This window comes from Croceivirga sp. JEA036 (genome assembly GCF_011882165.1).
Classification (GTDB): Bacteria; Bacteroidota; Bacteroidia; order Flavobacteriales; family Flavobacteriaceae; genus Croceivirga.
In genome coordinates this window covers 288,358-346,028 of sequence record NZ_JAATON010000004.1, presented here as the reverse complement: position 1 = coordinate 346,028, position 57,671 = coordinate 288,358, and the positions used below count along the sequence as shown (strand labels likewise).

57 protein-coding genes (2 of these 57 only partly in view) are annotated in these 57,671 nt (G+C 36.0%); 22 read left to right on the top strand and 35 right to left on the bottom strand.

Features of this window, described 5'->3' with window-relative positions:
• The 3 genes from HCO57_RS12905 to HCO57_RS12895 all read right to left on the bottom strand — a co-directional run.
• Positions 1 to 657 carry the 5' portion of a DUF4856 domain-containing protein gene (locus HCO57_RS12905; protein ID WP_167989352.1) on the bottom strand. The gene continues 567 nt to the left of window position 1, outside the view, so the window shows 657 of its 1,224 coding nt (coding positions 1–657); it begins with the start codon at positions 655 to 657; its stop codon lies off the left edge, out of view.
• A 111-nt stretch (positions 658 to 768) separates the two neighbouring features.
• Positions 769 to 1,638, bottom strand: a complete 870-nt coding sequence (locus HCO57_RS12900) for a hydroxymethylglutaryl-CoA lyase (RefSeq protein WP_136951278.1) — start codon at positions 1,636 to 1,638, stop codon at positions 769 to 771.
• A gap of 16 nt (positions 1,639 to 1,654) precedes the next feature.
• The gene (locus tag HCO57_RS12895; protein ID WP_167989351.1) at positions 1,655 to 2,281 is read right to left on the bottom strand and encodes a LysE family translocator; all 627 of its coding nucleotides are present in this window, start codon (positions 2,279 to 2,281) and stop codon (positions 1,655 to 1,657) included.
• 69 nt (positions 2,282 to 2,350) lie between these two features.
• Between HCO57_RS12895 and HCO57_RS12890 the strand changes: the two genes are divergently transcribed.
• Positions 2,351 to 2,743 (top strand): Dabb family protein, encoded by a 393-nt coding sequence (locus tag HCO57_RS12890; RefSeq protein ID WP_136951280.1) that lies wholly within the window; start codon positions 2,351 to 2,353, stop codon positions 2,741 to 2,743.
• Here the strand turns inward: HCO57_RS12890 and HCO57_RS12885 are convergent.
• Together HCO57_RS12885 and HCO57_RS12880 are read right to left on the bottom strand one after the other, a co-directional pair.
• On the bottom strand, positions 2,740 to 3,780 hold the full coding sequence (locus HCO57_RS12885; protein WP_167989350.1) for a quinone-dependent dihydroorotate dehydrogenase: 1,041 nt from the start codon (positions 3,778 to 3,780) through the stop codon (positions 2,740 to 2,742). The genes HCO57_RS12890 and HCO57_RS12885 overlap by 4 nt on opposite strands.
• Positions 3,781 to 3,824: 44 nt before the next feature.
• A complete protein-coding gene (locus HCO57_RS12880; protein ID WP_167989349.1) occupies positions 3,825 to 4,280 on the bottom strand; it encodes a hypothetical protein in 456 nt (151 codons plus the stop codon).
• 59 nt (positions 4,281 to 4,339) lie between these two features.
• On the opposite strand from HCO57_RS12880, the gene pepT reads away from it, so the two are divergent.
• Positions 4,340 to 5,587, top strand: a complete 1,248-nt coding sequence (pepT, locus tag HCO57_RS12875) for a peptidase T (protein ID WP_167989348.1) — start codon at positions 4,340 to 4,342, stop codon at positions 5,585 to 5,587.
• A complete protein-coding gene (locus HCO57_RS12870) occupies positions 5,574 to 6,170 on the top strand; it encodes a YdeI/OmpD-associated family protein (protein WP_167989347.1) in 597 nt (198 codons plus the stop codon). The genes pepT and HCO57_RS12870 overlap by 14 nt, the downstream gene beginning before the upstream one ends.
• 43 nt (positions 6,171 to 6,213) lie before the next feature.
• Here HCO57_RS12870 and yajC read toward each other — a convergent pair whose 3' ends face one another.
• Genes yajC through nusB form a run of 3 tightly spaced genes read right to left on the bottom strand, consistent with a single transcriptional unit; the run spans position 6,214 to position 7,992 of the window.
• Positions 6,214 to 6,507: a preprotein translocase subunit YajC gene (yajC, locus tag HCO57_RS12865; RefSeq protein WP_136951285.1), complete on the bottom strand. Its 294-nt coding sequence runs from the start codon at positions 6,505 to 6,507 to the stop codon at positions 6,214 to 6,216.
• 10 nt (positions 6,508 to 6,517) lie between these two features.
• A complete protein-coding gene (locus HCO57_RS12860; protein WP_167989346.1) occupies positions 6,518 to 7,003 on the bottom strand; it encodes a DUF1573 domain-containing protein in 486 nt (161 codons plus the stop codon).
• A gap of 41 nt (positions 7,004 to 7,044) precedes the next feature.
• Entirely contained in the window at positions 7,045 to 7,992 is a 948-nt protein-coding gene (nusB, locus tag HCO57_RS12855) for a transcription antitermination factor NusB (RefSeq protein WP_167989345.1), read from the bottom strand.
• 170 nt (positions 7,993 to 8,162) lie between these two features.
• Here nusB and HCO57_RS12850 point away from each other — a divergent pair, with 170 nt between their 5' ends.
• From HCO57_RS12850 to HCO57_RS12840, 3 genes are all read left to right on the top strand, one after another.
• Positions 8,163 to 9,911, top strand: coding sequence for an ABC transporter ATP-binding protein (locus HCO57_RS12850; protein WP_167989344.1), 1,749 nt, complete (start codon positions 8,163 to 8,165; stop codon positions 9,909 to 9,911).
• Between the two features lie 78 nt (positions 9,912 to 9,989).
• Positions 9,990 to 10,355 (top strand): PUR family DNA/RNA-binding protein, encoded by a 366-nt coding sequence (locus HCO57_RS12845; RefSeq protein ID WP_136951289.1) that lies wholly within the window; start codon positions 9,990 to 9,992, stop codon positions 10,353 to 10,355.
• 85 nt (positions 10,356 to 10,440) lie between these two features.
• Positions 10,441 to 12,966, top strand: a complete 2,526-nt coding sequence (locus HCO57_RS12840; RefSeq protein WP_167989343.1) for a M14 family metallopeptidase — start codon at positions 10,441 to 10,443, stop codon at positions 12,964 to 12,966.
• Positions 12,967 to 13,019: 53 nt separating this feature from the next.
• On the opposite strand, the gene HCO57_RS12835 is transcribed toward HCO57_RS12840, so the two are convergent.
• Entirely contained in the window at positions 13,020 to 14,072 is a 1,053-nt protein-coding gene (locus HCO57_RS12835) for a 1-acyl-sn-glycerol-3-phosphate acyltransferase (RefSeq protein WP_167989342.1), read from the bottom strand.
• On the bottom strand, positions 14,072 to 14,989 hold the full coding sequence (locus tag HCO57_RS12830) for a bile acid:sodium symporter family protein (RefSeq protein WP_167989341.1): 918 nt from the start codon (positions 14,987 to 14,989) through the stop codon (positions 14,072 to 14,074). Before HCO57_RS12830 ends, HCO57_RS12835 begins: the two co-directional genes overlap by 1 nt.
• Before the next feature lie 117 nt (positions 14,990 to 15,106).
• Between HCO57_RS12830 and HCO57_RS12825 the strand changes: the two genes are divergently transcribed.
• Positions 15,107 to 15,661 carry a thioredoxin family protein gene (locus HCO57_RS12825; protein ID WP_167989340.1) on the top strand — a complete coding sequence of 185 codons (555 nt, stop codon included), beginning with the start codon at positions 15,107 to 15,109 and terminating at the stop codon, positions 15,659 to 15,661.
• Here HCO57_RS12825 and HCO57_RS12820 read toward each other — a convergent pair whose 3' ends face one another.
• On the bottom strand, positions 15,662 to 16,231 hold the full coding sequence (locus HCO57_RS12820; RefSeq protein ID WP_240729821.1) for a YfiT family bacillithiol transferase: 570 nt from the start codon (positions 16,229 to 16,231) through the stop codon (positions 15,662 to 15,664).
• A gap of 69 nt (positions 16,232 to 16,300) precedes the next feature.
• On the opposite strand from HCO57_RS12820, the gene HCO57_RS12815 reads away from it, so the two are divergent.
• The gene (locus tag HCO57_RS12815) at positions 16,301 to 16,951 is read left to right on the top strand and encodes a peroxiredoxin (RefSeq protein WP_136951294.1); all 651 of its coding nucleotides are present in this window, start codon (positions 16,301 to 16,303) and stop codon (positions 16,949 to 16,951) included.
• A gap of 471 nt (positions 16,952 to 17,422) precedes the next feature.
• On the opposite strand, the gene HCO57_RS12810 is transcribed toward HCO57_RS12815, so the two are convergent.
• Genes HCO57_RS12810 through HCO57_RS12800 form a run of 3 tightly spaced genes read right to left on the bottom strand, consistent with a single transcriptional unit; the run spans position 17,423 to position 20,699 of the window.
• Complete coding sequence (locus HCO57_RS12810; RefSeq protein WP_136951295.1) at positions 17,423 to 18,355, bottom strand: peptidylprolyl isomerase; 933 nt, start codon at positions 18,353 to 18,355, stop codon at positions 17,423 to 17,425.
• A gap of 59 nt (positions 18,356 to 18,414) precedes the next feature.
• Positions 18,415 to 19,818, bottom strand: a complete 1,404-nt coding sequence (locus HCO57_RS12805; protein ID WP_167989339.1) for a M20/M25/M40 family metallo-hydrolase — start codon at positions 19,816 to 19,818, stop codon at positions 18,415 to 18,417.
• Complete coding sequence (locus HCO57_RS12800; protein ID WP_167989338.1) at positions 19,818 to 20,699, bottom strand: PPK2 family polyphosphate kinase; 882 nt, start codon at positions 20,697 to 20,699, stop codon at positions 19,818 to 19,820. Before HCO57_RS12800 ends, HCO57_RS12805 begins: the two co-directional genes overlap by 1 nt.
• A 157-nt stretch (positions 20,700 to 20,856) precedes the next feature.
• Here HCO57_RS12800 and HCO57_RS12795 point away from each other — a divergent pair, with 157 nt between their 5' ends.
• Complete coding sequence (locus HCO57_RS12795; RefSeq protein WP_167989337.1) at positions 20,857 to 21,585, top strand: hypothetical protein; 729 nt, start codon at positions 20,857 to 20,859, stop codon at positions 21,583 to 21,585.
• On the opposite strand, the gene HCO57_RS12790 is transcribed toward HCO57_RS12795, so the two are convergent.
• The 10 genes from HCO57_RS12790 to HCO57_RS12745 all read right to left on the bottom strand — a co-directional run bounded on the left by HCO57_RS12790 (position 21,586) and on the right by HCO57_RS12745 (position 31,097).
• The gene (locus HCO57_RS12790) at positions 21,586 to 22,749 is read right to left on the bottom strand and encodes a sigma-54-dependent transcriptional regulator (RefSeq protein ID WP_167989336.1); all 1,164 of its coding nucleotides are present in this window, start codon (positions 22,747 to 22,749) and stop codon (positions 21,586 to 21,588) included. It lies immediately after the preceding gene.
• 10 nt (positions 22,750 to 22,759) lie between these two features.
• Positions 22,760 to 23,644: a DUF6268 family outer membrane beta-barrel protein gene (locus HCO57_RS12785; protein WP_245167591.1), complete on the bottom strand. Its 885-nt coding sequence runs from the start codon at positions 23,642 to 23,644 to the stop codon at positions 22,760 to 22,762.
• Between the two features lie 5 nt (positions 23,645 to 23,649).
• Complete coding sequence (locus HCO57_RS12780) at positions 23,650 to 24,555, bottom strand: mechanosensitive ion channel family protein (protein ID WP_136951301.1); 906 nt, start codon at positions 24,553 to 24,555, stop codon at positions 23,650 to 23,652.
• Between the two features lies 1 nt (position 24,556).
• On the bottom strand, positions 24,557 to 25,903 hold the full coding sequence (locus HCO57_RS12775; RefSeq protein WP_167989335.1) for an ABC transporter permease: 1,347 nt from the start codon (positions 25,901 to 25,903) through the stop codon (positions 24,557 to 24,559).
• Positions 25,896 to 26,831: an ABC transporter ATP-binding protein gene (locus tag HCO57_RS12770; RefSeq protein WP_167989334.1), complete on the bottom strand. Its 936-nt coding sequence runs from the start codon at positions 26,829 to 26,831 to the stop codon at positions 25,896 to 25,898. The genes HCO57_RS12775 and HCO57_RS12770 overlap by 8 nt, the downstream gene beginning before the upstream one ends.
• 204 nt (positions 26,832 to 27,035) lie before the next feature.
• The gene (gene dnaJ / locus HCO57_RS12765) at positions 27,036 to 28,151 is read right to left on the bottom strand and encodes a molecular chaperone DnaJ (RefSeq protein ID WP_167989333.1); all 1,116 of its coding nucleotides are present in this window, start codon (positions 28,149 to 28,151) and stop codon (positions 27,036 to 27,038) included.
• 9 nt (positions 28,152 to 28,160) lie between these two features.
• Entirely contained in the window at positions 28,161 to 28,736 is a 576-nt protein-coding gene (locus tag HCO57_RS12760; RefSeq protein WP_167989332.1) for a nucleotide exchange factor GrpE, read from the bottom strand.
• Between the two features lie 130 nt (positions 28,737 to 28,866).
• A complete protein-coding gene (locus HCO57_RS12755; protein ID WP_167989331.1) occupies positions 28,867 to 29,826 on the bottom strand; it encodes a TIGR01777 family oxidoreductase in 960 nt (319 codons plus the stop codon).
• A gap of 123 nt (positions 29,827 to 29,949) precedes the next feature.
• Positions 29,950 to 30,621 (bottom strand): tRNA (5-methylaminomethyl-2-thiouridine)(34)-methyltransferase MnmD, encoded by a 672-nt coding sequence (gene mnmD / locus HCO57_RS12750; protein ID WP_167989330.1) that lies wholly within the window; start codon positions 30,619 to 30,621, stop codon positions 29,950 to 29,952.
• Positions 30,622 to 30,623: 2 nt separating this feature from the next.
• Positions 30,624 to 31,097, bottom strand: coding sequence for a DUF4920 domain-containing protein (locus HCO57_RS12745; protein WP_167989329.1), 474 nt, complete (start codon positions 31,095 to 31,097; stop codon positions 30,624 to 30,626).
• Between the two features lie 107 nt (positions 31,098 to 31,204).
• On the opposite strand from HCO57_RS12745, the gene HCO57_RS12740 reads away from it, so the two are divergent.
• Entirely contained in the window at positions 31,205 to 32,272 is a 1,068-nt protein-coding gene (locus tag HCO57_RS12740; protein WP_209066159.1) for a branched-chain amino acid aminotransferase, read from the top strand.
• A 29-nt stretch (positions 32,273 to 32,301) separates the two neighbouring features.
• On the opposite strand, the gene HCO57_RS12735 is transcribed toward HCO57_RS12740, so the two are convergent.
• Positions 32,302 to 32,688, bottom strand: coding sequence for a nucleoside triphosphate pyrophosphohydrolase family protein (locus HCO57_RS12735; protein WP_136951309.1), 387 nt, complete (start codon positions 32,686 to 32,688; stop codon positions 32,302 to 32,304).
• Positions 32,689 to 33,028: 340 nt separating this feature from the next.
• On the opposite strand from HCO57_RS12735, the gene HCO57_RS12730 reads away from it, so the two are divergent.
• From HCO57_RS12730 to HCO57_RS12710, 5 genes are all read left to right on the top strand, one after another.
• Complete coding sequence (locus HCO57_RS12730; protein WP_136951311.1) at positions 33,029 to 33,208, top strand: hypothetical protein; 180 nt, start codon at positions 33,029 to 33,031, stop codon at positions 33,206 to 33,208.
• A 19-nt stretch (positions 33,209 to 33,227) separates the two neighbouring features.
• A complete protein-coding gene (crcB, locus tag HCO57_RS12725) occupies positions 33,228 to 33,599 on the top strand; it encodes a fluoride efflux transporter CrcB (protein ID WP_136951312.1) in 372 nt (123 codons plus the stop codon).
• Between the two features lie 274 nt (positions 33,600 to 33,873).
• Positions 33,874 to 34,212, top strand: coding sequence for a P-II family nitrogen regulator (locus tag HCO57_RS12720; RefSeq protein ID WP_136951313.1), 339 nt, complete (start codon positions 33,874 to 33,876; stop codon positions 34,210 to 34,212).
• Between the two features lie 29 nt (positions 34,213 to 34,241).
• Positions 34,242 to 35,522: an ammonium transporter gene (locus HCO57_RS12715; protein WP_167989328.1), complete on the top strand. Its 1,281-nt coding sequence runs from the start codon at positions 34,242 to 34,244 to the stop codon at positions 35,520 to 35,522.
• 119 nt (positions 35,523 to 35,641) lie between these two features.
• The gene (locus HCO57_RS12710; protein ID WP_136951315.1) at positions 35,642 to 36,655 is read left to right on the top strand and encodes an outer membrane beta-barrel protein; all 1,014 of its coding nucleotides are present in this window, start codon (positions 35,642 to 35,644) and stop codon (positions 36,653 to 36,655) included.
• A gap of 80 nt (positions 36,656 to 36,735) precedes the next feature.
• Here the strand turns inward: HCO57_RS12710 and HCO57_RS12705 are convergent, their stop codons facing one another.
• From HCO57_RS12705 to HCO57_RS12695, 3 genes are read right to left on the bottom strand one after another with little or no spacing between them, the layout of a single operon-like run.
• A complete protein-coding gene (locus HCO57_RS12705; protein ID WP_167989327.1) occupies positions 36,736 to 37,380 on the bottom strand; it encodes a DUF1684 domain-containing protein in 645 nt (214 codons plus the stop codon).
• 60 nt (positions 37,381 to 37,440) lie between these two features.
• Positions 37,441 to 38,844 (bottom strand): alpha/beta hydrolase, encoded by a 1,404-nt coding sequence (locus HCO57_RS12700; RefSeq protein WP_167989326.1) that lies wholly within the window; start codon positions 38,842 to 38,844, stop codon positions 37,441 to 37,443.
• Positions 38,845 to 38,886: 42 nt separating this feature from the next.
• Entirely contained in the window at positions 38,887 to 39,339 is a 453-nt protein-coding gene (locus tag HCO57_RS12695; protein ID WP_136951318.1) for an Lrp/AsnC family transcriptional regulator, read from the bottom strand.
• A gap of 119 nt (positions 39,340 to 39,458) precedes the next feature.
• Here HCO57_RS12695 and HCO57_RS12690 point away from each other — a divergent pair, with 119 nt between their 5' ends.
• The gene (locus HCO57_RS12690; protein ID WP_167989325.1) at positions 39,459 to 39,863 is read left to right on the top strand and encodes a TIGR03643 family protein; all 405 of its coding nucleotides are present in this window, start codon (positions 39,459 to 39,461) and stop codon (positions 39,861 to 39,863) included.
• A 79-nt stretch (positions 39,864 to 39,942) separates the two neighbouring features.
• Here HCO57_RS12690 and HCO57_RS12685 read toward each other — a convergent pair whose 3' ends face one another.
• Positions 39,943 to 43,392, bottom strand: coding sequence for a methylmalonyl-CoA mutase family protein (locus tag HCO57_RS12685; protein WP_167989324.1), 3,450 nt, complete (start codon positions 43,390 to 43,392; stop codon positions 39,943 to 39,945).
• Positions 43,393 to 43,530: 138 nt separating this feature from the next.
• Here HCO57_RS12685 and purU point away from each other — a divergent pair, with 138 nt between their 5' ends.
• Complete coding sequence (gene purU / locus HCO57_RS12680; protein ID WP_167989323.1) at positions 43,531 to 44,379, top strand: formyltetrahydrofolate deformylase; 849 nt, start codon at positions 43,531 to 43,533, stop codon at positions 44,377 to 44,379.
• 209 nt (positions 44,380 to 44,588) lie between these two features.
• Here purU and HCO57_RS12675 read toward each other — a convergent pair whose 3' ends face one another.
• Positions 44,589 to 45,398 (bottom strand): alpha/beta fold hydrolase, encoded by an 810-nt coding sequence (locus tag HCO57_RS12675; RefSeq protein WP_167989322.1) that lies wholly within the window; start codon positions 45,396 to 45,398, stop codon positions 44,589 to 44,591.
• Positions 45,399 to 45,585: 187 nt separating this feature from the next.
• Here HCO57_RS12675 and HCO57_RS12670 point away from each other — a divergent pair, with 187 nt between their 5' ends.
• The 5 genes from HCO57_RS12670 (at position 45,586) to HCO57_RS12650 (ending at position 53,053) form a co-directional block, all read left to right on the top strand.
• Positions 45,586 to 46,836, top strand: coding sequence for a helix-turn-helix domain-containing protein (locus tag HCO57_RS12670; RefSeq protein WP_167989321.1), 1,251 nt, complete (start codon positions 45,586 to 45,588; stop codon positions 46,834 to 46,836).
• Positions 46,837 to 47,168: 332 nt separating this feature from the next.
• Positions 47,169 to 50,357 (top strand): SusC/RagA family TonB-linked outer membrane protein, encoded by a 3,189-nt coding sequence (locus HCO57_RS12665; protein WP_167989320.1) that lies wholly within the window; start codon positions 47,169 to 47,171, stop codon positions 50,355 to 50,357.
• A 12-nt stretch (positions 50,358 to 50,369) separates the two neighbouring features.
• Positions 50,370 to 51,800, top strand: coding sequence for a SusD/RagB family nutrient-binding outer membrane lipoprotein (locus HCO57_RS12660; protein ID WP_167989319.1), 1,431 nt, complete (start codon positions 50,370 to 50,372; stop codon positions 51,798 to 51,800).
• Positions 51,801 to 51,824: 24 nt separating this feature from the next.
• Complete coding sequence (locus HCO57_RS12655) at positions 51,825 to 52,670, top strand: hypothetical protein (protein WP_167989318.1); 846 nt, start codon at positions 51,825 to 51,827, stop codon at positions 52,668 to 52,670.
• A gap of 194 nt (positions 52,671 to 52,864) precedes the next feature.
• Positions 52,865 to 53,053 carry a hypothetical protein gene (locus tag HCO57_RS12650; RefSeq protein WP_167989317.1) on the top strand — a complete coding sequence of 63 codons (189 nt, stop codon included), beginning with the start codon at positions 52,865 to 52,867 and terminating at the stop codon, positions 53,051 to 53,053.
• Here the strand turns inward: HCO57_RS12650 and pyrF are convergent.
• The 5 genes from pyrF to HCO57_RS12625 form a co-directional block, all read right to left on the bottom strand.
• Complete coding sequence (gene pyrF, locus HCO57_RS12645) at positions 53,048 to 53,869, bottom strand: orotidine-5'-phosphate decarboxylase (RefSeq protein WP_167989316.1); 822 nt, start codon at positions 53,867 to 53,869, stop codon at positions 53,048 to 53,050. The genes HCO57_RS12650 and pyrF overlap by 6 nt on opposite strands.
• Before the next feature lie 4 nt (positions 53,870 to 53,873).
• Complete coding sequence (gene prfA / locus HCO57_RS12640; protein WP_136951328.1) at positions 53,874 to 54,950, bottom strand: peptide chain release factor 1; 1,077 nt, start codon at positions 54,948 to 54,950, stop codon at positions 53,874 to 53,876.
• A gap of 60 nt (positions 54,951 to 55,010) precedes the next feature.
• Positions 55,011 to 56,291, bottom strand: coding sequence for a DUF3570 domain-containing protein (locus HCO57_RS12635; RefSeq protein WP_209066158.1), 1,281 nt, complete (start codon positions 56,289 to 56,291; stop codon positions 55,011 to 55,013).
• 208 nt (positions 56,292 to 56,499) lie between these two features.
• A complete protein-coding gene (locus HCO57_RS12630; protein ID WP_136951329.1) occupies positions 56,500 to 56,709 on the bottom strand; it encodes a DUF4266 domain-containing protein in 210 nt (69 codons plus the stop codon).
• Positions 56,706 to 57,671: the 3' portion of an FAD:protein FMN transferase gene (locus HCO57_RS12625; RefSeq protein ID WP_167989315.1), read on the bottom strand. Its footprint extends 33 nt past the window's final position; the window shows 966 of its 999 coding nt (coding positions 34–999); its start codon lies off the right edge, out of view; the stop codon is at positions 56,706 to 56,708. The genes HCO57_RS12630 and HCO57_RS12625 overlap by 4 nt, the downstream gene beginning before the upstream one ends.

Genomic DNA, 57,671 nt, shown 5'->3' with positions numbered 1-57,671 from the left:
ATAGTTTTTACCATCTTCAGTAATGCCTGCACCGTTATTATCTGGGTTATCACCAGCATCCAACACAGCCGTACTTAAATAATTATTAATGGCTTGGTCTACCATTAAAGCCCCAATTAAAGATTTGTTGAACAGTTGATTCATCTCTAAGCCTTGGGCATTTACATATCTGGTAGAAGAACCATCTGCTAGTTGCCCCGCTACGCCAGCAGTAGCAACTGAATTCCAATTAGGAAACACCTCTTCTACCTGTACCTGTAACCAAGAATTAAAGTCAGCTCTAATTTCATTTTGCTCAGCAGTATTAGCAGCGAAATAATCTGCAGATGCTGCAGTTTTAGTTATTAAGTTCTTATCCGATGCATTTAAATCTGCATCAGTAAAATCTGCTGCACCTTCTTCGTGCGCATACATAGCCTGCAATGCATCTAAGGTAGATGTTGGGTCCATCATCTTAGCCAAAAGCTCATCTCCCATATCTAATCTTGTAGTTTGGCCAGAAAAAGAAACCGTGGACTCACCATCTCTTTCAAAAGTATAGGAGGCTGGATTTTCAATTTGTATTTCATCAATTATAACATCATCACCATCGTCGTCTAAAGAACAGGATGTAAAAACTGATAATCCTACAACTACTGGAAGAATCTTTTTAATCATAACTTTTATTTAGATTTGATTTAAATAAATTTAACAACTGCAAAAATACTCCTCCTTAGGAATTACACAAATTTTATTTAGACTTATTGTAAATAATAATCAAATTATATTTTAATGATATGCAGAAAACAACTCGGTTGCTTTATTATAGGCAGCTTCAAACACCATCCAATTCACCCCTGTATTCACTTTTTGTGCAGTAAAATAAGAAAGGACTTTTTCTGTAGGCATGTTACCTGTTAAATCGTCCTTTGCCATGGGGCAACCACCAAAACCTTGAATTGCACCATCAAAGCGCACGCAACCGGCTTCATGAGCTGCCTTAACTTTCTCATGCCATTGCTGAGGGGTGGTATGTAAATGTGCCCCAAATTCAATTTCTGGATATTTAGGAATAAGATTAGAAAATAAATAGGTAATATCTGCTGCAGTAGAACTCCCGACGGTATCTGAAAGTGATAAGATTTTACTCCCCATACCTGCTAGTTTTTCTGTCCATTCACCCACAATATCTACATTCCACGGGTCGCCATACGGATTACCGAAACCCATAGAAATATACGTTACCACCTCTTTATTACTTTTATCCGCCAATTCTAGGATTTCGCTTAAAATTTCTACAGATTGGGCAATAGTTTTATGGGTATTCCGCATTTGGAAGTTTTCTGATATTGAAAAAGGATACCCCAAATACTGAATTTCTGAATGTATACAGGCGTCTTCTGCTCCACGCACATTAGCCACTATAGACAATAACTTGGTTTGGGTTTTAGACAAATCTAACATACCCAGAACTTCTGCTGTATCTTGCATTTGCGGTATAGCTTTTGGCGAAACAAAACTTCCAAAGTCCAACGTATCAAAACCGCAACCTAACAAAGCTTGCAAATACCTCACCTTCTCCTTAGTAGGTATAAATGGCTTTATGCCTTGCATGGCATCTCTAGGACACTCTATAATCTTTACTTGCGGTTTAGTCATACTTCCAAAATTACTACTATTTGCCAGAAAGCAACAAAAAAACGGCAAGACCTAAAAAGACTACTATTTGCAACCATTTAAAAAAATGAGGCGCTAAACGCCATCGTTTTAATTTATCAGAAATACTACCTGCAAGAACAGCAATAGCACCAAAAATTGTAAATGAAACCCCAATAAAAATAAATCCTAAAATGTAAAACTGCCATATATAGCTTAGTTCTTCACTAAATAAAAAGCCAGGAAAAAAAGCCAGAAAAAAAATGGTCACTTTTGGGTTTAAGACATTCATCCAAAAACCTTTTTTAAAAAGTTGCACGTTGGACTTTTGAGCTTCTGGGTTCGCCTTCAAATCAAGGACAGCCTTACTTTTAAACACTTTAAAGGCTAAATACAAGAGGTAGATTGCTCCAAAAACTTTAATGCTCCAATAAATGGTTTCATTACTCTTAATTAAGCTAGATACACCAAATGCCAATAGACTGGTATGGATTAAACACCCCATCATTAACCCAACTACTACAGCCAAGCCTTGTGTTCTACCATACACCATACTCTGTACTAATACAAAAATATTATCTGGCCCTGGAGCAATGGCTAAAGTTGCCGTAGCTATACAGAATGCTAAAAGAATCTCGTAACTCAATTGCGTGCAATTAAAAGGCTAAATTTACAAAGAGATTTAAGAGAATTCCTTACCATAAAAAATGAACTAATGAAAAATTACATACTAATACTATTGTTTTTAACTCTAGCATTACCCATTAAAGCACAATATACGCGCATGGAAAAGTCTAATGACAGTTTACTAAGACATATGGTTTTGTTTTCCTTTAAAAAAGAAACCAGTCCAAATAAAATTTCTGAAATAAGCAATGCCTTTAAAGCGCTACCACAAAAAATACACGTTATTAAAGATTTTGAATGGGGTTTAAATAATAGTCCGGAAGGGCTAAATAAAGGTTTTACGCATTGTTTTTTTGTCACCTTTGAAAGTGAAAAGGACCGTGAAATATATTTACCACACCCAGCGCATCAAGATTTTGTAAAACTTTTAGATAACCAGCTAGAAGATGTTTTAGTGGTAGATTATTGGACTAAAAACTAAAATTCCCTTGCAACTAATGCCTTATTTATTTTATTAAGCAAGGCTGGACCTTCATAAATAAAACCAGTGTATAATTGTACTAGAGAAGCTCCTGCTTTTAATTTAGCCAAAGCATCTTCTGCAGAAAAGATACCGCCAACCGCAATTATAGGAAAACTCCCATTACTATGATAGTGTAAGAACTCAATAACCTCTGTGCTTCTGTTGGCAAGTGGCTTACCACTTAAGCCTCCTTTTTCTTCTACTAAGGTTAAGTGAGATTTTAGTCCCTTTCTAGAAATGGTAGTATTAGTTGCTATTACACCATCTATAGCACTTTCTTTTACAATATCTATAATATCAAACAATTGCGCATTGGTAAGGTCTGGCGCTATTTTTAAAAGTATCGGCTTTTCCTTTAGCTTCGCCTGTTTGGCTAGCTTAGCATTTTGCCTTTTTAACTTATTTAATATTTCCAATAAAGGCTTTTTATCTTGTAATTCTCGCAACCCTGGAGTATTAGGAGAACTTACATTTACTACAAAATAATCTACATGGCTAAAAAGAGCATCAAAACAAATAAGATAATCTTTTACAGCTTCTTCATTAGGAGTTACTTTGTTTTTACCAATATTGCCACCAACCAAGACTCTATGTTTCTTTTTTAAGCGTTCTACCGCATCATAAACCCCTTTGTTGTTAAAGCCCATGCGGTTGATTATAGCCTTATCCTCTACCAACCTAAACAATCTTTTTTTAGGATTACCTGCCTGGGGTTTCGGGGTCAATGTTCCTATTTCTACAAAGCCAAACCCAAAATCTGCAAACTCATTGTACAATTTAGCATCCTTATCAAAACCTGCTGCTAATCCAATAGGATTTTTAAATTTGAGACCAAAAACTTCACGTTCTAACCGCTTATCCTCAAAAACGAATATTTTTTTGTACAATCCAGTAAGTCCTAACCTGGAAAATAGCCTAATAAAAAAGAAAGAAATATGGTGTGCTGTTTCTGCATCAAACAGGAATAAAACAGGACGGAGGATAATTTTGTACATTAGGTCTAATTTCTTGCAAAAATAGGGGTTCTATTCCCTTATTTTCAAGGGCGCTGCTTTTTTTCGTTAAAAGACTTATCCACATAAATAGGTATACGTTGCACACCATTACATAATAGCACATAGGCATTGTACTGTTCAACGGTAAAAATCCCCAACAAACGCTTATCTACAAGCCTCATATTCGCTTCCATACTATCTAATAAGGATTTTTGCTTGTATGCCATGGTCCGCAAGTCTTCCAAAGTTTCTTTAGGATGATTTCGCAACAAGGATTTCAATTTATTCTGGTGTACTTCATTCCTATAATTCATTTCTGCGCCCCAATTTCTAAGTTTTTCTTGTTGGGTATCTGTCAACTTAAAAAAGTCGATAATTGCTTCATCGTCCTTACCTCCTATACCCAATAAACAAGTCTCTTGAGCACTTATATTGATGTTGAAAATGCCATTTAAAATTGCTGAAAAGAGTATGATTTTATGATTGTAAGATAATTTCATTTTGGGTTGAAAAAAGATAGAAGCAGGAATATACCTTATTTTTGATAAAATGCATTTTTATGGAACATTTATTAGACCGATTTCTTTCTTATGTAAAAATTGATACACAGAGTAATCCCGAATCTCAAAATACACCAAGTACAGATAAACAATGGGATTTGGCCAAGAAGCTCGTATTAGAATTACAACAAATTGGACTAGAAGAGGTTTCTATAGATGATAATGCCTACATCATGGCAACCTTGCCGAGCAACACTACCAAAGAGGTACCTACCATTGGTTTTATTTCTCATTTTGATACGAGTCCAGATTTTAGCGGTACCAATGTACATCCTAAAGTAATAGAAAATTACGACGGTGAAGATATCGTATTGAATAGCGCAAAGAATATAGTGCTTTCTCCTTCTTATTTTGAGGATTTACTAAAATATAAAGGGCAAACTTTAATTACTACAGATGGAACTACCCTTCTGGGAGCAGATGATAAAGCAGGAATTGCAGAAATAATTACGGCTATGGAGTATTTAATTCATCATCCGGAAATTAAACACGGTAAAATTAGGATTGCCTTTACCCCAGACGAAGAAATTGGGCGCGGTGCTCACAAATTTGATGTTGAAAAATTTGGGGCCGAATGGGCATATACCATGGATGGTAGCCAAGTGGGTGAATTAGAATATGAAAATTTTAATGCGGCAGGAGTAAAAGTTACGTTTAGTGGCAAAAGTGTACATCCTGGCTATGCTAAGAATAAAATGGTTAATGCCATACAGTTAGCTAATGAATTTATAAGTCTATTACCAAAACATGAAACGCCAGAAAACACTGCTGGTAGAGAAGGTTTTTTTCATGTATACCATACTGAAGGAAGCATTGAAAACGCTAGTATAGCACTTATAATCCGCGACCACGACTCCGAACATTTTGAGGCTAGAAAAGAGCTATTATCTGCTATTGCAGAAAAAATCAATTTGAGATTTAAGGAACCTATGGTACACGTAAGCATTACTGATCAATACCGCAATATGCGAGAAAAAGTGGAACCTGTTTTCCATATTATAGAGATTGCTAAGGAAGCTATGGAATCTTTAGGAATTACCCCAATTATAAAACCCATCAGAGGAGGTACGGATGGTAGTCAACTCAGTTTTATGGGGTTACCATGTCCTAATATTTTTGCTGGGGGACATAATTTTCATGGGAAATATGAGTATGTTCCTTTAGAAAGTATGCAGAAAGCTACAGAAGTTATTATTAGAATCTGTGAACTTACTTGCACGCAAATAGAAAAGGATGGAAAAAAGTAAAACGGCAGAAACCTATTACAATACTCCGCATCAATATCAAAAAGCATTATTAACATTACGGAAGTTAGCATTGCAAACTGAGGCTATTGAAACCTGTAAATGGGGTATGCCAGTATACACTTATGCTAAAAAAAATGTTTTTGGTATTTGTCGCTTTAAATCTCATTTCGGAATTTGGTTTTATAACGGCGTATTTATGGACGACCCGCTCAATATTTTGGAAAATGCCCAAGAAGGTAAAACCAAGGCCATGAGACATTGGAAATTTACTAGAGAAGACCAATTAAACGCTAAACAAATACTTCTTTACCTAAATAATGCTATTGCCAAACAAAAAGAAGGTAAGGTACACGTAGCCAGTAAAGAAAGTACAAAACCACACCAACTACCAACCGTATTAGTGGTATGTTTAGAAAGAAATAATTTAACTTCAAAATTCAATGCCTTTTCACCTTATAAGCAAAATGAATTTATAGTATATATTACCAGCGCCAAACAAGAAAAAACTAAAACTACTAGACTTGCCAAAATAATACCATTGATTGCTGCAGGTATTGGCTTAAATGATAAGTATAGAAAATAAAAAAGCACCCTAAGGGTGCTTTTTTAATCCATTAAAGTTTGGATTATTTTTTAGCAACAGCGCTAGGATTTAATTTTTTACTCGCCTCCATAGAAATAGCGGCTCTATCAAACTTTAATCTCCCTGCCATGGTTTCAATAATGCAAGAGTTATCATTGTCATTCAAATCAACAATTTTGCCGTATAGGCCACTCTTGGTCATAATTTTATCACCCTTTTTTAATTCTGCTGCAAATTTCTTCTCATCTTTCTGACGCTTCATTTGGGGTCTTATCATAAAAAAATAAGCGACCACAAAAATCAATAAAAGCGGAAGAAACTGTTGTACTGCTTCCATCTATAAATATTTATCCTTTTTTCATTGGAACTGAAATAGCAGCTCCATCTTTTGGCGTTACAAATGCCTTAATTCTTAACAACTCAGACCCTTTTGCGGTATTTGCTGTTACTGTAATTGTTTTGGTTACTTGGTTTTGCCCACTACCGTTAAATTTCACTAATAACTCTCCAGAATCCCCTGGTGCAATTGGCGTGTTCTTAGGATACTCTGGTATTGTACATCCACAGCTACTCTTTGCATCTGTAATAATCAAAGGTCCATCACCAGCATTAGTAAACTTAAAAATAGTTTGTTGCGGAGTACCGTTTTCTATCGTACCAAAATCGTGCTCTGTTTTATCAAACTGCATCACAGGTACTTTCTTAGCCCCCTCATCCCTAACAGAAGCGGTTTCTACGTTCTCCCCAACAATCTTTGCGCTTGCTTTATCTTTACAAGCAACCGTACCTATTAGCAAGGCACCCATAGCAACTACGTAAATTACTTTTTTCATGATTCGGTGTATTTATATCTTCAAAAATAATCAATTCCTAATTAAAGTAAACCCCTGCCAATTTTCTGCATCTTGCCATTGGCCTTGTATTCCTTAACTACTTTATCTAAAATTCCGTTAATAAAGATGCTACTTTTAGGTGTGGAGTATTCTTTAGCAATTTCTAAATACTCATTAATGGTCACCTTTTCTGGAATAGAAGCAAAATGCACAAACTCACATATAGCCATTTTAAGTAAGATGTGGTCTATCTCTGCAATCCTATCTTTATCCCAATTTGGAGTTTTGGCAGAAATCTCTTTCTCCCACTCTGCATTATTCAACAAGGTTTTAGACAACAAGTTTTTTGCATAGACCATATCTTGTTCATCTTTTAGCAACTTGGGCAAAAAGAAACTAAAAGTACTGTCTTCCTTTGCCTTTTTAAGACGCTTTACTATAAAGGTATTTACAATAGGGATATCGTCTACCCAAGTAAGTTTATCGTCCTCAAAATACTCGTAAATTTTGTCGTTGGGCGCTACCACTTCTTTAAACAGCGCAATTACAATTTCTTTATCCTCTTCGTAACTATTTTCGGTAGATTGCATGTATTTCTGGTACAATTTACTCTCTACCATATCTTTATAAATAATCTTAATATATTCTTCATTAAGATACCAATTGTTCAGTTTTCTAGAATCTAAAGCCTCTTTTAAAGCCGAATTTTCTGCCAACTGTACCAATAATTTGTTATGGATAAATTTTTCTTTATTGGGAAAGTTATCCTGTTCATCTGCCAGATATTTTTTGGATGATGCGGATACGTGTTTTTGAGCAAGTTGGTGTAATTCTAACAACAAACTCAACATTAACAAATACAAACTATAAACATTAGCGATACTCACGTTTAAAAATTTCTGCTGTTTTTCCAATGAGTCGTCTTCTGACTGGATTAACGCATAAATACACTGCATCACCTTAACTCTGATATGCCTTCTTGTTAGCATTTAAAAGAACTTTTCTTTGATTAGTATTTGATTAACGCCGCAAAAGTAGTACTATATTTCTTCCCCACCTATGACCTTATGTTATCTTATCAGTTTTATAACATTTGTTTTGCTGTTGATACGCTATCTTTGGCCCTTTGTGATTATGAAATAATGGACCTGCCCGCTAGATGAAAGAGCTAAAGCACCTAAATAAATACTTTAAAAAATATTGGTTTAAATTACTCCTTGGCATTTTAATCACCATTATTGCTCGGGTTTTTTCCTTAGTTATGCCTTCTTACGTAAGCAAATCTATTAATGTAGTTAACCAACTTACTACAGATGCCATAGATAAGGCCACGGCTAAAGAATTACTACTACAGTACATTTTGGTAATAATAGGTACTGCCCTGTTATCAGCCTTATTTACCTTTTTAATGCGCCAAACCATCATTAATGTTTCTAGGTATATTGAGTACGATTTAAAAAATGAAGTATTTGACCACTATCAAATCTTAAATCTGAATTTTTACAAACGGAACAGAATTGGTGATTTAATGAATAGGATAAGTGAAGATGTTACACAGGTACGTATGTACGGAGGACCTGCCATAATGTACGGCATACAAACATTGACTCTTTTTGTTTGTTTAGTTCCACTAATGTTTATCAAAGCTCCAACTATTGCGTTTTACACTTTAATCCCATTACCTATACTATCCGTTTTAATTTATCAAATAAGTAAAATTATACACCAACGCAGTACTAAAGTGCAGGAGTACCTCTCTACCCTATCCACTTTTGCTCAAGAATCATTTTCTGGTGTTGCGGTAATTAAAGCGTATGGTTTAGAACCTCAAATTAACGAGGATGTAGTTGGTTTAGCTACAGAAGGCAAGAATACCAGCATGGACTTAGCTAAGGTAAATGCTTGGTTTTTTCCATTAATGATTTTGTTAATTGGTATCAGTAATATTTTTGTTATTTACATTGGAGGCAAACAATACATTGATGGCGAAATTAGCCTTGGTGTTATAGCTGAATTTATTTTATATGTAAATATGCTTACCTGGCCAGTAGCTGTCGTAGGATGGCTAACCTCCATAGTACAACGTGCAGAAGCGTCTCAAAAAAGAATCAATGAGTTTCTAAAGGTTACTCCAGAAATAAGCAACACGAGCGCTGCTAGAAGTACTATAAGTGGCAAGATAGAATTTAAAGCAGTTTCTTTTACCTATCCAGACACAGGTATTTTAGCCTTAGATAAGGTCTCTTTTACCATAAACCCTGGAGAAACCGTAGCCATTTTAGGAAAAACCGGCTCTGGTAAATCCACCATTCTAGACTTGGTAGCCCGTCTTTATGATGCTACGGAAGGTGAAATACGCATAGACAACATACCTATACAAGAGGTTAATCTGGACGATTTAAGGAACAATATTGGTGCGGTACCGCAAGATGCCTTTTTATTTTCTGACACCATTGCCAACAACATCCGGTTTGGCAAAGAAGATGCCACCCAAGCAGAAATAGAAAAAGTAGCTAAAGCCGCAGTGGTTCATAAAAATATTAAGGGTTTTACCAACCAATACAATACTATATTAGGAGAACGTGGTATAACCTTAAGTGGCGGGCAAAAACAACGTGTATCTATAGCAAGAGCCCTTATAAAAGACCCCAAAATCTTTTTGTTTGATGATTGCTTATCTGCAGTCGATACAGAAACAGAAGAAAAAATATTAAATAATCTTAAATCTGCTTCCGAAAACAAAACAACCTTAATCGTTAGCCATAGAATATCTTCTGCAAAAAGTGCTGACAAAATTTTAATTTTAGAAGACGGAAAAATCATTCAGGCGGGCAGCCATCAAGAATTGAACAACTTAGAAGGTTATTACAAGCAATTATATCTTGATCAATTAACAGAGAAAGATTAACATAAAAGTTGCTATATTATGATTTTTTTTACATTTTTGACAGAATATTGCACCTATTGAAATTAGACACTACACCAAATGAGCGAAAAAGGATTAATGGAACAGGAAGAAATTTATTCAAAAGTTTTACGGGCGGGGAGACGGACGTATTTCTTCGATGTTAGAAGTACCAAAGCTGGAGATTACTACTTAACAGTTACAGAAAGTAAAAAATTTACCAACGAAGACGGTTCTTTTCATTACAAAAAACACAAGATATACCTTTATAAAGAGGATTTCGATTCTTTTAGGGATATCATGTCAGAAATGATGGATTACATCATTGAACACAAAGGACAAGAAGTTATTTCAGAAAGACATCAAAAAGATTTTAAAAAAGAAGATTTTACTCTGGAGAACAACACAGCAGATAGTTTTACAGATGTAAACTTCGAAGACATTTAATATTGTCTTAAATATTTAACAAAACGACCTACCAAAATAGGTCGTTTTGTTATTTTTAAGGATGACTAATTCAAAACCATCCTTAATGAAAATCAGACTTTTTTACATCCTAGTCTTGCTTGGCTTTGGGCTATACGCACAACAACCAACGCTAGACTATTACTTACCAAAAAATATTACCTACAACCCAGCAATACCTACCCCAAAAGAGGTTATAGGTCACGAAGTAGGAGAATGGCATGTAACACATGATAAACTTCTGTTTTATATGCAAGCATTAGCAAAAGCAAGTAATCGTATTACCATTGAAAATCGCGGAACCACTTTTGAAGGCAGACCTCTAGTTCTTTTAACGGTTACGGCACCAGATAACCATGCCAAGTTAGAAGAAATAAGAACTAACCATCTACAACTTACACAAAGCAACGGTAATACCCTCAATACAGCAGAAATGCCGGCTGTAGTTTACCAAGGATTTTCCATTCATGGTAATGAAGCTTCTGGATCCAATGCTGCTCTGGCATATGCTTATTATTTGGCAGCGGCTCAAGGCTCAGAAATAGAAGAAAAACTAGATAATTTGGTAATTCTATTAGACCCGAGTTTTAATCCAGATGGGCTGCAACGTTTTGCGTATTGGGCTAACATACATAAAAGTCAAAATTTGAACCCTGACCCCAATGAGCGAGAATACCATGAGGTGTGGCCAGGTGGCAGAACAAATCATTATTGGTTTGATATGAACCGTGATTGGTTACCTGTTCAATTACCAGAGAGTAGAGCTAGGATAGCTACATTCCATAAATGGATGCCCAATATTTTAACAGACCATCATGAAATGGGCTCCAATTCTACCTTTTTCTTTCAACCTGGAGAACCTACAAGAGTACACCCATTAACTCCTAAAATAAATCAAGAACTCACCAAAGAAATTGGAACATACCATGCTAAAGCCCTAGATAAGATTGGCTCATTATATTATTCAGAAGAAAATTATGATGACTATTACTACGGCAAAGGTTCTACCTTCCCAGATGTAAATGGCAGTATTGGAATTTTATTTGAACAGGGCAGCTCTAGAGGTCATATTCAAGAGAGTGAGAACGGAATTTTAACTTTTCCTTTCACGGTGAGAAATCAGTTTACAACCGCTTTATCTACTATAGAAGCTGCCAATAGCATGCGCAGTAAGTTATTAGATTACCAACGTACTTTTTATAAGAACATGGCCACTAACGCTAGTAAAGATAAAGTTAAAGGGTACATTTTTGGGGACGAGAAAGACCCTGCCAAGGCTTGGCACTTAGCAGAAATATTAGAGCGCCAACAAATTAGGTTTCATGAATTGAAGAACGACACTAAGGTTGGAAGTAAAAACTATAAAAAAGGAAGCGCATACATCGTTCCAACAAATCAAAGAAATCCAAGGTTAATTAAGGCGATGTTTGAAAAGCGTACCACGTTTACAGACAGTTTATTTTATGATATTTCTGCTTGGACCTTTCCTCTCGCTTTTAATTTGGATTACCAAGAATTAAGCAGTATTACTACGGCAGGTAGCCCTATAGAAAAATTAGAACCTATTACAGGTAAAATAACAGGCTCCAGTAATTACGCTTATCTTATGCCTTGGAATCCGTATTACGCTCCAAAAGCTCTTAATACCATCTCGCAAGCAGGCTTAAGAGCTAAAGTTGCTAAATCCCCTTTTACTTTAGAAGGTAACCGCTACGATTATGGTACTATTATGATTCCCGTACAAAATCAAAAGTTAGAGAAAGATGAACTCTACACCCTTTTAAAAGAAGTAGCAGAAGATAATAGCTTAATCATTACTGCGGTAGGCACAGGGTCTACCCTAGGGATAGATTTAGGTAGTAACGAATTTGACCCTATTAAGAAACAAAGGGTAGCTATGTTGGTTGGCAATGGTATTAGCCCCTATGATGCGGGAGAAATTTGGCATTTGTTTGATACTCGTTATGATATGCACATCACTAAAATAGATACTGACTATTTAAACCGTGTAGATTTGAGCAGATACACGGATTTAATTATTCCAAGTGGTTGGGGCAGCAATATGCTAGACCAACAAGCAGCGACAAAAATTAAAGAATGGGTAAAAGATGGCGGCACCGTTATTGGTTTTAGAAATGTAGCCAGTTGGTTTAAGAATAATGATTTTCTTAATCTAACTATGTTAAAAGACACCACTTTAAAAGCAACGAACATCCCGTTTGATAAACGAAGAGATTTTAGAGGAGCACAAGTAACAGGTGGCGCTATTTTTGAAGCAAAGTTAGATTTGAGCCATCCCATTGCATATGGTTACAAGAACGATAAGATAAGTATGTTTAGAAATACTAACATTTATCTTAAAGCCGAAGAGAACAGCTATGAAAACCCTATTCAATACACCAGTAACCCATTGCAAAGTGGTTATATCTCTGAAGAAAATGAAGCTTTAATAAAGAACAGTGTACCTTTTAAAGCAAAACGTTTAGGGAGTGGTAAGGTTATCTTATTTACGGATAACACCAACTTTAGAGCTTTTTGGTACGGCACCAATAAATTAATGATGAATGCTATCTTTTTTGGCGATAGCATGTAAATAAGTAGAAATAAATATTTTATAAAACCCACCTAAATTGTTAGGTGGGTTTATTATTTCTTTTCTATGCACCCAGACTTAACCAGAAATAGGTTTAATCCAAAGTGCGTCAAAATAAAAATTAAAGCCGTTAAACCATCCCAAATCACTGTAAAAAGACTAAACATTAAGAGGTATAGCAAAGTGCTAAACAGTAAGGCATACATAAATCTAAAAGTATCCACAAACTCTGGCTCGGGAATCTTGGGTACTATAAATTTCCTCCAGCTAAGTAGTAAGGGAAAATTAAACAACCACAATAAAAGTCTTCCCATACCAAAACCTGACTTTGCTGCTTCAATATTAAGACCATTTAAATCATCTACCCCAATATCTGCCACCATCTTATTTACTTCAGAAGGATTTAAAAAGTCGACTTTTCTCTTTCTTAAATAATCCAGAACAACACTATACTTATTTTCATCAGCTATATGTGTTGTCAAAGTCTTTAAGGCTGTACTTACTTTTTCTTTTAAGTCTGTAATACCATTCTCAGTAAAAAAACTGTGATGAGTAACGTTGATAGGAGCTCCATATTCAATAGCACAAGAATCTACAAAGTACGTTGGCATAACATAGTTTTGACCTACTGGAACAATATATAATGGCTTAACTAAATGATTGTGCAAAGCCTCGTCTACAATTCTGGTAAAACCTTTACTTAGTGGCCGTACTCTTTTTTTAAGATTATGATTTGCCTCTGGAAAAAGAAGAATAGATTGGTCTTGTTTAAGTAATTCTCCACAAAATGCAAACACCGCCTTGTTCTTTGCCAATTGAGACTTACCGTCTCTAATTCTATAGACCGGCATCATTTGTAAATACGTAAAAAACTTTTTTAAGTGCTTATTTTTAAAGACATCAGCACGTGTTAAATACCAAGGTTTTCTAGTGTTATGCGTTGCAATTAATAAAATATCCAATAACGCATTCTGGTGATTAGATAAAAATAAAACTGGGGCATCCGTAGGTATATTTTCTACCCCTTTTACTCTAATTCTTCTGTAATAACAGTGTAAACCAATTTTTATCCAATAAAATAATAGCTGATAGCCTAGTTGCTTCATTATACCAATGCTTCATTTTTGTTGGAGTATCTTCCCCAAATTCCTCCTATCAATAATCCAGATACAAGATGCCATATTCCCCAGAAAGCTGTGAGTAGTGCCATACCACCTAAACCATCAAAAAAAGTAAAAATCAACAGCAATCCTAACCCACTATTTTGTATGCCTGTTTCTATAGTAATGCTTTTAACATCAGCACTGTTTAGTCCCATTAATTTAGCTACAGAAAAGCCTGTAGATAATGCTACTGCATTGTGTAGTAAGACTAGCCAAAACACATAACTCACGTAGTCTAAAAATATAGCTTTGTTCTTGTATAAAGCCATAAAAATAAGAACTACAAAAAATAATAACGAAGCCCTCTTAAACCATTTTGCTATTTTTTTTGTTTGTTTTGGCAACTTATAGTTCAACCACATCCCTAAAGCAAGAGGAACAACCAACAAAACCAATCCTAATAATACCATATCTATATAATTAATAGATATACTTGTAAGTAATATAGCTGTAGGTTTATAATTACCTGCCCAGAAACTTAGATTTAAAGGAGTCATGAATACTGCCGCAAGCGTGGAAATTGCCGTCATGGTAATAGATAGCGCGGTGTTACCTTTTGCTAATTGCGTAATAAAATTAGAGACATTACCGCCAGGACACGCGGCAACCATAAACATACCTAAAGCTACAGAAGGTAAAGGTGTTATGATATTAATAAAAATAAACGTAGCAAACGGCAATAGCACAAACTGACTAATAACACCCGTTAGAATTACTTTTGGTTGACGGTAAATTTGCTTAAAATCTGAGAATTTTAATTCTAAAGCCACGCCAAACATGATAAAGGCTAAAATTACATTTAGCGTCCACAAAGAGCTTTTATCAAAATTAATGTGAACTTGGTCTAGTATATTTTCCAAGCAGGGAACGGTTTAGTTAGTTTCACAAGATACTTTTTTCTTATTAAAATTAGATTTCATCAATACTTCTTGTTTTAGTGTTGCCATTTATTTGGGTAGTTTTGTAAGAAAAGAGAAATGGCACGTACTCCCAGCAATATGTTACCTCTTGGCACTAAAGCACCTGATTTTTCACTTTTAGACACTCTAAGTGGTTCTGTTTTAGAGCTTGACCAACTTAAAGGCGAAAAAGGCACTGTAGTCCTTTTTATTTGCAATCATTGTCCTTTTGTAATCCACGTAAATCCAATATTGGTAACACTTGCTAACATTTACCAAGAAAAGGGAATCAATTTTATTGCCATATCTAGCAATGATGTAGAAAACTATCCACAAGATGCCCCAGAGTTGATGACCAAAGTGGCTAAAGAAGAAAACTATCCTTTTCCATATTTGTATGATGAAACCCAAGAAGTAGCCAAGGCTTACGATGCTGCCTGTACACCAGACCTATATTTATTTGATCAGAACTTGGCGCTAGTGTATAGAGGTCAATTAGATGATTCTAGACCGCAAAATGGTATACCACTAACCGGCCAAGACCTTAAAGCAGCCATGGATGCATTATTGAGTGGAGTAGCTATTACAGCAGTACAAAAGCCTAGTTTGGGCTGCAACATCAAATGGAAATGATTACCAGCCCTCTCTTTCTACCAAGTTTTTAATATGTGCGTAGTGATGATTTCCATGATGCGCGTACTTTCCTAAATTTTCCTTTAAGCTTACTACCACATTCCCTTCTGGATGGAGATAAGTTTTCTCAAAATCTTGTGTGGAAAATCCCTTTAACATGTAGACCAACTTTGCATGTACCGCCTTTAAATGCGCTAAGGATAATTCTATTGGAGCATCGTTCGCATCTTTTAGTTTGGACCATTCTTTTTCTTCATATGCTTTTATTAAAGGAGTGTTTTCTGTTAACGCCCATTTAAAACGTACATAGCTGTGATGATGACTATCAGAAATATGATGAATCAATTGCCTTACTGTCCATCCTTCTGGTCTGTATGGAGTTTCTAATTGAGCATTAGTTAATGAAGCAACTAAAGCCTCTAACTTAGTAGGGAGTGCCTCTAGCTCGGCTATCCATTGCGTAATCTCTTTATCTGTAATCGTGGCTGGTGGCTCAAATTTACCTATCGGAAATCTAAGCGATTCTAAAGTAGGAGTTTGCATGCCTAAAGATAAAATTTTAATAGACATTTAACCCCTATAAAACCCAGCTTACTACTTTAATCTAGTATTTTTATAGAGTAAATTAAATTTAAAACGATGGCAACACTTAGACTGGGTGATAAAGCACCCGATTTTACTGTAGATACAACGCAAGGGAGTTTAAACTTTTATGACTATTTAGGCGATAGTTGGGGAATTTTATTTTCACACCCTTCTGATTTTACACCTGTTTGCACTACGGAATTAGGAACCGCTGCCAAATTTAAGGATGAGTTTGATAAGCGTAACGTTAAGATGATGGCATTGAGCGTAGATGGGGTAGAATCTCACCACGAATGGATAAAAGATATTAATGAAACGCAGAACACAACAATTAACTATCCTATTATTGCAGATGAAGATAGAAAGGTGGCAGATTTATATGATATGATTCACCCAAACGAAGACAGTACACTAACTGTACGTTCTGTGTTTATTGTAGCTCCAGATAAAAGTATTAAGTTGATTCTGACTTATCCTGCCTCTACTGGTCGTAATTTTTACGAATTATTACGTGTTATTGATTCCCTACAACTTACCGCTTACCACAAGGTTGCTACTCCTGCAAACTGGAAAAATGGTGAAAAAGTAGTAGTGAGCCCAGCAATACCTACAGAAGAAGCTAAACAATTATTTGAAAAAGGGGTAGAAGAAGTAAAGCCTTACCTACGTTTTACTCCCGACCCTTTAGCGCCAACACAGGTATAAGGCTAAAACACATTATATTTTACAACTTAAACCCTCGCTAAACGAGGGTTTTCTTATGCGCATCAGTTAAAACTGAGTTTACATAATATTTTTTTTGATTTTTAGACGCAACCATCTGCCAATTCTATATCTAAGGGATGAACACCTAACAAAATAAACAACAAAACACCGTGACCACTTTCTTAACAATTTTATTCACTTTATTGGTAATTAATGTTGTGATGTTACTAGTAAGTGTAAATAGAACTAAAGACAGAAAAAGTCTATAGATTTAACAATTAAAGGGTAGGGTTTTACGTTGGTTATTTGTTACTAAAACAAAACACTTGACCATGAACACTTTCTTTAGCGTACTCATTGTATTGTTAGTAATTAACATTTGCCTTTTGTTTATTAGTGTAAACAGAGCAAAATAAAAAACCTCGCAGATTACTGCGAGGTTTTTTTTATCTAAAAGCAGAAAGCTACTTTTTATTTTACATCCATTAATTCTACATCAAAAATTAATGTAGCATCTGGTGGAATAACACCACCTGCGCCTCTACTACCATAGCCCAAATGAGAAGGTATAACAAATCTTGCTTTGTCACCTACTTTTAATAGAGCAATACCTTCATCCCATCCAGAAATTACCTGTCCAACTCCTAATTGAAAATCTATAGGTTGATTTCTTTTAAACGAAGAGTCAAAAACCTGTCCGTTAGGTAGACTTCCTTCATAATGTACAGATACAGTCTTACCTTTTTCTGCCTTAGTTCCATCTCCTTTCTGAATCATTTTATACCTAAGTCCAGATTCTGTTTTGTCAAAACCTGCTGCAAGTTTTTCCAATTCTGCTTCTGCTTTTTCCTTTTGCTCTGCTATTCTTTTTTCACGTGCACCTTCAAAAGTTCTAAAAGCTTCAATAGCATTCCATTTTTCAGCGGCATCACCCACTCTTACAATCTCTAAAGACTCAATTTTATCACCTTGTGCTATAGCATCTACAGTTTCTTGACCAGCTTCTACAAAACCAAAAACAGTATGTTTACCATCTAACCAAGGAGTTGGTACGTGGGTAATAAAAAACTGACTACCGTTAGTACCTGGACCTGCATTGGCCATAGATAGTACACCAGGGGCATCATGTTTTAGTTCTTCCCGTATCTCATCATCAAACTGGTATCCAGGACTACCTGTGCCAGTACCCTGTGGACAACCTCCTTGAATCATAAAATCTGGAATAACCCTATGAAAGCTAAGACCATCATAATAAGGTTTTCCTTGTGGCTTAGCACTATTCTCCATATTTCCTTCTGCTAAAGCCACGAAGTTCCCAACTGTACCTGGGGTTTTGTCGTGTGTAAGTTTTACTAGAATTTCTCCTTTGCTCGTATTGAACTTTGCGTAGATTCCGTCTTGCATTGTTACTTTTTATATTTAAAAGTGCAAAGGTAGTTGATTTTAAGGGTTTAACTTACTAACTAGCCCTTAATTTTAGCAGGTTTTACGGTGCCATAAGTATCAAAAAGATAGACTAAACTGGCCATGGTTGCTGCTCCCAATTCTAGCTCTCTTTTGTTCACATGCTCAAAAGTATCATTCTCTGCATGATGATGATCAAAATAACGCTGGCTATCTGGTCTTAAACCCGCTAAAACAATATTTTCGTCTTTCAATGGCCCTACATCTGCACCACTACCACCTCTAACAAACATGTGTATTAAATAAGGTTCAAAGAGTGATTCCCAACTCTTAACTTGATTAAAATTGGCATCAGAACAATCAAAAGAAAAGCCTCTTGGGGTAAAACCACCAGCATCACTCTCCAAAGCAAAAACATGATTTTCCTTTTTAGACTTTGCTACTTCTGCATATTTATTACCACCGCGCAAACCGTTTTCTTCGTTCATAAATAAAACCACTCTAATTGTACGTTTTGGCTTGTATCCGTTGGCTTTTATTAGGCGTAATACCTCCATGCTTTGTACGACACCCGCACCATCGTCATGGGAGCCATCACCCAAATCCCAAGAATCTAAATGTCCGCCAACTATCATTATTTCGTCAGGAAATTCACTTCCTTTAATCTCTCCAATTACATTATAACTCTCTGTGTCTGGAAAAACTTTACAGGTTTGGTGAAAATAAAATTTAATTGACGGATTAAGTTTTAAAGTGGCACTTAGCAACTCAGCCCCCTTTGTACTAATGGCCGCTGCGGGGATTCTATTTTCTGCGGGTGTATCTCCGTAGCTAATACTACCGGTATGTGGATAGTCATCTAAACGCAAGTTCATGGAACGCACCAAAACACCTACTGCGCCATACTTAGCGGCTTCCATAGCTCCTGCATACCGCTGGTCTACACAACCAGAATACGCTGTAAACGTACTAATCTGTGTAGGATCCATAGGCCGATTGTAAAAAACGATTTTTCCTTCAATTTTTTCTTTTCCTAATTTTTCTAAATCCTCTATCCCTTGCACTTCTACCAGAGCTGCTTTTAGACCACCGTCTGGAGTAGCCACAGAGCCACCTAGAGCACAAATTGGCACATTGGTAGTTAATCCTGGTTGGGTCTCAAAATAAGCAAACTCCGCTGTACCCCTAACCCATTTAGGCACCATTACTGGTTGTAACCAAACTCTGTCTAGACCCAAAGAATCTAGTTGTTTTTTAGTGTATTCTACGGCATGCTGCGCCTGTACAGAACCAGATAGCCTACCTCCTATTTGGTTGGATAAATAATTAAGCCAATCATAAGCTTTACCATTGGTCAATGCTTGGTCATATATTGCTCTCAGCTGTTCTTGGTCCTTATTAATTTGAGCAGACAATAATCCAATAACACCAAGGAATAGTAGTAGTATCGCCTTTTTTTTCATTACGCTTCTTTTTCTAATTGTTGCTTGTAGGTTTCCAAGTTAGCTTTTATTTCAGCGTCCAATTCTGGTTCCTTAACATCTTTATACTTTTTTAACGTTTCTAATAAAATAGTAGCCACTATAAGTCGTGCTGCTTTTTTATTATCTGCTGGTACAATATACCAAGGCGCGTGGGGCTTAGAGGTTTTGTTGAGTGCTGTTTGGTAACATTCTTGGTAAGAATCCCATAGTTGGCGTTCTGCTATGTCTGCTGGAGAGAATTTCCAATTTTTTTCTTGTAAATGTAATCTACGCAATAGCCTTTGGCGCTGTTCTTCTTTAGATAGATGTAAAAAGAATTTAAAAATGAGCGTTCCATTTTCAGAAATATGCCGTTCAAAATCATTGATTTGCCTGTAACGCTTTTCCCAAAATGCATCGTTAACATCTTCTACAGTATTAACATCTGGAAGGTTTTCTCCTAAAATATACTCTGGATGTACCTTGGTCACCAATACATTCTCATAATGTGTTCTATTAAACACAGAAAATTTCCCCCGCTCCGGTAAAGCTATATAATGTCGCCACAAGTAGTCGTGTCTTTTCTCTAACTTAGTTGGGACTTTAAAACTGTGGACCACAACTCCCCTAGCGTTAAGTTCTTTAAAGACTTCGCGAATTAAACTATCCTTGCCTGCCGTATCCATACCCTGCAAACAAATTAGCACCCCGTATTTACCATGTGCATACAAGGTATTTTGAAAATCTGACAATTCTTGACTAACTGTTTTCAATTTTTTACGTAGCAATTTACCGTCTGCGTTAAAGTCGTCAATAGTGGGTATTTGATCTAGCTGTATATGACCGTCTACTTTGTAGTCTGTAATATCAATGTCTTTCATAACCTGAAATATACATAATTTAAAGCTTAATACGAGTTCTATACAGCTAACATACGACAAGTAATTTTCCCGTTTAAAGAATATAAAAGCGGTATACCGATGATATTTTTAAGCACTTGACTTTACAATTAACTTTAGCAGTCCAAATCTTTAAATAATGAAATCCTACAAGTGGCTATTTACCTCAATAGCTGGTCTTACAGGTGCATTGGGTCTTTTGCTCATGGTTTCTTTTACCAAGCTAAACCCGTGCGAATTTGCCTATAAGAACACCGGCTTTATCAAGGACCAAACACAATTGGCTCTTAATGCCCCTTCTTTGGATTTAGCAAAATACCATGCTTACAAAGCCTTAAAAGGTACTTATAACAGCCAACCTAATTTTGTAGAATGTGGTTGCTCCCCAGCAGAATCTACTTTTAAGCAAACCAAGGACAATTTGCGCCAAGCAACAAAAAGTATTGTTTTAGAAGATGCTAAATTGTTTTTGGAATTAGCATTAAAAAACACCGAATTAACTTTAAACAACCTCAACAATTTTGAAATAGAACAATTTAGCACGTATGGTAATGAAGTATTGGTGATGAACACCACAGAGACCAATGAACCCGCTTTATTATTTTTGAATAACGAATCTAAAGTTGATCCGTATCAACAAATGGATAAAGTACTAGAGAAAACCTTAGCTAAATTTGAAAAATCTTTAAAAGAAGTAACAGAAGTAGTTAGCTGTACGGAGGCCAAGAACTTTATTAACGGCACCTTGGAAAGAACTAAAAAAGAAATGGCAAATCCCAATTTAACAGAAGCAAAACGCTTTTATCATCAACAGGTAATACGTATTGCAACGAATACCCTTACAGAAATGGGAAATTGCCAAGACTAATTATTTACTTGCAAAAAGTTTTACATCTTCCTCACTCACCTCTTTACCACCAAGTATAATTAAACGTTCTACCACATTTCTTAATTCGCGTATATTACCAGTCCAATCATAACTTTGCAATAAGGCTACCGCTTTCTGAGAAAAGCTCTTAACCCCTGTACCTTGTTCAGAAGCAATCTTTTGAGAAAAATGAGAAATTAACAAGGGGATATCGTCTCTACGGTCATTTAGAGCAGGGACCTTTATTAAAATTACGGCCAATCTATGATACAAATCTTCACGGAAATTTCCTTCAGCGATTTCCTTTTTTAAATCCTTATTAGTTGCCGCTAGCACCCTAACATCTACTTTTATATCCTTATCACTACCCACTCTAGAAATTTTATTTTCTTGTAAGGCTCGTAACACTTTTGCCTGCGCGGACATGCTCATGTCTCCTATTTCATCTAAAAAAATAGTGCCTTTGTTTGCTGCCTCAAACTTACCAGCCCTATCCTTTACAGCAGATGTAAATGCTCCTTTAACATGGCCAAAAAGTTCGCTCTCTATTAATTCTGAAGGAATTGCAGCACAATTAACCTCAATAAAAGGGGCAGAGGAACGTGGGCTTTTCTGGTGTAACCAATGTGCTACAAGTTCTTTACCTGTACCATTAGAACCTGTAATTAGTACTCTGGCATCTGTAGGCGCTACCTTTTCTATCATACCTTTGATAGTTTCAATAGCTTCACTATTACCTACCATTTCATAATTTTTACTGACCTTCTTTTTAAGAATTTTATTCTCTACCACCAACTCTTTGCGGTCTAAAGCATTACGGACGGTGGTTAATAATCTATTTAAATCTGGTGGTTTAGAAATGTAATCAAATGCGCCTAGCCGCATAGTATTTACAGCGGTATCTAAATCTCCATGACCAGATATCATTATAAACGGAATTTCTGGCTTTAATTTTTTAGCCGCTTCTAACACCTCTACCCCATCCATTTTAGGCATTTTAATATCGCACAGCACCAAATCAAAATCTTCCTTTTTTAGTACTTCTATGCCTTTTGAACCATCTTCTGCTTCTGATAGTTGATAGGCTTCACTCTCTTCTGACAATATTTTAACCAAAACCCTTCTGATAGCGGCTTCGTCTTCTATGACCAATATTTTTGACATTTATTTCGGTTTAAAAGATTCCTATTTTGAATCCTCCCCTAAGGAAAAGATTTTGTTTACTATTCAATAAAAATACATCATTACGGCTGTTATCTCTTAAAATACTTTCTTGATATACAGAATGCCCAACATAGGCATAGAATGCCATATTTTTATTTAATTTATATTGATACCCTAAGGTTGCAATAGCTGCGGATAAAGAAATTTTAGAACCCACCTGGCCGTTATCTAAGGCTATATCATTTTGAATATTTATAAAGTAACCATCCAATAACAATGCCATTTCCCATACATGGTTTTTATTAGAATGATATTTAAAATTAGTTTTAGGTATACCCAATGTGTAGGACCAATTGGGATGGTATCTTTTATAATAACTTACCAAGGGTAATGGTATGGGTAAACCCGTAGTACTGTTATAAGACAAACCCAAAACTATTCTATAGGGTTGATCTGCTTTATTATTTTCTTTCCAAAAAGCAACCGTAGCATTAAAAAAAAAGTCTTCTGTAGAGGTACCTTCCGTAAGGTTACTCGCTAATCTAGGCGTTGCAATACTTACTAAACGCCAATTATCATTCCATTTAGTAATGTACCCTAAATTTAAATCTGTTATGTATAACTTGCTTAAATCTGCCGTACTAAAGGGTAAAACTTTGTCAAAATTAATCCCAAATTGGTTGTATTCTCCACCTACAACAAAGTAGCTATCATTATTCACTTTTAAAGGAATATTCACCCCTACTTTTAAGCGTTCTGTTACAATTCCAGATTCTAAATTTTTAGGGATGTTTAAATATTCTATTTTCAACACATCCGTACTTTGAGCAATAAGCGGCAGGCTCAAAAAAATACATACAACACAGCAAATAACCGCAATAATCTTCTTCTGCATACAATTTATTTTCCGCTATCTATTGCATTATTATGTTGGTATATATGTATATCTCTCTGTGGAAACGGAATAGCAATATTATTGTGTCTAAACTTAGCATCAATATCATACCTAATAGCACTTTTAGTGCGTGGATCTGCAAAACTATCATTAGTAAAATAATTTACAGAAAACACCAATGCAGAGTCTCCAAAATCATCAAATGTTACAAATGGTTTAGGGGTTTTGCGTACTTGCTTTTGTTGCAAAGCAACTTCTTCTAGTAGTTTTGTAACCAAATTTACATCACTACCATAAGCCACCCCAACAGTGACCTTTTCTCTAGTAAGCTTGTGGTTTTGTGTGTAGTTATAGACAATATCACTTATAAATTTATGATTAGGTATGATGATAATTTTATCATCTCTGGTAATTGCCCTGGTGGTTCTCAATTTAATATCAAAAACCTTACCTACCTTTCCATCTATCTCTACAATATCCCCTACGTTGAGCGATTTATCTACGATGATAAAAACCCCACCGATAATATCTTGAAAAAGCTCTTGCAGTGCTAATCCAAGCCCAACGAACAAGGCTGCAGAAGCGGTTAATACAACCGTTACATTAACACCGGCTGCACTTAACGTAAGTAAAATTACAACCAGATAAATAACGTATTTAATAAACTTGAAAACGCTAACAAATTTTAGCGTGTCTTCGTCCGTCATTTTACGGGTAAATAATTGTCTTATAAGACGAAGAATATAACTAGTTAAGACAAAGGCGAGAATCAATACCAACAACAATCCAATGGTTAGGTGTATTGTACCTTCACCAGCTGGTATATGAAAGCCGAAGTTTAAGAACTCTTTAATGGATCCCCAAACATCTTCTTCTATAAGTTCTTTTATTTGCTCTGCCTCTTGTTGCACTTTAATTATATTTTAACCACTTAAACATTTCTTTGTAAGTTGGTTTTTTACCGTACATTAAAATACCAACACGGTAAATCTTAGCTGCTAACCACACAATAGCCAAAAAAGTTAAGACCAACAACACAATGCTTAACACAAACTGCCATATGGGCACCCCAGCTTCTCCTAATCCGCTTGGTAAACGCATCATCATCACGATAGGCGAGGTTAAAGGAAACAAAGAAAACCCTACGGCTATTGGGCCATGTGGATTACTAAACACAGAAAAGAAACCTACATAAATTGCCAACATTAAAGGTAAAATAATAGGAAAGATAAATTGTTGTGTATCTGTCTCATTATCTACAGCAGCCCCTATTGCTGCATAAATAGAACTATATATAAGATAACCTAAAACAAAATAGATTAAAAAAGACACAACAATTAATACCCAAGGTATTTTTAAAAATTCTGCTGCATACAGTAAGAACTCACTGTTTTTATCAGAGCTTATTTCTGCCATGGCACCCATGCCGCCCATAGGGCTAACCGTAGCTCCATTATTCAGTGCTGCCAAATCTATGTCTAAAAAAACCATAGCCAGTGTTAATAAAATAGCGGCAGAAATCACCCAAATAGCAAACTGCGTTATACCTGCCAAGGATGTCCCTATAATTTTACCTAACATCAACTGAAATGGCTTTACTGAAGAAATGATAACCTCTATAATTCTTGATGTCTTCTCCTCTATAACACTACGCATTACAAAACCTCCATAGATAATAATAAACATCATAATAAGATAGCCAAAGCCACCACCAATTATCGCTTTAATTTCGTTTATTCCTTTTAGGTTTTGCTGACCATCAAAGGTGGCTGCTTTTATCTCAAAATTCTTATCAATTTTAGTATATTGCTCTTTAGTCATACCTAAATCTTGTAAACGGTATTGACGTAAGCGTTGCTGAAAAGTACGCTCTAAACGTTCTAAAACACTACTATTAGGGTTGTCTTTAGTGTATAAGAAAGAATTACCCGCAATCATTTCTCTATCTGTACCCGCTGGAATATGTAATAAACCATAGTAGCCCATTTGTTGGGTAGAGTCTTTTGCTTCTTCTAGTGAAAGCCCCTTAAAGGTTACAAATGAAATAGACTCAGAAGGTGTAAACAAATTCTCAAAATAACCACTTTCATTCTGTATTGCAACAACGCGTTTTTCACTATCATTAACCTTAGTTAAATATGCAATGAGCACCACCATACCAACCATTAATATGGGGCTTAAAAAGGTCATGATAACAAAAGATTTGTTCCTAACCTTTGCTAAATATTCTCTTTTAATAATCAGTCTTAGTTTACTCATGCCCTTTTGATTTAATTGCTTGAATAAAAATGTCATTTGCAGACGGAATTGTTTCTTCAAAATGATACAAATTACCGACACCATTTAAATTACGTAGTAATGTGGTAGTATCTGAATCTTCTAGCTTTACAGAAAAGGAAAGTTGTTGATCAGACGAATCATAGAAACTATCTGAAAGTCTGTAATCTGCCTGTAATTTTTGTAAAACCTCTTGGGCATCTGCACTAATCTGCAAACCAATTTTATAAACATTACTTTTAAACTCCCGTTTTATATCTTTTAACTTACCGTCAAGTATTTTTTCTGATTTATGAATCAAGGCGATATACTCGCACAACTCTTCTACAGATTCCATTCTGTGCGTAGAAAAAATGATGGATGTCCCCTGCTTTTTAAGCTCTAGTATCTCATCTTTGATTTTATTTGCATTGATGGGGTCAAAACCGCTAAAAGGTTCATCAAAAATTAAGAGTTTTGGCTCATGTAGCACCGTGACTATAAATTGAATTTTTTGAGCCATTCCTTTAGAAAGTTCTTGAATCTTTTTATTCCACCAGTCGCCTATTTCTAACCGCTCAAACCAATAAAGAAGTCTTTTTTTTGCCTCCACTTTGCTCAAACCTTTTAATTGCGCTAAGTACAAAGCCTGTTCACCTACTTTCATACTTTTATACAATCCACGCTCTTCTGGCAAATAACCTATAGTGGCAATGTGTTTTGGCGCTAGTGGTTCACCATCAAACAACACCTGACCTTGGTCTGGATACGTTATTTGATTAATAATACGTATTAAAGTGGTTTTACCTGCACCATTTGGCCCCAAAAGACCGTAAATACTATTCTTTGGAATATTTATGGAAACGTTGCTTAAAGCGGTATGTTCCCCAAATTTTTTGGAGATATTCTCAGCAACAAGAATTGAACTCATGTAAACAATTTTATCAAAGATAAACTAAAGCCGAATTTATCTTAAAAAGAGACAACAATAAATTACAAAACCCCTAAAAAACAAAACCCACCCTTAAACAAATAAGGATGGGAAAAAAATTGCTATGAAAAAGAAAATTAGATACCACCGTAGCGGTATCAATTTCAAATATACGTTTTTTACTTAAACAAAAGACAGTTTTGCCTAAGAGAACATATCTTTTACTTTCTCAAAGAAAGATTTATCAGATTTCTCTGGGCTTGGCTTAAAATTATCGTCTTCTTGCATACGCTCAAAAAACTCTCTTTGCTCCTTTGTTAGTTCCTTAGGAGTCCAAACATTTACATGCACTAACAGATCTCCACTACCGTAGCCATTTAAACTCTGTACGCCTTTACCTCTTAAACGTAAAATTTTACCAGATTGAATGCCAGGTTCTAATTTAATTCTAACCTTACCGCCAACAGTATCTATCTCTTTAGAACTACCTAATACAGCCTCAGAAAAACTGATATACAAGTCATAATGCAAATTATCACCCTCTCTTTTAAGTGTATCGTGCTCTTCTGTCTCTATGGCAACTAGTAAGTCTCCCGGAATACCATTATTACCAGGGGCTCCATTACCTTTACCAGATACTTTTAGCTGCATCCCCTCTTCTACACCAGCAGGAATTTTAATTGAAACGGTTTCTTCTACTGTTTTTAAACCCTGCGCATCTGTTCCACTAGGTCTATTATCTATAGTTTGGCCAGCCCCACCACAAGTATTGCAAGTAGTAGCGGTCTGCATTCTTCCTAAAATAGTATTGGTAACTCTAGTAACTTGCCCTGTACCGTTACAAGTAGAACACGTTTTATACGTAACTCCTTCTGCAGGCACCTTGCGTTTTACTTTTACTTTTTTCTCAACACCGTTAGCTATCTCTTCTAACGTAAGTTTAACCCGGATTCTAAGATTGCTACCTTTAACACGTCTTTGCCCGCCACCAAAGCCGCCAAAGCCACCAAATCCGCCAAAGCCTCCGCCTCCAAAGATGTCTCCAAACTGGCTAAATATGTCATCCATATTCATACCACCGCCACCAAAACCACCACCATCAAATGCTGCATGGCCATATTGGTCGTACTTTGCACGTTTATCTGCGTCTCCTAAGATTTCATAAGCTTCGGCTGCCTTCTTAAACATTTCCTCTGCCTTTTCGTCTCCTGGATTTTTATCTGGATGGTATTCTATGGCCTTTTTTCTATAGGCTTTCTTAATCTCTGCCGCGGTAGCGCCTTTAGAAACGCCTAATATGTCATAGTAATCCTCTTTCATAATCTCTTTTTAGTTACCTACAACTACTTTTGGGTGGCGAATGATGCGGTCTCCTAGTTTATAGCCTTTTTCAATTACATCTATAATCTTACCCTTCATGCTATCATCTGGTGCTGGTATTTGGGTTACCGCCTCGTGTAGCTCTGCATCAAAAGTTTCACCGGCTTCTACAGCAACTTCTTCTAAACCTTTATTTTTTAGCGTCTCCCTGAATTTAGTACTAATGAGCTCTACCCCTTTTAATAGCTCTTTTTCTTCTGTTTTGGCAATCTCTTTAAGCGCACGGTCAAAATCGTCCATAACGGGCAACATAGAAGTCATAATCTCTTGCCCCGCAGTCTTAAACAGCTCCATACGCTCTTTAGATGTTCGCTTTTTAAAATTTTCAAACTCTGCAAACAGACGAAGAAACTTATCTTTTTCCTTGCCTAATTCTTCTTGCAATTGCTCTTCTTTAGACATTGTCTCTTCTTCCTCTACAGCATCATCTTGTATATCGTTAGCTTGTTCCAGCTCAGTTGCGTCAACAGATTGCTTTGCATCTTGCACCTCATCCATCTCTTTAACCTTACTTTTCTTGCTCATATTGCTATTTATTTAATTCTGATTTTCAGGTGGCAAAAGTACTGCCATTTCGCAAATAAATGTCAAAATGTCATCGCAATAAAAAAAAATCCGCCAATTGGCGGATTTTCAATAGTCTTAGTGCTTCTTTTTAAGAGTAAGTCTCTTCGTACTTTTCTGTTAATTTAGGTTCTGGGTTTGGAGCATCGTAGATATTCCTTAACGCTGCACAAATGTTGGCATAGTTAAATAAAAAACCTTCTTCTTCTATCCTTCTACTACTTACACGCTGACTAGCAAAAAGAATGTAGCTCATTTCTCCCAGGACTGCTCTCATTACCAATTTTGGTATGTTAGGCAGCCACAACGGTTTTTGCAATACATTCGCTAACTCCTTTGTCATTTTTGAGTTGGTAACTGGATTAGGCGCAACGCCATTGAATACACTTTTAAGTTGATGTTTTAAAATAAAAACGAAAAGTTCTGCTAAATCCTGAATATGTATCCAGCTTTGCCATTGCTCTCCAGAACCAAATGCAGCTCCAACATAGTTCTGAACTGGCTTTTTTATTTGCGGTAGTGCACCTCCATCTTTGGAAAGCACTAGCCCAATCCGAACCATGGATACATTAATGTCAAATTTTTGAAAAGTCTTAATCTCTTCTTCCCAAAGTTTTACAACTTCACCTAAAAAACTATCGTCTACAGCAGTCTCTTCAACATCGTAAAGATTAGTTAATGAATCTGGATAGATACCGATAGCAGAAGCGGAGACAAATCCAATTAAATTATCATCACCTACTAGCTCAATACCTTTTTTCAAGGTTTTTAAACTATTGATTCTACTATCTATAATTTCTTTTTTATAACTAGATGTCCACCTTTTAGAAATGGAAGCCCCTGCCAGATTTATAATATCTGTAACCCCGTCAAGTGCGGCCATATCCATTTCTAGGTTTGCTGGATTCCAATAAAATCCTTTATACCCGTTTTCTGTCTCTATTTTATTTTTACTAGTTGTGAGATAGTGTATTGGAACACTCTTTTTCTTAAGTTCTTTTACAATAGCCTGCCCCACCAATCCAGTAGCTCCCGTTATCAAAACTTTCATGCTATTTTTTTTACGAATTTACTGTTTAAATAGCCCCAAATTAGGAAGTTATATTCTATTTAACAGTGTTGTTCAACTTTTAACCAAATTTGGGAAAAACTAAAAACCAATTTTAACAATGGGTTAAGCTATTGCTATTTTTGTAGCTCTTAACATTTCTCTTTTACCTGGTGGGCCAGGCAAACGTTCTACCGTAAAACCTACCGCTTGCATTGCCCTACGAACACTTCCTTTTGCTGCATAAGTAACCAAAATACCACCAGTTTTAAGCGCAGTAAACATGTTTTTAAAAATTGCCTCTGTCCAAAGTTCTGGTTGTACTCTTGCTCCAAAAGCATCAAAATAAATGAGGTGGTACTCTGCTACTGCTTCTATATCTTGAAATTTACGCTGTAGCTTATGCAATGAAAAATTTTCTGCAATAGTTACTGGCTGCCCCCATGCAGCATTATGCATTACTGCAAAGATTTTTTTATGATTTTGCGCCGCTAAAGCTTCAGCATAATTTAAATACTGTAACTCTTCTGTATTTACAGGATAAGCCTCTACGCCTACATACTGTATTGGTCTAGGATTGCTTAAATTTTCTAAATACGTAATAAAGGCATTAAGACCCGTACCAAAACCAATTTCTAGTATGGAAAGTGGAGCATTCTTTACATGTTCAAATCCATGTTTAATAAAAACGTGCTTAGCTTCTTGTATTGCACCGTGTTTGGAATGATACTGCTCATTCCACTCCTCTATTTGAATAGTAGTAGAACCATCCCCGGTTGTAATGATTTTACGCTTCACCTTTATTCTGCAATTAAGACCCCTGAAGCTTCAAAACGCAATGTTCTTTTTGGTTCCGTTATTTTAGACAATTCTTCTGGAGTTGCTCCTTTATCTTCTGCATAATGCTTTTGCTCATCCACTGGCATTTCTTCTACAAAAGCCAAACCATCTAAAAACACTTGTTTGCCTGCTACATCTTTAGGAACAAAAAAACCATAGTCCTTAAACTTTACAAAAACTTCTTGCCCATCTGTAAGAGCTACCTGCATCCAACACCCCTTTGCTTGGCATACTTCTTTTATGGTACCGGAAACCTGAGTAGCAACTGTATCTTTAACTTTTATAGCCGCATATGCACTTGTAATTTCCTCACTTTGTTTTGATTCTGGCTCAAATTGAGCACCAAAATACTCACCCTCAGGTGATTTTTGCGCACAACTATTTAAAGTGAAAATCATTAAAAATACAGCAGCAAAGATGTTAAAAACCCTCATATTCTTTAAATTTTGAAATATACATCACACTAGAATCGTAAATCATAAGTGTAATGAGGTAAAACTAAGGATAAATACCTAATTTTAGCTTATTAAAGTTAACAGATATGGAGGTAATGGATAACAACATTGCAATAGAAAAATGCAAAACATCTAAGATTAACGATGTAGATTTTGACAACCTTTCCTTTGGAAGTGTTTACACAGACCATATGGTGGTCTGCGACTACAAAGACGGTAAATGGTTGGCGCCAAAGATTGTTCCATATGGTCCTATCTCGTTAAATCCTTCTGCAAAGATTTTTCATTATGGCCAATCTATATTTGAAGGAATGAAAGCCTACAAAGATGAGGATGGTAAAATCTGGCTGTTTAGACCTACAGATAACCATGCTCGTTTAAATAAGAGTGCGGAACGTATGGCAATACCAGAAATTCCGCAATCCTATTTTATGCAAGGTTTAGAAGCCTTATTAAAAGTAGATAGTGATTGGATACCGCAAAATCCTGGAAGCAGCTTGTACATTAGGCCTTTTATGTTTGCTTCTGGAGAAGGTTTCCACGCGTCTCCAGCAAATGAATACAAATTTATTATTGCTTGCGCTCCTTCTGGTTCTTATTTCTCTGGCAAGGTCAAGGTTTTAATAGAACAAACGTATTCTAGAGCTGCTAATGGAGGTGTAGGTTATGCTAAAGCTGGTGGCAATTACGCAGGACAGTTTTATCCAACTAAACTCGCCGCAGAAAAAGGATATCAGCAGATTATTTGGACGGATGATAACAATCATGAGTTTATAGAAGAGGCAGGAGCGATGAATATATTTATCCGAATTAACGACACCTTAATTACTGCTCCAACGAATGATAGAATCTTAGATGGTATTACCAGAAAGAGTATTCTTAAAATTGCTGAAGACGAAGGTATAACTACTGAGGTAAGAAAAGTAAGTGTTGCCGAAGTTGTTGCCGCTGCTAAAGACGGGAGTCTAAAAGAAATGTTTGGCGCAGGAACTGCAGCTGTAATCTCACCATTAGCAGGTTTTGGCTATGACGGCACCGATTACGATTTGCCCGAATTAGAACATCCGTTTGCGGCTCGTTTAAAAAAGCGAATTACCGATATACAATACAACCGTGCCGAAGATAAGTTTGGTTGGCGATACGAAGTAAAATAAAAAAAAGGCACCAAATAGGTGCCTTTTTTTTATCTCTTTAAAACTTCTTCCAAGTTAGGTTTAAAGTAATTTGGTCCCTTAAGCACTTTTCCATCCTCTCTATAAATAGGCTTTCCATCTACACCCAACTTACTCATATTACTGCGTTGTATTTCATTAAACACCTCTTCTATTTTATATTGCATACCATGTTCCAGAATAGTGCCACATAAAATATAAAGCATATCCCCAAGTGCATCTGCCACCTCTACTACATCATTATTCATTGCAGCTTCTAAGTACTCCTTATTTTCTTCATCCATTAAGTTAAATCGTAATAAATTTTTTGCTTCGCCTAAATTAGCTGTAGGCTCATGCTTTATACCTAGACCAAAAGATTCATGAAATAACTGAACAGCCTTTAATTTACTTTCCATACCTATCTATTTAGTGTAATTTTGTCAAAATATAATAAAACTATGTTCAGTTCTGGCCAGATTACTTTTGCTATTCTATTCATCATTGCATTTGTAAGTATCCTTATATATATGTATGCAAAAGATAAAAAGCTACACAAAAAAAATTATAAAGGGGTACAATGGGTTCTTATTACCTTTATTGGTTTCATAATATTTTTATTTCTAGTTAAATATTTCCTCAAAAATTAACAAGATATTTAGATACACCACAAAAATGAGGAAATACACAACAATGTTAAGGATATAGTCGTTAAATATAGGAAAAGACGTACTTTTGTAATCGTAAACCCTACACCAAATGGTTACTTTTTTTAGCATTTTATTTGTACTCCTTGGCATCAATGCATTTCTTTTGATTTTTAGCGTTAACGGTGCTATGGACAACATCAAAAAACCTTTTCAGAAAATTAAGGACAGTACAGTACTTAAACTATCTACCAACGAATTTTCTGAAAACAAATACAAAAAGGCCGTTTAGTTTCTATTACCTTTAGGGTATGAAACAGGTTCTTTTGGTATTTTTAGGAGGCGGCATCGGAAGCTCGCTCAGATATATAGTCTCCAAAAACCTTAATCCGCTTTTTCAAAATTTCTTTTTAGGCACATTTGCAGCCAATATTATTGGATGCTTATTAATTGGTCTACTTTTAGGCTTTGCTTCAAAAGGCAAATTACTATCAGAAAATCACACCTTATTATTAGCAACAGGGTTTTGTGGTGGTTTTACTACCTTTTCCACATTTGCATTTGAAAAGTATGGCCTCTTAAAAAGCGGTGAACTTCTTTATTTCACCTTATATCTAGCCATGAGTATTATTATTGGCATAGGGGCTGTTGCATTAGGACTGTACCTTAGCAGACAATTGTAATAGCCAAATATTACATTCTACACATCATTTTACTTACATTGTTACATTATTCTCAACATAATAAAGGACTTGTTATATTATTTTAGCTAATATCCACATAAAGGAGCACTCAATATTATCCTGATTTTAATAAAATGTTATCAATTTTAATAAACCCCTAAAATTTTAGGGGGTATAAATTATAATATGATAAAAATTACCAATAAGACCCATTTTAATTACCCGTTAGGTTTCCTTTAACATATATTTGACCCGTTAACTAACAAAATCAATTATGAAAAAAGTCGAGGCAATTATTCGAAAATCAAAATTTGATGAGGTGAAAAAAGCACTTCATGAAATTGAGGTAAACTTTTTCAGTTACTGGGACGTAACGGGAGTTGGTAATGAAAAACAAGGTCACGTATACCGCGGTATCACGTATAGTACTACGGATATCCAAAGAAGGTATTTAGTGATTGTGGTTTCTGATGATTTCTTAGAAAGAACCATTCAAACTTTAATCAAGACCGCCAGCACTGGTAACGTAGGTGATGGTAAAATCTTTGTTTCTGAGATATCCGAAGCTTATAGGATAAGAACAGGAGAAAGCGGTCACGCAGGAATCAACTAAACCAATACTAACTAACAAACAATTTAATTATGTCTCAATTAGAACAAGAAACACTAGACAAGGCAATAGAAGCCATTAATGGTGATATGGGCGCCTTGTGGATTACTATAGCGGCAATCTTGGTATTCTTTATGCAAGCAGGATTTACGCTAGTTGAAGTTGGTTTTACCAGAAGTAAAAACTCTGGTAACATCATTATGAAAAACCTAATGGACCTTGCAGTAGGCTCCATCATGTTCTGGGCTGTAGGTTATGGCATTATGTACGGCAGTGACACCGTTTTAGGTGGATTTTTCCGTACAAGCCCTTCTGATCAGGGTTACTTTTTCTTTAGCGCTGACGATTGGTACAACCTATTTTTCCAGACCGTTTTCTGTGCAACAGCTGCCACCATTGTATCTGGTGCCGTAGCCGGTAGAACAAAATTCTCTACCTACTTAATTTTATCTGCAGTATTAACTACAATCATCTACCCAATTTCTGGTAGCTGGTACTGGCCATTTGATGACGACGCTTGGTTAAATGTTGCTGGTTTTGTTGATTTTGCTGGTTCTTCTGTGGTACACGCCGTGGGTGGTGCGGCTGCTTTGGTTGCCGCTATCATGGTGGGTCCGAGAATTGGAAAATACGTAGATGGTAAACCACAAGTCATTCCAGGACACAACATGATGTTTGGAGCACTTGGTGTACTTATCCTATGGTTAGGATGGTTTGGATTTAACGGTGGTTCCCAATTGGCTTGGGGCGGTAGTGATACGGTTGCAGCTGGTAGTGTAATCATTAATACCAATATTGCAGCAGCAGCAGGTGCAATTGCAGCCTTATTTTTTACATGGATGCGTTACAAAAAAGCAGACCTTTCCATGACCTTAAATGGTGCATTAGCAGGCTTAGTAGGTATCACTGCTGGTTGTGGCGCTGTTAACGCTTTTGGCTCATTAATTATAGGTTTAATTTGTGGCGTAGTAGTAGTTCTTTCAATAGAAACTTTAGATAAGAAATTTAAGATTGATGACCCCGTAGGTGCTATATCCGTACACGGTGTTTGTGGTTTCTTAGGTACTGTTTTAGTAGGTGTTTTTGCCTTAGATGGTGGATTAATCTACGATGGGGGATTTAAATTACTTTGGGTACAAACCTACGGCTCCCTAGCTTACATTTTATGGGCAGCATTAACCACATTTATTTTACTTATTATCCTTAAAAAGACTATAGGATTAAGAGTTTCTGAAAAAGAAGAAATTGAAGGTCTAGACATCCATGAGCATGGAATGGAGTCTTACCCAGAACATATTTCCAACCAAGACTAATACCAAAGAGAAACGGAGCGTTTGGCAGAACGCTCCGTTGATTAAACCAATTTTCAAAGTAACATTCGATTAAAAACTTAAAAATGACTCAAAAAGAGTCACACAAAAACATCACATTTATGAAAACGATTATTTCTACAAAATACATAAAAAATACAGTATTAGCAGCTGCTGCTTTATTTGCAGTTAGTGCAACAGCACAGGAAGAGGAAGAATCTAGCCCCTTAAGCCTAAGCGGCAGTGTAGACACTTATTATAGAACTGCACTTACTACTTCTGATGCAGACGGAACTGTTGACCCTGGCACATCTTTTGCTAACGAAACTGGTTTTGCTTTGGGTATGGCAAATCTAATTGCTTCTTATGAAAAAGGTAGCGTTGGTGCAGTTGCAGATGTAGTATTTGGTCCTAGAGGCGATGATGCTACAGGAGGTTACAACCTAAACCAATTATATGCCTATTGGAATGTAAGTGAAGGAACTACTTTGACCATGGGTAGATTCAATACCTTTTTGGGTTATGAAGTAATTGCTCCTGCAGCTAACTTTAACTACAGTACATCTTACTTATTCTCTAATGGACCTTTTTCTCATGTAGGTTTAAAGGCGGATTTTGGATTATCTGATGATATGAGCTTAATGCTTGCTGTAATGAATGTAACCGATGTAAACAATAACCTTACTGGAGCATACTCTTTAGGAGCGCAATTAGGTTTCTACGACCAATTCATCAACTTATATTATGATGGCGGTGAAGCATTAGGTTTTGAGATTGATTATACTGGTGGTTTTGATTTATCTGATGATTTCTTCTTAGGAATCAATGCTGCGCTAGCAACAAATGACGGTTCTGGTTTCTACGGTGCTGCATTGTATCCACAATACTCTACTTCTGAAAACTTTGCATTAGGTTTAAGAGGAGAATACTTTGCATTTACTCAAGACGAGGGTGACGACGCTCCTGTATTAGCTTTAACTCTAACTGGAAGCTACAGTGTTGATAATTTAATCATTAAGCCAGAAATTAGATTGGACAGCTGGGGTAACGATATTGAGCCTTACACAGACAATGACTTAGCTGCCACAAATAGCTTAGCTACATTTGCTATTGCCGCAATCTACTCTTTTGATTAATGATTAGTTGTGTTTAGTTAACTAACCAACTCACAATAACGTTCAGTGAAATGATGCTAAAAGTCCGGTTAACCGGGCTTTTAGTGTTTTATAAAATCTTTTACTCCTGCCAGAACCTTGGTTTTCATATAATTTTGCCTTGGCACCAAGGGGCAGGAGTATTTTTTATTGTAGACACAATAGGGGTTGTACGCTCGGTTAAAATCAATTACAATAGAATCCCCTTCTGGCTCTTTTAAATCTATATAACGACCGCCAGCATACGTTTCTTCTCCATTGGTATTATCTAAAAAAGGTAAAAACAAATAATCCTCATACCCTTCTTCATCTAACAAATCTAAACTCTGGTATATCTCTAACTGATGCTCAATACCATTTAAAACAAAATGTGCAATAGCATATAACTTTTCATGAGACTTACGACTAGTTGTAGTTGGCAATAAGAAAGGTTCTGCATCTGGAGTACGTTCCAATTTAGCAGTCACGATGTAATTGGTATCTGGCATAAAAAAATCTAAACCCTCAAAATCTTTTCTATACCTATCCGGCAAAGGAGAACTTTCTGGGTCTTTAAACTCAGAATTGAGTTTATTTTGAAAATTTAGAATTTTTCTAACAGCATCACTATTGATTGAAGCTTGCTCCTCATCAGTTTGTTTGTGATATTTTTTTTGTTGCCCACAAGCTATAATAAAGAAAAGAGTGGATAGTAAAACGTATTTCATTACACAAAAATACAATCTATAGCTTTGCCATCTAAAACCTAAGCCTTTAGATGCACAGAATTAATACCTACTTTCTCCCAGGTATTTTTCTAGTAAGGCATTAAATTCTGGCATAATTTTTAACAGTGCAGTATGTTCCACATTATAAATTGCTTGTTTGTCTCTGTATCCTATTTTCAACAATTCTTCTAGATAATAAATAGCGGTACCATAATCTTCGTTCTTAGCGCTTATAGATACTACATTTAGATAGTTTTGTGCATTCTCTGGCTCAATAATCGTTTTAATCATATAGGTAATGACCAAGGCTTCTTCATCAGGAGAATCAGATAAGGTAAGCACATCTATTTGGTCATCTGCCAAAGCATTTACATACCCCTTTAATCTTAGCGCCATTTGCCGCTCTAATTTATCTTGCCCTTGTATTTGCTTATCTAACTCGTTCATTTTAAACAACCACCACCCTAGATTATTATAATTATACGTTAGAACGTCTTCTTCTAAATAATAAGCAAAATCCTCTCTTTTTAAATTCTCATTAAAACGTAATGATTCAAATTGACGTTTTTGAGACCTGTAGGTACCTATTTTTCGTAAATCACGTTGCAAACGTTTAAGCGAATCTACATTCATAAAAGGTCTATAAAGTGTTTGCATTTCCTGCAAAATCCTATCTGCCATTAAATAATTCTGTTGAGACATTTCTGACCTAAAAGCCATCTCATCTTTTTTGTAATAAGCAATAGCCTTTGCGGTATCTCTTGTTTTATAACCTTTTGCCATAGCCAACAACTCAAAATAAGATAGCGCACGTGCTACATCATCCATTTTTAGTTCGCCATCTGCTCCATCGTAAAAAATAAAATTATTTGGAATCCTGTAGCCATTTAGTAATTTTTCCTCCTCTACTACAGTAGTGTAATTGTAATTCTCTCTAGAAGTAAGCCCAACATAATGATAATTATTCTTACTACTTAATACTTCTACATTTGCTAATGATGCGTGTATCCCTAAAACTCCTTTAAAATCTTTGATTAAAACCGGCACTAGAGATGCAAAACGACCACCCTCTCCAAAACCAGCAACATATATAGCAGAACGATTAATAGGTAAGGTATTAACGACAGTTTCTAAGGCATTTTTAACCTCTAAAATGTTATCCGCAATAGCCGCTTTTGAACTTAAGCTATTGGGCGCAACCAAAATATAGCCTTTACTTTCTGCTATTGGAGCCAGTTGCCTTAACTGCTGACTTGCATTTTTTTTTAAATCGGTCACCATTAACAAAGGCCATGTAGTTTTTGCCTCAAAAACGTTAGGCAGATAAAGGGAAAAATCTTCTGCAATAGAATCATTAACCACAATGGAATCCATCACTTTACCTTTAACAAGTTTTATGTCTTGAGCCATTATCATCTGTGAGATGACAACTGCAATAACCAAAGCCGCGTATTTTTTTACCATATTTTTACAACCACAAAAACCTAGCCAGAACATATACTTAGTTTATTTTTTTATTCTTGTTAGTAATTGATTGGATACTACATTAGACAACACAATGTGCGTACGCGCCTCCCCGTACACAATTAACTTATCTATAAAAGTTTCTAAATGTTTTTGGTCCCGTATTACTACTTCCATAATGATATTTTCGTTCCCTGTTATGCGATAACAATTACGCACCTCTTCAAAACTTTTTACATGTTCTAAAAAGGGTTTTAGCTTACCTACAAAGGCTCTTAAGGTTACCATTGCTGTAAGTTGATATCCTAACTGACTGTAAGAGATATTAACGTTATAACCTTCTATGATACCAAGGTCTTCCATTTTCTTTATCCGCTCTGCCACGGCTGGTGACGTTAAGCCTACTTTACGACCGATATCTGCATAACTTGCCCGTGCATTTTCTTGTAAACAAAGCAAGATTTCAACACTTAGCTTATCTAATTTATTTTTCAAACCTAATTCTGCTTAATAAGTTATTTTCTAAAGCCTTTTTAAATAATAGCTTTAAAAACTAAAGATAATCATTTTAAAAATGGAATTATCTTTAGACTACTAAATTAGTAGGGTACTCCATGGAACAAAATAGTTATTATTCATCGGCAGTTTATCAGAAATCAATTGCATTGCGTGATTTGAGTAGTGCAATTGCACTATACTTTTCTAAAGATAATGATGCCTTTACCCTAACTAAAACTGCCGGTCTAAGACATGTTATTGCAAATAGCTTAGTTACGGATGCATCATTAATTTCTACCTCCATACAGAAAGCCTACGAAACTAGCTGTTTCACTTCTAGAATCAATACTATGAAACACATCAGTATTATGACTAGAAATATTTTATCTTATTGCAACGGTTTAGAACAAGACGGAATTAAAGAAAAAGAATATATATATCTTTTGAGAAGAGAAATTAAATTATTTAGACGTTCTTTTAAGCTATGGAGAAAATCTTTAGTAAATAGTAAAAATGACTAACCTAGGTGTTTATTAAATACTAAAAAGGCTTCAAAAAATTTTGAAGCCTTTTTTATTTTTGAAGCTTAATACTTAAACTTTACATGTTTCTACGATACTGCCCTCCTACTTGAAACAACGCTTTAGTAATTTGACCTAAAGAACAATATTTAGTCACTTCCATAAGCGCCTCAAAGGTATTGTTATTATCTATAGCTGTTTGCTGTAATTGCTGTAGCAAAGCTTCCGCCTTTTCTTCGTAAGCATTATGCAAATTATTCAGGGTGGATATTTGAGCTTCTTTTTCATCCTTTGTAGCTCTAATTACCTCTTGTGGCAATACTGTTGGACTACCCTTAGAACTTAAGAATGTATTCACACCAATAATAGGATACTTGCCAGAGTGTTTCAAGTTCTCATAATGCAAGCTTTCTTCTTGTATTTTAGAACGTTGATACATGGTTTCCATAGCACCTAAAACACCGCCTCTCTCTGTAATTCTATCAAACTCTAATAACACAGCTTCTTCTACCAAATCTGTAAGCTCTTCTATGATAAAAGAGCCTTGTAACGGGTTCTCGTTCTTAGCTAAACCTAATTCTTTATTTATGATAAGCTGTATGGCCATAGCTCTGCGTACAGACTCTTCTGTTGGCGTAGTAATAGCTTCATCATAAGCATTGGTGTGCAGCGAGTTACAATTATCATAAATAGCGTATAAAGCCTGTAACGTGGTGCGGATATCGTTAAAGTCTATTTCTTGAGCATGTAAACTTCTACCAGATGTTTGTATGTGGTACTTTAACATTTGTGCTCGTGGACCTGCCCCGTACTTTTCCTTCATAGCCTTTGCCCAAATACGCCTGGCAACCCTACCAATAACAGCATACTCTGGGTCTATTCCGTTAGAGAAGAAAAAAGATAAATTAGGACCAAATTTATCTATATCCATCCCTCTGCTTAGGTAATATTCTACATAAGTGAATCCATTGGACAAGGTAAAGGCCAATTGTGAAATTGGGTTTGCACCTGCTTCTGCAATATGATACCCAGAAATAGAAACCGAATAGAAATTACGAACTCCATTTTCTATAAAATACTCTTGCACATCCCCCATTAAACGAATTGCAAATTCAGTAGAAAAAATACACGTGTTTTGTGCTTGGTCTTCTTTTAAAATATCTGCCTGAACGGTTCCCCTAACCTGTTTCAATGTTGATGCTTTTATAGCATTATAAACGTCTGTTGGCAACACTTGATCCCCCGTAACCCCAAGCAACATTAGTCCTAAACCATTGTTCCCTTTAGGTAAATCGCCATTATAAGTTGGCACAGCAATACCCTTTTCCTTGTAGATGGCAGCGATTTTTAACTTTACTTCTTCTTCCAAGCCCTGCTCCTTAATATATTTCTCACAATTTTGGTCTATAGCAGCATTTAGAAAATACCCTAACAACATAGGCGCAGGCCCATTAATCGTCATACTCACAGAAGTCATGGGGTCACTTAAATCAAACCCAGAATATAATTTCTTAGCATCATCTAAGCAACAGATAGAAACCCCTGCATTACCAATTTTACCATAAATATCTGGCCTGTAATCTGGGTCATTTCCATAAAGCGTTACCGAATCAAATGCCGTAGACAGACGTTTAGCCGGCATATCTAGACTAACGTAATGAAACCTTCTATTGGTGCGCTCTGGACCACCTTCCCCTGCAAACATACGGGTTGGATCTTCTCCTTGTCTTTTAAAAGGATATATACCAGCTGTGTACGGAAACTCTCCAGGAACATTCTCTTTATACATCCATAAAAGAATATCTCCCCAAGCTTTGTACTTTGGCAAGGCAACTTTTGGAATTTGGTTATGAGATAATGAGGTAGTGTGTGTTTCTATTTTAATTTCCTTGTCTCTAACTTTAAAACTAAAAATTGGATCTTTATAACGTTTCAACTGGTTTCCCCACTGCATTAAACGTTCCCAATTTCTAGGTAGTAAATCCATCTTTACGCGATCAAACTCAGCCAGTAAAAGTTGTAAAAGCTCTTTATTTTCTTCTTGAACTATAGCCGAAAGTTTATCTACTGCTAATCCACTTCCTTCTACATAGTCAATCTCTTCTAAATCTTTCACCCCTCCTGCAACGGAAAGTATCGTCTTGTAAATTCCATATAGTTTCTGAGCTATATGTGCTTGCTTTTCAGCTTCTGTTTCGTAACCCCTATTGCTTTCTGCAATTTCTGATAAGTACCTATTACGAGCTGGCGGAATAATAAATTTCTTTTCGCTTAAACCCACTTCCAACTTAGTTTTAGAAATTAAACCAGCTTTCGCCTTTGAGTTCAAAACCTCCATGATAGAAGTATACAAACGGTTCATTCCCGGGTCGTTAAATTGAGAAGCGATTGTTCCATAAACTGGTAAATCTTTTTGGTCTATATCCCAAAGATTGTGATTACGCATGTACTGCTTACGAACATCTCTCAATGCATCTTGAGCACCCCGTTTATCAAACTTATTTATTGCCACTAAATCTGCAAAATCTAGCATATCTATTTTCTCCAGTTGTGTAGCGGCACCAAATTCTGGGGTCATCACATATAAAGCGACATCACTAAACTCTAAAATTTCGGTATCAGACTGGCCAATACCAGAGGTTTCTAAAATAATTAAATCATACGCCGCAGCTTTGAGCACCTGTATTGCCTCTTCTACATGTTTAGACAGTGCCAAGTTTGCTTGTCTAGTTGCCAAAGAACGCATGTATACACGCTCATTATTTATGGCATTCATTCGAATTCTATCTCCCAAAAGCGCACCACCTGTTTTCTTTTTAGATGGGTCTACAGAAATTACTGCAATTTGTTTGTCTTCAAAATCAGTCAAAAACCTCCGTATCAATTCGTCTACTAAGCTAGATTTACCCGCACCTCCTGTTCCCGTTATTCCAAGAACAGGAATAGCTCTATTAGATTTAACCGTAAACAACGATTTAAATTCATCATATCTATTTTCTGCGATTGACACAAGACGTGCTATAGTATTAACATCTTTTTTAATTAAGGCATCCCCTAATGAATTTCCTTGTGGCAATTTTAAAGCAGGTGTAGCAAAATCACTTTTTTGCACCAAATCATTAATCATACCTTGCAATCCCATTTCTCTACCATCATCTGGAGAATAAATACGCGTAATGCCATAATCCATCAGCTCCTTAATTTCTTCTGGCAAAATCACTCCACCGCCACCACCAAAAATTTTGATATGCCCAGCCCCTTTTTCCTGCAGCAAATCAAACATATACTTAAAGTATTCATTGTGACCACCTTGATAAGAAGTCATAGCGATTGCGTTGGCATCTTCTTGTATGGCACAATTAACCACTTCTTCCACGCTCCTATCATGCCCTAAATGAATAACCTCTACCCCAGTAGCTTGGATAATTCTACGCATAATATTAATGGCCGCATCATGACCATCAAATAACGATGCTGCTGTAACAATTCTAATTTTATTGTTGGGAGTATATGCCTTAACTTGTTCCATGTTAAAAAGATGAATTAAATCGTATGCAATTTAAGATAAATGCAACAATTATTTAATATTAATTATAATTTAATAATTAAGCATCTAAATTGAAGGGTTAAATTCTCAATTATATAATTTTAATCGATTTAGCATTACATGAATCTAACCGTTTTAATTCATTGTCCCGACCAAAAAGGCATTATTAGTACAGTTACTAATTTTTTGCATCAGAAAGGAGGAAATGTAGTTTACTTAGACCAACACGTAGACAAACCCGCAGGTGTATTTTTTATGCGATTAGAAGCTGATTTTGAAAATGGATACACCAAAGCACTTTTTAAGCAAGAATTTGAAAGTCAAATAGCGGCAAATTACCAAATGAAGTGGCAAGCTTTTTTACGAAAAGAAAAACCACGTATGGCCATATTTGTTTCTAAATACAATCATTGCTTGTACGATTTATTAAGTAGATATCATTCTGGTGAGTTAGAAGCTGATATTCCTTTTATATTAAGTAACCATACCGACTTAAAATATATTGCAGACCAATTTAGCATTCCTTTTTATCATGTACCAATCTCTAAAGCTAATAGAAAAGAAGCAGAGCAAGAGCATTTAAGATTACTGGAAGAATATAAGGTTGACTTTGTAGTTCTAGCTAGATATATGCAGATAGTGAGTTCTACGGTGATAGATGTATACCCCAATAAAATAATTAACATACACCATTCTTTCTTACCAGCATTTGCTGGAGCTAAACCTTACCATGCAGCTTTTGAACGTGGCGTAAAAATTATTGGAGCAACAAGCCATTACGTAACGGAAGAATTAGATGCAGGCCCTATCATTGAACAAGATGTAGCACCAGTAAGCCACACCCATTCCATAAAAGATTTTATAGCTAAGGGAAGAGATTTAGAAAAAATAGTTTTATCAAGAGCCGTTAAACTACATGTGCAGCACAAAACTGTAGTGTACAATAATAAGACTGTAATATTTACTTAAAAGGATGCTAACAATTTAAGTATCAGAGCTTCAATTTAACCTTAATTTAATATAACAATGAATACTAAAGGTTTTTTTGTTGCGTTTAATTTATACTAGAGGCAAAGCAACAATAACTTATTGCTAAAGTTTAGATAACCTAAACCTAGTTAAGAAAACTGAATTTTGCCTCGAGTTATTTGAGTTAGCATTTTTTTGAGTTAGTTAGTCTAAAACCGGTGCAATGCGCCGGTTTTTTTATTGTCTAATCTTAAGTATGCAATTACTTTTTCATTAAACAGATGCGGTTGTTCCACATTAACTACATGACCACAATCAGGAACCACGTATAATTGACTAAAAGTATGCTGTTCTGCCACTTTTTCTATGGTAGGTAAAAACAGGTAGTCTTCACTCCCCATCACATACAATGTTGGTATTTTTAAATCTACCATTCTAAAGAGTTTTAAAAGTGGATTTATTTCTGAGGTAAGTTTAAACCATCTTATAAACTCTTTCTGATATAATTTTTTAGCTTCTCTAACAAATAAGGACCTAGATTCCTTGTGATTTTTGTTGGGCATAATCACAAATGCAAAAAACTTATATAACCATATGTAAGGCACAACAGATTTAAGAATAACCCCTAAACGCATGAGCACTCTGCTTCTAAAATTCATTTTCATTATAGCCCCACCCATAACCATACTTTTTACTAAAGTCGGGTGTTTTTCGGCTAAATTTCTTATCAATATGGTTCCGAGAGAAATACCTACAAAATGCGATTTCTTAATTTCTAAGTAATCAACAACCTCTTTAATATCCTGGGTTATAGCATCAAAAGTGTATTTGGATTTCAAGGCTTCTTTTAAGTGAAATTTAGATTTTCCATGACCTCTTAAATCCAAAAGCAGAATGTTGAAATGCTCTTTAAAAGCTTTAACCTGTTTATACCAAATAGTAGAACTACCTCCTGCGCCATGAACAAAAGTTACCCATTCTTTACTTGTGGCATGCTCAATGATAGAATAATGAAGCAATATTTTTTGTTTAAAGATAATCAACTCTATGCTTATTTTGACCAAAATTCTTTTAAAGCCAGTAAATTTAGATAAACATTTACAAGCTACTAAGTTGATAATCTGATGATTTAAGTCAAATTATGTTGCATTTTTAACAAAAATATAAGAGCGTAGCTTATACACTTAATTTTCCTAAAATATACATTTGTCTTTAGACATTCTTGACCAATACATGATTTTACCTTATACAATTAAAGCGCCTATGGCGCTAATTCGTTGTTTTTTCCGTGTTTTACATTTTCCGTTATCGGCTACAAACCCATTAGCACCTCCTACTCAGGAAATAAATGATTTAGCCATTAACGTGCTTACTATTTTTTTTATCGTTTGTAGCCTAGGCGGTTTGGCAACAGCAGCCTGGATACTTGCTAAAACTAATGGTTTTAAAAGAAAAATAGCGTTGTACTTAGGCTTATTACTACTCTCTACATCCACCATTTTACTAGAACTCAACTTTATATCTTTTTCAAAGATAGCTTACGTACCAAAAATTCCTTTTTTTAGGGTCAATATTTTTCTTTTTATCCCCTTTTTCTTTTTGTATCTGCATACCAGATTTTTTAAGATTGATAGGGAAAAAGGGAAAAAACCTTTAATCCATTTAATACCATTTGCCATTGCATTAATGAGTTATATGTCTATTCAGTTTTTTGAACCACCATACGCCGCTGTGCAAAAAAATGCTCTTAGCTTAATGAATAATATATGGATAAGATGTTTTTATGTTGGCTTTTATCTTGTTTGGATTCTTTATGACTTTGTAAAACTCCGAATGACTATCATTAGAAAAGACATAAAGTTATTACTCGCATTAATTACGAGCTTATTTATCATTTGGCTTTTTATTAGTGTAAAGGCAGAAGTGAATCAGAATATTACACATGTCATAATGGTTAATCTTTTGGCGTCACTTTTCTTCTGCTGTTTTATTTTACTATTAGCAGGGCAACTATTTATTAATAGCCCATTAGCCATACAAGCTACAAAAACACCCGTTAAAAAAGATAAGTACAAGAATTCTGCACTTACTCCAGACATGTCCAATATTCTCAAGGAGCAATTATTGGCAAAAATGGAATCCGAGCAGCCTTTTTTAGATTCGGCCATAAGCCTAACCAATTTAGCTAAAACTCTTAATACAGACCGATATAGCCTATCACAAGTCATCAATGAAAACTTTTCCAAGAACTTTTACGAGTTTATCAACGATTATCGTATTGCATTTGCCCAAAATATTTTAGAAGAGGAAAAAGACAAGGAGATTGTTGTAAGTGATTTAATTTTCCAAGTTGGATTTAACAATAAAGTATCCTTTTACAAGGCATTTAAAAAGCGAACTGGCAAAACACCACTAGAATATCATAAGCAATTAAAAACACAAAACGAAGTAAATTAACATTTAAGCAAATTTTACCTTAATTTTTTATTAATTCCTCAATTCACTTCGCTACCACCTGTAATACAATACATTACATATACGCGTAAACGTTAACTTACATCGGAAACTATTTACTTAGGTCGGAAAAAACCATAATCTGACAGCAACTCATTTCTTTTGCTGCAACAGACATTCAGAAATACTTAAAAGGACTGTGCCTATCAAAAAACATTATTGGTTTTGATTTTCATTTTTTTTGAATTAGCTATCACAATAAAATGAAAGGCAGGTCCTTTTTTCTTTCCAAAATGTCCAAGAATTATTTCTAACTCAAACTCAAATTGATCTAGATGAGAACAAAATTGAAATTTATTTTGACGCTCCTCACGGCGTTTACTGTGCATCTATCTTTTGCACAGCAAGCAATTTCAGGTACAGTGACGGACCAAGACGGCCTTCCATTACCTGGAGTAAACATTATGGTTAAGGGTACCACCAACGGAACCCAAACCGATTTTGATGGTAATTACACCATTACTGCCAGCACTGGCGATGTATTGGTTTATACCTATATAGGTATGACAGATGCTACAAGAACTGTTGGTGCTAACACCACAATTAATTTGGCCATGCAAGAAGATGCACAAGCGTTGGATGAAGTTGTGGTAACAGCTTTGGGTATTTCTAGGGAAGAAAAGTCTTTAGGATATTCTTCCCAACAACTAGAAAGCGAAAGTATTGCAGATGTACCTACTACCAACGTTGTAAACGCACTTTCTGGTAAAATTGCAGGTGTAAACATTACGCAATCCTCGGGAGATATAGGTTCTTCTTCAAGAATTACCGTTAGAGGTGTCTCTACTATTTTTGGTAACTCACAGCCTTTAATTGTTGTAGATGGTGCCGTTGTAGACAATAACACTTACAATGGTGGAAACGCTGGAACAGATGTTCCAAACGGTCTGGCAGATATTAATCCACAAGACATTGAAAGTATAAACGTTCTTAAAGGTGGTGAAGCTACTGCACTTTATGGGATGCGTGGTACAAACGGTGTACTAGTTATTACCACAAAAACTGGAAAAAAAGGTAAAGCTTTAGGCATAAGTATCAATAGCACAGTTTCTTTCTCTAACCCTTACATATTCCCAGATTACCAAAATGAATACGGTCAAGGACACAGTCCAGATTTATTTCATTTTATAGATGGTTTTGGTTATGATGAAGGTTTAGCAGGTGGTGATGGTGGTACTGACGAAAGCTGGGGACCTAGATTAGATGCAGGTTTAGAATTTGTACAATTTGGGTCTTACATTCAAAACCCAGATAACCCACAACCACTACCATGGGTATCTTACCCAAATAGCGTTGTAGACAATTTTTACCAAACCGGTTTATCTACGGATAACACTGTTGCGCTTTCTGGTGGTACAGAATCTACTTCTTATCGCTTATCCCTTGGTTTAACAGATGCTACTGGTATTGTTTACAATACAGATTTAAAAAAATATAACATTGCAGGTAATGTTTCTTTCGATTTAAATGAAAAATGGAGCGCTGGTTTTAGTGCTCGTTACACCAAAAGTACATCTGACCAAAGAAATGGTGTTGGATACGGTGAGGTATCTAATCAGGTAGGACAGCTAGTATGGTCTGCAAGACAAGTAGATTGGTCTCTTTTAAAAGATTGGAGAAATTTACCTCTAATCAATACTGTAGATGACGGTAGAGAGAGGTTAACTCCACTTAACTGGAACTTGAGGTATAACAACAACCCTTTCTGGGCATTGGACAACAACTTAAATCCTTGGGAGCGTAACCGTTTTATCGCTACAGCCAATATTGGTCACCAATTCAATGATAAATTCAGGTTTGATGTAAATACTGCCATCGATTATTTTGATGATACTAGAGAAAAACAATTTAAATATGGTACTGTAGATTTTAGAAACGGATACTATCAATTAGAAGAAAGAAATAGATATGAGGTGAACTCACAAGCTATGTTTTCTTATAATGATAGATATGGAGCTAACGACCAATGGAAGTTAAATATGCTAGTGGGTGGCCAGATTATGGTTAACAAATACTCCTATTTTGGAGGTATTGCCCAAAACCTTGTTATAGATAATTTATTTAATCTAGCAAACTCAGACGGTGCTCCTGTTTTATCAGATGATAGTAGTGAACAAAGAATTAATAGCTTGTATGGTACGGGTTCTTTAAGCTATAATGACAACATTTATCTTAACTTCTCTGGTAGAAATGACTGGGCAAGTGTATTGCCAATCCAAAACAATAGCGTTTTTTATCCTGCCGTTTCAACTAGTGCATTGGTGCATGATATCCTTAACATAGAATCTCAGCAGTTGAATTTTCTAAAATTAAGAGCTTCTTGGGCGCAAACTGGTAGTGCAGGACCATTAAGTGCATACAGTGTAAACCCAGTCTATGAATTGTCTGGAAACCCACTTAACGGCAGTACACCTACGGCTTTTGTTCCTAACACCGCTTGGAACAGTGATATTAAAGCACAAACGGAAACAGCAATTGAAGCGGGTATTGAAACAAGATTGTTCCAAAATAGGGTTAATCTTAATTTAACCTATTACAACAAGAAAAACGAAGATGTAATTATGCCATTAGATGTTTCTTCATCATCTGGATTTACCAGCACTTGGAAAAATGCAGCTACCATTACTAACGAAGGTGTTGAGGCATTTTTAGGCATAGACGTTTTAAGAAGCGCTAAAGACAATGGTTTAAATTTAGGTTTAGACATCAACTTTGCTAAAAACGTAAATGAGGTTTCAGACATTGAAGGCTCTGGTGTTATTAACCTTTCTGCCGGTGGTTTATGGAACGTGAATACACAAGCTAGAAACGGAGAGTCTATTGGAGCTATTTTTGGTCCGGCATTTGCTCGTGACGAGGCGTCTGGTAAAATTATATATGAAAATGGTCTTCCTGTTATTGGAGACAATAAAATTTTAGGAAACTCTCAACCAGACTGGGTAGGAGGTGTTGGCATAAACGCCTCTTTTAAAGGTTTTAGGTTCCGTACGTTATTCGATGCTAAAATTGGTGGGGAAGTTTACTCTCAAACCAATACTTGGGGTATGCTATCTGGTATCTTAGAAGAAACGGTAATTGGTAGAGAATCTGGTATTATTGGAGACGGTGTCATGTCTGATGGTGCGGGTGGTTTTGTACCTAACAACGTAGTTGTACCTGCAATAGACTACTATTCTTCTGCATTTAACCAAAACATAGCAGAATCTTCAGTTTACGATGCAACATTTGTAAAGTGGAGAGAGCTTTCTTTAAGTTATGATATTCCAAGACAGTTTTTCGAAAACATAGGCGTTCAGTCTGTTAATCTTGGGGTTAACATTCGTAACCTAGCCGTGTTATACAGAAAAGCACCACACATTGATCCTGAAACAGCTTTTGGAACTCAAATTGGTCAGCAAGGATTGGAATATGCTCAAACTCCTGCTACAAGAACAATTGGTGTAAGCTTAAATGTTAACTTCTAAACATTACATTAAATGAAAAATATATATAAAACTTTATCCATCTGGTTGCCTTTAAGCCTAACTATGTTAATAACAGGATGTGATAGTAATTTTGAAGAAATAAACACAGACCCAGATAAGCCAACAGAAATTTCTGCAGACTTACAATTGGGATTTATTGAGCGTTCTCTTGTAAACGAGGTGTATGATTACTTTGTTTCTGGTGAATGTGCAGCAACGTGGCCACAGCATATTTCTAAGCCTATTTATAACGATGCAGATCGTTATTATCCAAGACTTGGAGCAATCAATACGTTTTGGAACACCATGTATGTAAACGTTATTGCTGAGGCTGATGAAATGTATAAGTTAGGTGGGGAAGCAGAAAACCCTGCTATACAAGGAGCAGCGCTTACCTTAAAGGCAATGGCTTTACAATATTTGACAGATTCTTTTGGAGACATTCCAATGTCTGAGGCCAATGCAGGTTTGAGCGATGGTAATTTTACACCTGCTTATGATAGCCAAGAAGCAGTTTATCAGGGAATATTCTCCATGTTAGACGAAGCTATTGCAAAGTTTGCCACTGGTGAGGGTGCGTTAAGTAGCTCTCAAGATTTAATGTACGGTGGTGACCTTGATAAATGGTTAAAATTTGCCACATCGGTTAAGTTTAGAGCTTTGATGAGAATTTCTGACACTTCTCTATTTAATTCTTCTGAGGTACAATCTTTAATTAGCTCTGGCAATCTAATCACATCAAATGATGACAACGCTTTTATTGCTTTTGAAACAGAAAACGCTCCAAATGCTAATCCTTATTATGGTATAGTACAAAACGGCCGTCAGGCAGAGTGGTGTATGGGAGAAGCTTTAGTTGAATTTATGAAAGGCCAAAGCGACCCAAGATTAGCAGTGTATGCCAAAGAAAACGCAAGTGGTGATTACGTGGGTAAACCTGCAGGATATATTAACCCAGGTATATCTGGATTTGGTGCCGGTGTTGTATCAGAAATTGGAGACGCCTATATGGCTGCAGATGCTCCGTTATTTTTAATGACGGCAGCCCAAGTTAATTTATTAATTGCAGAAGCCATAGAAAGATTTGGAGCTAGCGGAGATGCCGCATCCTACTTTCAAGCAGGTATAGATGCTTCCTTAGAGCAGAATGGTTTGGATGCAGGTTCTTTTACTCCTTCGTATAACGGATATCAATCCATTGCTGAGCAATTATGGGCTAGTACCTTTTTACAAGGTTATGAAACTTGGTCTGAGTGGAGAAGATCGGATATTCCTGCAAATTTATCTTTAGCTATAGACCCACAACCAGGGGTTAACAGCATCCCTACACGTTATGGCTATACTAATGATGAAAAGTCATTGAATGCAGACAATGTAGCAGGAGCCGTGGCTAACCAAGGTGAAGATGCACTAACAACAAAGCTTTGGTGGGACGTTAAGTAATTGATAAAAACTAATTATTCTATAATGAAAAAATTTAATTTATATTCCCTATTCATTTTCTGTGTAGCGCTAGTCTTCACAGGTTGCGATGGCGAGGAAGAGTCAGAGGTGTTACAGAACCGTAAAATTGCCGGGGTAGCAATAAATGTTAGTGGTTTTGGTAAAGTACAAGGTGAACCAGAAGACTTTGATAATCTAGAAGAAAGTGAATTAAGCATCTTAGCCAATGAATTAACTATGGAGGTAAGTGAGAACTCCATAGAAGATGCATCCTTAATTTCTAATTTTGAAGTTGTAAAAACTTTTAATGGAGGAGAAGAAATTCTTGTGGATACTTTCGAAGCCCTTCCATTCACGGTGAACCTATCCGATATAAGTGAATTTGTATCTGGATTAACGGTTACAGAAAACGATTTAAAAATTGGTGATCAGTTTAGATTTACGGTAAAGGTTAACCAAACCAATGGAGAATCTTACTACTACCAAGGACAATCTTTTAATCTTACCGTAAACTGTTTTGCTGATTTAAACGGAACATATTCCGTAACCAATTCGGTTTGTGGTTCTGGCTCAACTGGTACGATACCTCCTATACAGATAACTGAAACACCAGATGGTGCTTGGGAATTGGAAACTGCCGATGGTGGTTTATTACAATATTGTACCTCTAACCCCCTAGTTAATGGAGGAAAGATTACGGTAATTTGCGGTGAAGTTCAACCAACATCAGACGTAGACTATTGTGGTGATTACGGTATTGGTTGTATCCAAGGCGGCACCTGGAATCAAGAAACTGGTGTTCTAGAACTTATCTTGAACGATGATTTCTTTGGCAACGGCGAATACACAGCCACCTATATTAAACAGTAAAAAATCCTTTAAATTACTTACAAAACGCCCTCAAATAATGAGGGCGTTTTTTTATGTATATCTACCAAATCCTCAATGTAAAGAGCATCCATCGTTAATTTTTAGATAAATAACCTTAAAATTAGGTGAATACAGCATTTTGGAAACATCCAATACTATGCATGCATCGTATATTTGCTATAAAATTACACGTTATGAAAAGTCAATATTGTAAAGTGGGTGCTGTGACACCCATTAGCAACGACCCAACTACTCTAGATGCCTTACAATTAAGGTATCAATTATTCTTAGAAAAAGCGAATTTAACAGACATAGATGCTAGACTCGCTGAGTTTTTTATGTCTAAGGCAGAAAGCTTTAAAAAGATAATAGAATCGTTATAAATACATTTTGAGCTGTGCTTCCATAGCCTGCTGCAACGCCTTGGCTTTAGCACCAGCTGCGCTTGCAAAATCCGTGCTATCAGAAGCATAGATTATACCTCTAGAAGAGTTAACCAAAAGACCTATCTCTTGGGTCATTCCATATTGGCATACCTCTTCTAAACTTCCACCTTGTGCTCCTACTCCTGGTACAAGTAGAAAACTATTGGGTACAATTTCTCTTATTTCTTTTAAATAGCTCGCTTTAGTAGCACCCACTACATACATTAAACGGTCTGCATTAGTATATGTGGTTGTTGTACGCAATACTGTTTTGTATAATTCTGTTCCCTCTACGATTTTTGTTTGAAAATCATACGCTCCTTCGTTAGAGGTTAAAGCTAAAACTATGGTATGCTTATTCTCAAAAGCAGTAAAAGGCTCTACTGAATCTTTACCCATATATGGTGCAACTGTGATAGCGTCAAAATTCAACGTTTCAAAAAAAGCCTTTGCGTACCGTGTAGAAGTATTCCCAATATCTCCTCTTTTAGCATCTGCTATAGTAAACTGTTCTGGATATTTATCATTTAAATACGCCATAGTTTTCTCTAAGGACTTCCACCCATCTAAACCATAGGCTTCATAAAACGCGATATTGGGTTTATAGGCTACACAAAATTCATGTGTGGCATCTATAATCGCCTTATTAAAACTAAAAATTGGGTCTTCTTCTTGTAATAAGTGCGGAGGAATCTTTTCTAAATCCGTATCTAGGCCAACACATAAAAAAGACTTTTTACGCTTAATTTGCGCTACTAGTTTTTGAATCTCCATGGGTCTAGAAAATCTCTGATGCTTCTTTTAGTTTCTCGGTATTATTTACCAACATCAATTCATCTATAATCTTTTGTATATCGCCATTTATGATGTTCTGTAAATCGTACAACGTAAGACCAATTCTATGATCGGTAACCCTACCTTGCGGATAATTATACGTTCTAATCTTTGCAGAACGGTCTCCACTACTTACCTGAGAGTTACGTTTAGCCGCATCTTCGGCTTGTTTTTTAGCCAATTCTAAATCGTACAGACGCGCTCTAAGTACCTTAAAGGCCTTGTCTTTGTTTTTGTGTTGTGATTTTTCATCTTGACATTGCGCTACTAAACCGGTAGGTAAGTGAGTTAAACGTACCGCAGAATACGTAGTGTTTACAGACTGCCCTCCAGGACCAGAAGAACAGAAATAATCTATTCTTACGTCTTTTGGGTCTATTTGTACATCAAACTCTTCTGCCTCTGGTATTACCATGACCGTTGCTGCACTGGTATGCACTCTACCCTGTGTTTCGGTTTGTGGAACACGTTGTACACGGTGCACTCCAGCTTCAAATTTTAACGTACCATATACATCTGCACCGCTAACTTCAAAATGGATTTCTTTATAGCCACCAGCTGTACCCTCATTTAAATCTATGATGTTAGTACGCCAACCTTTACTTTCACAGTATTTAGCATACATTCGGTACAAGTCTCCTGCAAAAATACTAGCTTCATCCCCTCCTGTTCCGGCACGGATCTCCATCACCACATCTTTTTCGTCTTCTGGGTCTTTTGGTATTAGCAAGAATTTTATTTCTTCTTCTAACTTCGGCATAGCAGATTTGGCCTCTTCTAACTGCATTTTGGCCATTTCTACCATCTCCGCATCACTACCATCTGCTAATATTTCTTCTGCTTCACTTATATTATTGGTAAGCTCAATATAGGTTTCCCTCCTATCTACCAGCTCCTTAAGGTCTTTATATTCCTTATTTAGCTTTACATAGCGCTTTTGATCCGCTATAACATCGGGCTGTATAATTAGGTCAGCAATCTCATCAAAGCGTTGCTTTACTATGTTCAATTTGTCAAGCATGTTCAATCTTCCTTAGGGCTACGAATTTACAACAAATTCTATCTATTCCTAGTGCTAACCTTAATTTGAATCTACTACAAAAGAAGCTCCTAGCGTAACAATTGTTGCGTTTAATCCATTACTCCTTTGGTAGAAAGCAAGGCGTAAATTCAATGCTTTTAAGCCAAATAATAAAAATCTAGATTTAGTAAAAATGTCTTTATACTGCACTCCAAAACCGTATTGATGCGCCGTATACGTGGACAAATCATAATCTGAGGTGTAATATTGATATGTAGATAGGGCTACATCTTTGGCATAAAAATAATCTGCAGCTGATTGTTGGTAATAACGATAATTTGGATATAGCGTAAATTGTTCTCCAAGTTTTACAGGCGCTTCTAATTGAAAAGTATTAGAGCGTATACCCCAATCGTCATAATAGAAGCGATAAAAAGACCGTAGTACCACATAATCATTCCAATAGTAATTTAGACGAGCAGAAATTGGAATTTTTATACGCGAATTTGGTAATTGTTCCACATTATCCGCTAGTTGAAATTCTTCTTGAAAAAAATCCGCTCTGTCTGCAAAGTATACCCGTTGAAAAGGCGTACTCAGTAATCCGTCTTGATAGATTATCTCCGTACCTAATCTTAATTGTAACTTGGATGATACTATTTGGGAAAATCCTAATCCCAAACTGTATGAATTCCGTTGATTGTTTTGGAAAGCGTCAAACATTGGATCATAACCTATAATTCCATTGCTATAACCTGGCCGCAACTCCACTGGGTATTGTGGATTCCATTTATCTAAATACACTTGACCATTAAAGGACAATTCCGTGTTTTTTTCATTAAACAAATAAGTGTATTCCCCTCCAAAACCAAAAGAAAAATAATCATATTCGTTAGAGACGTAAGCGTTGGCAGACCATATCTTATTTCTGTCTTTAGAACTGTGGACATAAGCTGGATTAAAATACGCCAGAACGTCTCTTCTAGAAGCACCAGAGGAAGCTTGGAAGGCATTACCGGCAGACCTAGAGTCAAATGGGTCTACATTGCTTGAAGACGCAGAAGTATAGGCAGATATGCCAGCATCTAAGGTGAGTATATCATCTTCATTTAGTGGCATTCTTAAAACAATGGTACTCGTAGCGTCTGTTAATTCTTCTGTACCTTCACCACCCGTAACCGCAGCATTGGAGCCATCTTGTGCGTAGTAACTAAAAAGCGTTTCTAACTCCGCTTGCTCTAAAACTCTTTTTTGATATGCCGTATTTGATTGTTGACTTAAAGTGGACAACGAACACAAGAATAACACTAAGCTTAGTTCGTAAATGTATCTAGGTCTCAAAAGGTCTATTTTACTGGAAAGATACGGCAATAATTTCAACCTTAGTTTTATCTAAATTTCTATCAACAGGCATCACGCAAGCTGATGAGACTATAAAAAATCTTCCAAAGAAATTCTAAAAAAACTTAAAGCAATCCCCTTCCGGAGGTTATGGATAAATTTCATCAAAATGAATTATTGTATGGTATGCCTATATACAGAGAATCCTTTAATTACAGCCGCATCCTCCGCCTGTTTTACCTCCGTTAGCACCAGCAGCTCCTTCTCTATACACCTGAAAGGTAGTTTCAAATCGTTCAGTGCTTTTTAAGCCCAGTTGCATCTCATCATCATTAAGATACACTTTTTCGTACTCTTTTACTACCACACAGGAGTTAAGCAAAACTAATAGTAATACTAAAGGTGTTATTCTTTTCATGGTATTTGCTTTACGTCCATCAAGATTCCAGAACTTTTATGAACCTTATTTTCTGCGTCAACAACAACAACCTCAACACCATCTATTTGGTTAATTAGATGCATTCCACTGTCCTTACCCATTATAAAAACCGCTGTAGCTAATGCATCACAAAGTTCTGCTTTTTTCGCAAATACGCTTACGCTATTTATCCCTTTAGCCGGATACCCGGTCCTTGGGTCTATAATATGTGAGTATTTTTCATTATTGATACTTACGAATTTCTCATAATTACCAGAAGTAGCAACCGAAGACTCCACTATTGGCAACCATGAAAAGACTTTTTCTGTATTTAATGGATTAGTGATACCTACCACCCAATTGTCTCCAGAGGCTTGTGCTCCCCATGTGGTTAAATCTCCCGCAGCATTAATAATACCCCCAACAACCCCCTTACTCACCATTAATTCTTTCACCTTATCTGCTGCAAATCCTTTACCTACAGCTCCAAACCCAATACGCATGCCTTTTTTGGTCAAGAATACGGTTTGTTTTTCTTTATTAAGGTGAATATTTTGATATCCTATCTTAGCTATGGAGGTTTTTATTTGCTGTTCTGTAGGTTTGTATTGCATACTACCGTCAAACTTCCATACCTCATCAAGAGATGCGTAAGAAATGTCAAACGCTCCAGAGGTAATTTCTGAAAGTTTAATACTACGCTCAATTAATTGAAATAATTCGGAACTTACCGCAACCGGCTTAATCCCTGCGTATTTGTTTATTTTGGAGGTCTCTGAATCTGGATTCCAAGAAGAAATAAGTTGTTCTAAACGTTGTATTTCTGCAATCGCTTCATTAATATAAATATCACCAATATCTTGGTCCTCCGCGACAACCGTAATCTCAAAACGGGTTCCCATTAATTTGACCACTTTTTTTACGGTAATAGTTTGCTCTTGCGCAGAAAGAGCACCTATTAA

Bases quoted from the DNA above. Each gene is read 5' to 3' on its own strand.
- HCO57_RS12650 (WP_167989317.1), top strand. From the start codon at position 52,865: ATGAAAAGTCAATATTGTAAAGTGGGTGCTGTGACACCCATTAGCAAC.
- HCO57_RS12795 (WP_167989337.1), top strand. From the start codon at position 20,857: ATGAAATCCTACAAGTGGCTATTTACCTCAATAGCTGGTCTTACAGGT.
- HCO57_RS12820 (WP_240729821.1), bottom strand. From the start codon at position 16,231: ATGTCTATTAAAATTTTATCTTTAGGCATGCAAACTCCTACTTTAGAA.
- HCO57_RS12755 (WP_167989331.1), bottom strand. From the start codon at position 29,826: ATGAAAGTTTTGATAACGGGAGCTACTGGATTGGTGGGGCAGGCTATT.
- HCO57_RS12705 (WP_167989327.1), bottom strand. From the start codon at position 37,380: ATGAAATACGTTTTACTATCCACTCTTTTCTTTATTATAGCTTGTGGG.
- HCO57_RS12835 (WP_167989342.1), bottom strand. From the start codon at position 14,072: ATGAAGCAACTAGGCTATCAGCTATTATTTTATTGGATAAAAATTGGT.
- HCO57_RS12655 (WP_167989318.1), top strand. From the start codon at position 51,825: ATGAAAAAATTTAATTTATATTCCCTATTCATTTTCTGTGTAGCGCTA.
- HCO57_RS12790 (WP_167989336.1), bottom strand. From the start codon at position 22,749: ATGTCAAAAATATTGGTCATAGAAGACGAAGCCGCTATCAGAAGGGTT.
- HCO57_RS12760 (WP_167989332.1), bottom strand. From the start codon at position 28,736: ATGAGCAAGAAAAGTAAGGTTAAAGAGATGGATGAGGTGCAAGATGCA.
- HCO57_RS12685 (WP_167989324.1), bottom strand. From the start codon at position 43,392: ATGGAACAAGTTAAGGCATATACTCCCAACAATAAAATTAGAATTGTT.
- HCO57_RS12800 (WP_167989338.1), bottom strand. From the start codon at position 20,699: ATGAAAGACATTGATATTACAGACTACAAAGTAGACGGTCATATACAG.
- HCO57_RS12745 (WP_167989329.1), bottom strand. From the start codon at position 31,097: ATGAGGGTTTTTAACATCTTTGCTGCTGTATTTTTAATGATTTTCACT.
- HCO57_RS12810 (WP_136951295.1), bottom strand. From the start codon at position 18,355: ATGCAAGACGGAATCTACGCAAAGTTCAATACGAGCAAAGGAGAAATT.
- pepT (WP_167989348.1), top strand. From the start codon at position 4,340: ATGGAACATTTATTAGACCGATTTCTTTCTTATGTAAAAATTGATACA.
- HCO57_RS12775 (WP_167989335.1), bottom strand. From the start codon at position 25,903: ATGAGTAAACTAAGACTGATTATTAAAAGAGAATATTTAGCAAAGGTT.
- HCO57_RS12850 (WP_167989344.1), top strand. From the start codon at position 8,163: ATGAAAGAGCTAAAGCACCTAAATAAATACTTTAAAAAATATTGGTTT.
- HCO57_RS12825 (WP_167989340.1), top strand. From the start codon at position 15,107: ATGGCACGTACTCCCAGCAATATGTTACCTCTTGGCACTAAAGCACCT.
- HCO57_RS12885 (WP_167989350.1), bottom strand. From the start codon at position 3,780: ATGTACAAAATTATCCTCCGTCCTGTTTTATTCCTGTTTGATGCAGAA.
- HCO57_RS12630 (WP_136951329.1), bottom strand. From the start codon at position 56,709: ATGAAAAGAATAACACCTTTAGTATTACTATTAGTTTTGCTTAACTCC.
- HCO57_RS12870 (WP_167989347.1), top strand. From the start codon at position 5,574: ATGGAAAAAAGTAAAACGGCAGAAACCTATTACAATACTCCGCATCAA.
- HCO57_RS12890 (WP_136951280.1), top strand. From the start codon at position 2,351: ATGAAAAATTACATACTAATACTATTGTTTTTAACTCTAGCATTACCC.
- HCO57_RS12845 (WP_136951289.1), top strand. From the start codon at position 9,990: ATGAGCGAAAAAGGATTAATGGAACAGGAAGAAATTTATTCAAAAGTT.
- HCO57_RS12770 (WP_167989334.1), bottom strand. From the start codon at position 26,831: ATGAGTTCAATTCTTGTTGCTGAGAATATCTCCAAAAAATTTGGGGAA.
- dnaJ (WP_167989333.1), bottom strand. From the start codon at position 28,151: ATGAAAGAGGATTACTATGACATATTAGGCGTTTCTAAAGGCGCTACC.
- pyrF (WP_167989316.1), bottom strand. From the start codon at position 53,869: ATGGAGATTCAAAAACTAGTAGCGCAAATTAAGCGTAAAAAGTCTTTT.
- crcB (WP_136951312.1), top strand. From the start codon at position 33,228: ATGAAACAGGTTCTTTTGGTATTTTTAGGAGGCGGCATCGGAAGCTCG.
- yajC (WP_136951285.1), bottom strand. From the start codon at position 6,507: ATGGAAGCAGTACAACAGTTTCTTCCGCTTTTATTGATTTTTGTGGTC.
- nusB (WP_167989345.1), bottom strand. From the start codon at position 7,992: ATGCTAACAAGAAGGCATATCAGAGTTAAGGTGATGCAGTGTATTTAT.
- HCO57_RS12815 (WP_136951294.1), top strand. From the start codon at position 16,301: ATGGCAACACTTAGACTGGGTGATAAAGCACCCGATTTTACTGTAGAT.
- HCO57_RS12840 (WP_167989343.1), top strand. From the start codon at position 10,441: ATGAAAATCAGACTTTTTTACATCCTAGTCTTGCTTGGCTTTGGGCTA.
- HCO57_RS12730 (WP_136951311.1), top strand. From the start codon at position 33,029: ATGGTTACTTTTTTTAGCATTTTATTTGTACTCCTTGGCATCAATGCA.
- HCO57_RS12690 (WP_167989325.1), top strand. From the start codon at position 39,459: ATGGAACAAAATAGTTATTATTCATCGGCAGTTTATCAGAAATCAATT.
- HCO57_RS12660 (WP_167989319.1), top strand. From the start codon at position 50,370: ATGAAAAATATATATAAAACTTTATCCATCTGGTTGCCTTTAAGCCTA.
- HCO57_RS12715 (WP_167989328.1), top strand. From the start codon at position 34,242: ATGTCTCAATTAGAACAAGAAACACTAGACAAGGCAATAGAAGCCATT.
- HCO57_RS12785 (WP_245167591.1), bottom strand. From the start codon at position 23,644: ATGCAGAAGAAGATTATTGCGGTTATTTGCTGTGTTGTATGTATTTTT.
- HCO57_RS12735 (WP_136951309.1), bottom strand. From the start codon at position 32,688: ATGGAAAGTAAATTAAAGGCTGTTCAGTTATTTCATGAATCTTTTGGT.
- HCO57_RS12700 (WP_167989326.1), bottom strand. From the start codon at position 38,844: ATGGTAAAAAAATACGCGGCTTTGGTTATTGCAGTTGTCATCTCACAG.
- HCO57_RS12900 (WP_136951278.1), bottom strand. From the start codon at position 1,638: ATGACTAAACCGCAAGTAAAGATTATAGAGTGTCCTAGAGATGCCATG.
- HCO57_RS12740 (WP_209066159.1), top strand. From the start codon at position 31,205: ATGGAGGTAATGGATAACAACATTGCAATAGAAAAATGCAAAACATCT.
- HCO57_RS12720 (WP_136951313.1), top strand. From the start codon at position 33,874: ATGAAAAAAGTCGAGGCAATTATTCGAAAATCAAAATTTGATGAGGTG.
- purU (WP_167989323.1), top strand. From the start codon at position 43,531: ATGAATCTAACCGTTTTAATTCATTGTCCCGACCAAAAAGGCATTATT.
- HCO57_RS12880 (WP_167989349.1), bottom strand. From the start codon at position 4,280: ATGAAATTATCTTACAATCATAAAATCATACTCTTTTCAGCAATTTTA.
- HCO57_RS12805 (WP_167989339.1), bottom strand. From the start codon at position 19,818: ATGAAAAAAAAGGCGATACTACTACTATTCCTTGGTGTTATTGGATTA.
- prfA (WP_136951328.1), bottom strand. From the start codon at position 54,950: ATGCTTGACAAATTGAACATAGTAAAGCAACGCTTTGATGAGATTGCT.
- HCO57_RS12665 (WP_167989320.1), top strand. From the start codon at position 47,169: ATGAGAACAAAATTGAAATTTATTTTGACGCTCCTCACGGCGTTTACT.
- HCO57_RS12710 (WP_136951315.1), top strand. From the start codon at position 35,642: ATGAAAACGATTATTTCTACAAAATACATAAAAAATACAGTATTAGCA.
- HCO57_RS12860 (WP_167989346.1), bottom strand. From the start codon at position 7,003: ATGAAAAAAGTAATTTACGTAGTTGCTATGGGTGCCTTGCTAATAGGT.